This window comes from Aeromonas sp. CU5 (genome assembly GCF_002586745.1).
Classification (GTDB): Bacteria; Pseudomonadota; Gammaproteobacteria; order Enterobacterales; family Aeromonadaceae; genus Aeromonas; species Aeromonas sobria.
This window is the reverse complement of sequence record NZ_CP023817.1, coordinates 919,064-976,734: the sequence shown is the minus strand read 5'-3', so window position 1 is coordinate 976,734 and position 57,671 is coordinate 919,064. Positions and strand designations below refer to the sequence as shown.

Sequence of the window (57,671 nt, the reverse complement as noted above, 5' to 3'; positions counted from 1 at the left end):
CAGCGGCTTTCGCCAGCAACTGGCCGAATTTCATCAGGCCCTCGACCATCTGCTCGCCATGCTGGGTAGCGGCTATGCCGACCCGGCGGTTCTGACCCGCTTCGAGCAAGCCCAGCAAGGTCTCAATCAACTGCTGGGGCCCGAGACCCTCAGCATGCCGCTCACCACGCTGGTCAGCACCAGCCTGCCCGCCATGGCGATGATCCATCAGTTAAAGGCAAGTCATCCCGACAGCAATCTCATCTTCCATCCCATCAAGAAGAGCCACTTTCACCAGCGTAAGAGCCAGCATTTCTTCACCCGGCTCGGCCATCTGCGCCAACCGGGCTGAATCGGCGGAATTAAAAAGGGGTTGGCATCTGCCAACCCCTCTCGTTATCTGCGGCCTACCAATCTTTATTTGCGGCCTACCAGTCATCACCACGGTGATTGGCCCGCTCTTGAGCCTGCCTACGGGCCTCCATCGCGTTGTCGCGGCGGATACCCTCACTGGTACAGGCAAACTGTTTCTCGTAACAGCGTACAAAGCTTTCTGAGCCAGGCTCGAAAGGTGAATAGAACCCGGTACGTTCGGGAGAAACATGGTGATCACCATGATTGGTAGTGGCACAGCCCGAACTCATCAGCACCAGCAAGGGACACAAAACACGTAGCAAAAGGGAACTCCCGATTGGATTTGAATGAGCTCGTAATTATTCATGAATTAATTCACCCAATCAAATATTGATGCATTTCAAAGGCTTATTTACATTCACCTCAATGGCTGTCGGCAAAACGCTCAACGGGTGATGGTGCCGGCCTCACTGTCAGGATCCACCACGCGAAACTCGATACGATCGCTGTTGCCCGCCTCGTCCACCACCACCAGCTGATAGCGTCCCGCCACACTCAGCACCTGATCCCCGTCCCAGCGCAGCCGCTGACCGTTGAGAAACCAGAACGGCTTGCCGACACCGCCCAGCACCTTGGGCTGCAACCGGTAGCGCTGACTGCGGATAAGATTGCCCTCCCCCAGCGCCACGATGCGGATCGGGGCCTGCAGTTCGGCGCTCTGCCTTTCACCTTTACAACCGCTTGCCAGCAGCGCCTGTCTGCGCTCGCCGGGCGCCCGCCATGGTTCCAGTGACAGCGGCCAGAGCGCCCGAAAGCCGGATTGCGCCGCATCCTGACAGCGGGCCAGGGTCGGCTTGCCTTCGGCAGTCAGTGCAACTTGGCGCAGCGGCGAGGGCCCATCCATGGGGTCTGGCAAGGTGGGGGGATCCCGCGCCTCCAGCAACCAGGCGCTCTGGCGTTGCAGACAGGCCTCAGGCAGGGTCGCGCTTGCCTTGCGCCCCAGCGGCCAGCAGATCTCGGCCTCGCTTACCGTGTTGGGCTGCACCGGCAAGGGGCTGTTGTCGGCCAGCCGCGAGTAGACAGAGAGCAGCAGCGGCACTGCCGCACTCTGGCCGTAAAAACCCGGCAAGGGGGTGCCGTCGGGGCGCCCCAACCAGACGCCGATGGTCCAACGACCGGAGACCCCCATCGCCCAGCTGTCGCGATAGCCGTAGCTGGTGCCGGTCTTCCAGGCCAGTCGGTTGACCCGACCGGTCGCCTCGCTGGCAAAGGGCTGATCCGCCCGTCCCTGGGCGCTCAATATCTGCCAGATGATCCAGGCCGCCCCCGGGCTCAGTAAGGGGCGGGGCACCGCCTGTTGCCCCGCCAGCCAGACCGGCATCGCCACCTGCCCCTCACGGGCCAGCGCGCTGTAAAGCGCCACCAGCTGCTCGAGCCGGATCCCCGCCGCCCCCAGCGCAATGGCCGGATTGGGTTTGTCGGAGAGCGCCAGCCGCACCCCGGCGTTGTCGAGGCGGCTGACCAGCTTGTCGGGCCCGAGCGCCTCCAGCACCTGCACCGCAGGCACGTTGAGGGATTGCTGCAGCGCCTGAGCGAGGGTCACCGGCCCCTGAAAGGCACCGGAAAAGTTAGCGGGGCGATAATCCGAGCCCACTCTTGGCGCATCGGAGAGCAGAGAGGCCGAGTGCACCAACCCCTCGTCCATCGCCAGGCCGTAGATAAATGGCTTGAGGGTGGAGCCGGGAGAGCGGATCGCCTGCACCATGTCGAGGTAACCGTGGCGGCGCAGGTTGCCATATTCGGCGCTGCCCACATAGGCACGCACGGCCATGGTTTTGTTGTCTACCAGTAGTAGGGCGGCAGAGGTCTGTTCGGGGAAGCGGCGGATATAACTCGCCACCCGCGTCTCCAGCCAGCGCTGCAGATCGCCGTCTATGGTGGTGTGCACCAGGGCGCCCGGCTGGCTGTCGGCGGCAAGGCGAGCAAACAGCGGCGCCTCCATCGGCGTGAAGTGGCCGCGGGCTAGCACCGGCTCGATGCGTCCCTCCTGCCACACCGGCTCGGGCCATACCCCTTGCGCCACCAGTCGCAGCATCACTTTGTCGCGGGCGGCGCGGGCTCGCTCGGGGTGGCGATCCGGCCGGTTGCGGCTGGGGGCCTGTGGCAGCACCGCCAGCAGCGCCGCCTCGGCATAGGTCAGCTTGGCCGCGCTCTTGCCGAGATAGGCAAAACTTGCCGCCTGAACCCCCTCCAGATTACCGCCAAACGGCGCCCGGTTGAGGTAGACGGTGAGCAGAGTGCGCTTGTCGTAGTGCCACTCCAGCTGCAGCGCGCGGGCCATCTGGCGCAGCTTGCCGGGTACGCTTCTGTGGTAGGGCTCGATCAGGCGGGCTACCTGCATGGTGAGGGTCGAGCCGCCCGACACGGCCCGCCCGTAGCGCAGCCACTGCCAAACCCCGCGCACCATGGCCAGCGGATTGACCCCGGGATGGCGCCAGAAGTAGCGATCCTCGTAGCCCAGCAGCGCCTCGATATAGCGGGGGGAGACCTGCTCCAGCGTGACTGGATAGCGCCACACACCGCTGGTGTCGGCAAAGGCACGCAGCGGCCGCCCCTTCATGTCGAGCACCACCCGGGCATAGGCCGGGTCGAGTGGTGGTGGCGGGAAAATACGATCCAGCGCCAGCAGCGACAGGATCAGGACAACAACCCCCAGCAGCGAGAAGCGCAGCCAGCGCGGCAGACCGCCAAGCCAACGCCGACAGGCGCGGCAACTGTGGCGAAGCCTCAGCCAACCGCGCTGCCAGAAAGTGAGCGGGCGGACCCGCTCAAGGGAGGGAACGTTGCTCAGAGGGCGTCTGCGACTCATAAAGCGCCAGCTACTCAGAGATAACGACCTCGTGAATATCCTCACCCACGGCCCGCAGCTCGGGGCGGTACATATCCTCCACCTGAGTCGGCGGCACCTGATAGCGACCCGGCGTCACCGCCCGCATCAGGTAGACCAGCTGCTGGTTGCTCCCCTCGCTCAGATCCAGCGCCGCCGTATAGCGGTCGTCACGAAACTCCTGATGCTTGAGATAGTCGTTCCACTCGCTCTGCCACGCCGGTTTCCCCTCAATGGAGAGCTCTTCGAGCTTGATGCTGTTGCCAAGGGCCGGATTCTCCAGCTCAAAACCGGCTGGCACCATCTCCACCAGCAGGGCATCGGGCACCGCCGATTCGCTGCTGACGTTGAGTCGCACCACCACCAGATCGCCCACCTTCACTTTGGTCGGGTCAAAACGCTGACCGTCGCTGTTGAACCAGCTACGGGTCACGCTCATCCCTTTGCTAATCCGTGCTGGCGCTTGCTCGGGGTAGCCAATCAGAGTGCGCTGCACATAGAGCGAGCCCTTGCCCTCGTTGGTAACCGCGCTGGCCGCCAGCGCCTCGGGGGCGCCCAGCTGCAACGGGGCCGAACCGCTCAGGGATTCGCTACCAAAGGATGAGGCAACCTTGGCCTGCCAGTCGATAGCCGGGTCGAAACGGGCGAGTCGCAACAGGGCGAGCCGCTCCTGGGTGCTGAGCCACTGACGATGAGCCAGGGTGTCGGCCACCTTGGCACTGAGAGCTGGCCAGCGATCCAAAGCCAGCTTGTGCTGGCGCAGCAAGGAGAGCTCAAGGGCTTCATCGCGCAGCGGTGAACCGTAATCCCCCAAGTAGGCGTCACCACGCTCGGTCCCTAGCGCCCGGCTGAGGGCCTTGGCGGCGTTCTGCTCATCCCCCATGGCCGAGAGGGCCAGCGAGAGGTGCAAGAGCGGCAAACCGGATCTGGCGTGATCGGCCTGCTGCTCCCAGATAAGGCGCAGGGTAGCGAGCGGCGCCTTGCCCACCCGGGCCAGCACATAGGCGCTGTAGGCCTGATAGGCCAACCGACTGTGCTCGGGGGCACTGCTCCAGCGCTCGCCGTACTGGCTGTCGGTGAGATAGCTTTGCAGCCGATTTAGCGCCTGATTGAGCATCGCCTCCGGCACTGCGTCGCCCGCCTCCTTGCGGGCCAGCAGGTAGTCGGCGGCATAGGCGGTGAGCCACTGCTCCTCGTCGGAGCGACCATCCCAGAGGCCAAAGCCGCCGCTTGGCAGTTGCAACCGCTGCAGCCGTTGCAGCAGGGCGCGCTGCACATCCGCCTCGCTCGCCGGTTTCTTGCCCTCTGCGGGTTTGGTCCAAGATGCCCGCTCATCGGCCGTGGTCAGCAGATAGGGCCAGGCACGGGACAAGGTCTGCTCCAGACAGGCGTAGGGGTAGTCGGCCAGCGCCTGCCACTGGGCTGCCGGATCCCAGGGCGGGGTGCCGGAGAGGCTGAGCAGCCCCTGCAGGTTGGTGGGATCCAGCCCGGCCAGCTCGCCCGGTGCAAAGCTCATCTGCTGACCCGGGGCCAGCATCTGGTAGCGCTGGCGAGTCTCGGCAGGCCAGGGGGCGCGCAGCGGCAGAGACCAGTCGCGACTTATCGAAAAATCCTTGCCGCTGGCCGCCAACTGCAGGCTTGCCACACCGCTCGCCCCGGTCACAGTGAGCGGCAGGGTCAGCCACTGCTCCTCGCCGTTTTTAAGAGACAGCGTGCTGGGCAGCTCGCCGTTTGCCTTGAGCCCGCCATTGAGGGTCCAGGCAAGGGAGAGGGTCTGATCCTCGCCACTCATGTTGCGCAGCTGCACCAGCGCCCGGGTCTCATCCCCTCTGGCGCCAAAGCGCGGCCAGCCAATTTCGGCCACCAAGGGCGCCACCACCTTGACGGCGCGCTCGGCCTCACCGACTTGCTGTTCATTCCAGGCCAGCGCCATCAGCGCCAGCTCGCCATTGAAGTTGGGCAGTTCGAGCGGGATCACCGCCCTGCCTTGCTGGTCAAAACTCACCTCGCCGCTCCAGAGCGCAGCAATCTCGACCCGGCTCTCCAGCGCGCCACCTTTTTTCAGCGGTGCCCGGTCGCCCCCGTAGTTGAGGCGTGCCAACTTGCCATCTTGCGGCGGGATCACCTGGCCATAGTTGTCGAACAAATCCTGTGCGAAGCGCTTGCGACCAAAGAAGATCTCGAACGGGTCGAGGGGCTGGTAGTCACTGATATTGAGCACACCCCGATCCACCGCCGCCAGCACCACCCGTCCCTGACTGTTGGGGGTGGAGGTCGCGGTCACTTCCAGCCGGGTGAGCGGCACCGCTTTATCAGGCGCGCTCAGGGTGAGCGGCAGACGGCGCGCTTCCCGATCCAGCGTGAGCGGCACCAGCCCGACTGAGCGCAGGCTCTGCACACTCTTTTGGCTCACCGGCTTGGAGTCGCTGTCTGGCGCGGCGATCTGGGCCGAAATATGCAGATCGTGACGCTGCCACTCGGGGCTAACCGGGATCTCGAATTCGCCGCGGGCATCTTTGGCATCGCCACCGGCCCCCTTGAGCTCGATGCGCTGCCACCAGCGCAGGCCGTCGCCATCCTCCACCATCAGCAAGCCCTTGCCGGGGCGCGGGGCCACCACAGTCACTTTGGCTTTGTCGCCCGCCAGATAGGCGCGCTTGTCGAGGGTGATGGCAATCTTGTCGGGCCTTGCCTGCTCGCCACCGCCGCCCCAGGCGTAACTGCCGATCTCCACCCGCAGGCTGGATTGATGGCCCTGACTGTTCTCCACCTCCAACCGATACCAGCCCGCCGCCAGTTGCAGCGTGAGCGGGGTCGGCCCCTTGCCATCCAGCTGCAGGGTCTGCTCCTGCTCCAGATAGGGCTGGCTGTTGAACTCGTACTTCCACCCCTCGCCATCGGCGTAGTGCCAGTAGTAGTCGCGGTACTCGTTGATGAGGCGCACCTTCACTGACCCCGCCACCGGTTGACCTTGCTCATCGAGGTTGAGGATCTGGAAGGGCAGCGGCTTGCCCCCTTCCACCCGATCAGCCACGAAGTCGGCCTTGAGCGCCGGCCACTGGCTGCCCGCGGGCCAGCCATACTGGGTGCGGCTGCGATTGACAGCGCGGCCGCCGGGCTCGGACAAGGAAACCCGATAAGCCACCTCCAGCGGCCCGAGGGCTCGCACCCCATCGAGCTCATCTTGCAGTGAAAAAGTCCCCTGTCCCTGCGCATCGAGGGTGAGATTCCGCGCCTCGAGATCCTTGGCCTGCTCGGCGAGCAGCACGTCACCCAGCGTGAACTCCTGCCACTGGGTAAAGGGCATGGTGGCGCGGCTGATCTTCACCTCCGCCTTCGCCTTGGTGGCACTGGCTGGCGCGCCGTAGAGATAGTCCCCTTGCAGCGGCAGGGTGAGTGCCTGTTGCTGGGTCAGCAATTCCCCATCCGGCCCCTTGCCAAGCTGCAGTTTCAAGCGCTCTGGCAGAAACTCCTCCACCAAAAAGGGCCACTCGAAGCGGCTGCCAGCGGCAGTCTTGAGGTTGATGGTCCAGCGCCCCAGCGGCGCATCGTCCGGCAGGCGTAGGCCGTAGTGGGCGGCACCCAGGCTATCGGGTAAAAGTCGTTTTTGTTCGAGCAGCTGGCCATCCGGCTGTTTCACCTCCAGCTCCACCGCCATCCCCGGCAGCAACTGGCCATCTTGCCCTTTAAGCAGGATCTCGCTGTCGAGCCGCTCGCCGGGGCGATAGAGGTCGCGCCCGCTAAAGAGATAAAGCTGCTGGGCCTGCCAGGGTTGGGTGCCGAGATCGAAAGTGGAGAGATCGAGCGCCGCCCCGTCGAGGCGCAGCACCGCCAGATGCTTGCCCTGCTCGGCCAGTAGCAGACGAGCCCCTTGCACCTGTTCGAAGCGGCGATGGCCTTGCGGATCGGTATTTTGCACCTGCAGCCGGTTGCCCTTCTCGTCGAGCAGGGAGAGCTGCACATCCTTGAGGGGGTCGGCGCTGGCCAGCGAGCTGACGAACACCTCCAACTGATCGCGGTAACGACGGGCACTGAGCCCCATGTCGCTTACCGCGAAATAGGTGGTCTCCTTGCGCCAGTCGTAGTTGCCAAGGGGCGACATCACCGCAAAGTAGACACCGGCCTCGGCCAGCTGCGGCTCTTTCACGTTAATAAGGCGGGTCTCGCGCCGGTTGGCATCGAGCTCCAGGGCGTAGCGGCCGCTGAACACCCGCTTGGCCCGCTGGGTGATCTGCTCAAGCTCCCAGTTGCCCATGCCAGCACCGGGGCGATACTCCGCCAAAAAACGGGGCAGATATTCCGCATCGACCCTGAAGAAGTCGATATTGACCTCGTCCACGTTGACCGCGCTGATGGGCAGGCGCAGCTCATCGCGCAGCGGCAATACCATGCCGCTGGCGGTAAAGGATGCCCCCGCCTCCAGCGGGCGGGTCTTGAGGGTCCAACTCTGGGGGGATGGGCCCAGCCCCGACTTGAGGCTCACCTCGTAGTTTTTGTCAGGCTGAACATTCGGAAAATAGAGGGTGCGGCCATCTTCGGCGAGGATCCACTCCCCCTGCACCTGCTTGCCACCTTCACTGACCCCGAGCCAACTCTGCCAATTTGCCTTGGGCGCCAGGGGGCCGGAGAAGACCAGCGCCAGCGCTGGCGCATCGCGATATTGGCGGGCATTGGCCTGCACCACAGAGCTTGGCGCACCAGACTCCTGCTGGGCTGCGGGCTGCGTGGTCGGCGAATTGGCAACCGGCTTGTCAGGGCCGCAACCGGCCAGCAGCAAACCGGCCAACCCGCAGAGCAGCAGGGCCGACCAGCGGTGGCGCAAGCCGGTTCCAGCAATAGATCTGTGAGAAGCAGGGGGAGAGTCGAAGAGGCGCATAGGTTCCATCCCGAGTTGGAGCGCTGCAAGCGCAGCGTGGCAGCAAACAGGATAAGGCATCCTGCTCACCCGACACAAAGCTCATTACCCGGATGGGCACAATTGAGCGCCCCTGCCGCACGATAACCCCCTTGCCCACTCATGTTTAGTGCGGCAAGGGTTGTCATCTAGTCGTGGGTGGTCTGGTTTTTTGCCCCGCCTTTGAACCAGCGAAACAGGATGGCCATGACGGCCGCCAGAAACAGCACCAGCGAAGTGATCAAAAGCGCCCGGGTCAACAGCTCGCTGTGGTGGAGGAAGAAGGGAGTATTCATCGCCAGCTTGCCCACCAGGCTAAGGCAGAGCGCCCACATAAAGGCACTGGCAAAGCTGGCCACGCACATCCGTAGCACGCTCAGGCGACCAATCCCCATCAACATGGGGGTCAACACCCGCACAAACGGGATGAAACGGGAGGAGAACATCGCCAGAAAACCGTACTTTTTCAGCAGCCGGGTCGCTTTGGGCAGGCTGTCAGGGGGCAGCATCCGCTCGATATGATCCATAAAACAGGTGCGCTGCAGGGCCCGTCCCTGCCAGTACGCCAACACGGATCCCAGCCCCGCCGCCAGCGGCAGAAGACAGAGGGTCACTTCGGGGCCAAACACCCCCATGCCCACCAACCCGCCGGCCAGCAGCACCAGACTGTCCCCCGGCAGGGGCAGGAAGACGAATGCGGACTCCAGCAGCAGGCAACTGATCAGCAGGGGCACCGCCTGCATCTGAACCAGGGCGTCAAAATCCTGATGCCAAATGGCCATCAGCATATCCAGCATGTCACTCTCCCTACTACACGGTTCATCATGAACGAGGCAGGGGTTATAGCACCCATCCCCTGAACAAAACGTTAATTTTGCCCAGCACAGGAAAAAAAGTGTGTCGAAATATTGCTGTAACAAGGGGGGATGCAAGGAGGGCGAACAGCAGAGACAAAAAGCCCCTCATCTTGCACGCACAAGGGAGAGGGGCAAACAGGCACAGAAATAAAACGGTTACTCGGCGGTGGCCATCTGCCAGGTTTTGAAGCCGCCGGAGAGGTTCTTCACTTTAAAGCCGTGCTGGCTCAGCAGGCGGCAGGCGACATGGCCGCGCAGCCCGACCTGACAGCTGATAAGCAGCTCTTTATCTTTGGGCAACTCATGGAGGCGACCACGCAATTCGTCGAGGGGGATATGCAGCGCTCCCGGAATGTGGCCCAGCTTGTCGAGTTCGGGGCCATTGCGCACATCCACCACCAGCTGATGGGGATGGCGAGCCTGCACCTCGGCCACATGGCAGAGCAGGGTATCCCCCTTCAGGTGGTTGCTCGCCACAAAGCCCGCCATGTTGATCACATCCTTGGCCGACCCGAACGGCGGCGCATAGGTGAGCTCCAGATCCTGCAGATCGAACACGGTCAGTCCAGCGCGCTGGGCTACCGCCAGCACGTCGATGCGCTTGTCGATGCCATCCTTGCCGATGGCCTGGGCGCCATAAATCTTGCCATCCGGGGCAAACAGCAGCTTGAGGCTGACCGGATGGGCGCCCGGGTAGTAACCGGCATGGCTGCCCGGGTGGACATAGACCTTCTCGAATGGCAGCCCCAGCTGCACCAGCCGTTTTTCGTTGAGGCCGGTGCTGGCCACCGCCAGATCGAACAGCTTGCAGATGGCGGTCCCTTGGGTCTTCTTGTAGGTTTCGCTTCGGCCCAGCATATTGTCGGCGGCGATGCGCCCCTGCCGGTTGGCCGGGCCCGCCAGCGGGATCAGCACAGATTCGCCGGTGACGAAGTCAATCTCTTCCACCGCATCCCCCACCGCATAGATGAAGGGATCCGAGGTACGCATGCCGGCATCCACCTTGATGCCGCCCCGTGGGCCCAGTTCCAGCCCCGCCTTGGCGGCGAGCAGGGTTTCCGGTTTGACGCCGATGGCGAGGATCAGCAGGCCGGTGTCGAGGTGTGAACCATCATTGAGGGTCAGGCGCAGGCCACCGCTGTTGGCGGTCGGCACGGCAGCGGTCTTCTCGGCAGGCAGATCCAGACTCTCGATGGCGGTGAGGCCGGTGCGCAGGCGCAGGTCGATCCCTTCTTCGCGGATGCGGGCATGGAGCATGTTGGCCATCTCCTTGTCCACCGGCGCCATCACCTGATCGGCCAGCTCCAGCAGGGTGACATCCAGCTTGCGCTGATGCAGCGCTTCCATCATCTCCAGCCCGATAAAGCCGCCGCCCACCACGGTGACGTGGCGTGGCTGATCGTGGTGCAGGGCCGCCAGAATGCGATCCATGTCCGGAATATTGCGCAGGGTATAGACATGGGGGCTGTCGATGCCGGGGAAAGGCGGACGGATCGGCGCCGCCCCCGGGCTCAGCAGCAGCACATCGTAATGCTCGCGCTGCTCTTCACCGGTTTGCAGGTTGCGCACCAGCAAGGTCTTGCCCGCCTTGTCGATTTCGATCACATCGTGGAACACCCGCACATCGACGTTGAAACGGCGCTTGAAACTCTGGGGAGTCTGCAGCAGCAAGGCATCCCGATTGGGGATATCGCCCCCGATGTGGTAGGGCAGACCGCAGTTGGCGAAGCTGACAAATTCGCCCCGCTCGAACATCACGATCTCTGCCTCTTCACTCAAACGACGAGCGCGAGCCGCCGCCGATGCCCCCCCCGCGACACCACCGATAATCAGGATCCGTTTCATCTGCAAGACTCCTCATACATGATAATGAGCAATAAATTAGACTTTTCTAATTTAGAATTCAATGAAATTTTGTTTCACACAATTTTGCAGTATTCTTGCAACCCCGACGGTTGTTTAACAGGATGTTGTTTGTTCATGTCGTCTACCGCACTGAGTCATCTTCCTCCTGCCCTCCAGACGCCGCTCTTTTTCCGGCTGGATCTGCGCAGTCAACGGCTGGTCGCCCTGACCGACGTGATGCAAACCCCGATCTACTGGCTCGACGAGCCGCGCGCCCCCTGGCCTGCCCAGCTCCCCGATGCCCTGCGCCTGCCCATCGAACAACTGCTGGCCAATGGCCATGGCGGCAAGATCACCGTGCGCTTTGCCAACCAGCGGTGGCACATCGCCCTCGCCCACGAGCAGGATGGCTTCTGGCTCATCTGTCTGCAGAACCTTCGCCAGGAGCCCATCGCAGATCTGGCCCTGCAACTGCCGCGGCTCAGCCAGATGGCGAGCCAGCAGCAGTATGCGCTGCTGCTCGAGGCCCTTAAAGAGAGTTTGGGGGCCGATCGGCTCATCCTCTGGCACTATCAGGCCAATGGCGATCTGGGCTGCGAGCAGCTCACCCCGGTGTTCACCCTGGGGGTCGAGGCGCTCTACCCCATTCGCGGTGACAGCCGCTATATCCGCGCCCTGCGCACCCGCAAATCCTTGAGCTTCTCGGAAGCTGCCCATCAGCCAATGCTGAGTAATCACCTCTATCTGACCAGTGCCGGTGTTCGCTCACGCCTTGATGGCGCCCTGCTGGAGCAGGACAAGCTGTTCGGGGTGTTGAGTCTGGAGTATCTCGATCCCACGCCATTCAGTGACGATATGTTGCTACTGGTTCGCCACTGTGCCCAGTTGCTCGGCAACTGGCAGCCCAGACAGCAGGATCCTGAACTGGCATTACCTGCCGAGCTCAATCACCTGACCGGGATCCGTTATTGCGAAACCCTGGTTCACTGGGCCATGGCGACCAGCGGTGCTCGGATTGGCTGGGTCGGCGAGTTTCAGCCCCGCGGCCAGGAACTGTGGATTATTCCCCGCTACGTCTGTAACGAAGAGGCATTACCCCCCCGCAAACCCATCCAACTAGATCCCGGTCCTGCCATGGAACTGTTCCAGCATGGCAAGGCTATCTATGTGGAAGATCTGCCATTGCGCTACCCCAAAGCGCCCCGCTTACTGGCCCTCAATGCCAGCGCTTATATAGGCATTCCACTACATGGCCCGGATAGTACTCCTATCGGGCAGCTCACTCTGCTACTAGACACGCCGCTGAGCGATCCTGACACCTTGCTCGACTTGCTGAGCAGCCAGCACGAGCGGGCCGCTATCGAGCTACAGCGTCTGGCAGCCGATGACGCCCTGCGGCTGGCGGAAGTGGCCTTCAATACCCACGATGGTCTGCTGGTGATGGATCACAGCGGCATCGTTCTCAAGGTTAACCACTCCTTCAGCCGGATCACCGGATTCAGTGACGTTGAGGTGATCGGTCACTCCATTCGCAAACTGCGCCCCACCTACTACGGGGATAACCTGAGGGCAGATGTCAGCCGTACCGTCACCGAACAGGCATTCTGGCTCGGGGAAGAGCGCTGCCTGCACCGGGATGGCCACCTGTTGCCAATCCGGTTGATGGTCAGTGGCGTCAACAATGATCTGGGGGAGCTGAGCCATTTCATCTGCAGCTTCTACGACATCACCCAAGAGAAAGAGGCGGCCAGGCACATCGAGCAGCTTGCCTACTATGACGAGCTTTGCGGCCTGCGTAATCGGCGCAGCCTCAATACGATTTTGCAGCAAACCCTGAGCGAACCCAGTGGCCAGTGGGGAGCCCTGCTGCTGGTGGATCTCGATAACTTCAAGTCGATCAACGACTCCCTCGGCCACGCCTGTGGCGATCAGCTGCTGCAGGCAGTGGTGCTGCGTTTCCAGGATCTTCCCCAGGACAATCTGGTGCAGGCGCGTATTTCAGGGGATGAATTTGCCCTGCTCTTTACCCAGCTTGGGCAGGGGGAAGTCACCGCCAAAATTTTGGCCGAGCACTTTGCCCGCGAGCTGATGGGGCTGTTTCGCACCCCGTTCGACATCGGTGATCACAAGCTGCACTGCAGCGCCTCGGTGGGGATCAGCCTCTTTTCCAGCAACGAGAAGGATCATCTGATTCTGATGCAACAGGCCGACACCGCGACCCACATGGCCAAGCGAGCCGGTCAGGGCAACTATGTCTTCTTCACCGAAGCGATGGCCCAGCACGAGAAGAACCGGCTGACCCTCACCAATGAGCTGCGCGACGCATTGCGTCATCACGAGCTGCAATTGCACTACCAGCCGCAATACCGGGTCGATAATGGCTCGCTGTCGGGCATCGAGGCACTGCTGCGCTGGCAGCGTAGCGATGGCACCATGGTGCCGCCCGCCGAGTTCATCCCCATCGCCGAGGAGACCAGCCTGATCCTCGAGATAGGCTACTGGGTGATGAAAACCGCCTGCGCCCAATACAGCTTCTGGCTCAACCGCGGCCTGCAGATCCCCCATCTGTCGGTCAACGTCAGCGCCCGCCAGTTCCACACCCAGGGCTTCGTGCAGCAGGTGGAGTACATTTTGCGCGACACCGGCGTGCCCCCCTCCCGCCTGCTGCTGGAGGTGACCGAATCGGTGGTGCTGGAGAATCGGCTCGAGAGCATCGCCAGAATGCGCCAATTGAAGGAGCTCGGCATCCTCATCTCCATCGATGACTTTGGCACCGGCTACTCGTCACTGGCCTATCTGCGGGATCTGCCCGCCGATGAGGTGAAGCTCGACAGAAGCTTCATTCAGACCCTGGTTAACAGCGAACAGGACCGCGCCATCGTCAAGGCGATCCTCGACCTGGCTCAGGTATTCCGCTTTACCGTCACCGCCGAAGGGGTGGAAGAGGAGGCACAGTTGGCCATCCTCAAAGCGCTGGGATGCCAGCATTATCAGGGATACCTCACCAGCCGCCCGCTCACCGTCAAGGCCCTTGAGCAGCTGCTAGGCAGTCGGGCGCCAGACTAAAGGTGTAGGATCAATAGGGGTTTATGTAATAAAATAACGTCCTGCTCGAATCGTTGGAGTTGTCTATGACTGTCATTAATCGGATCCCCGCCGTTGAAATCAGCCAACCGGCCGCATCTCAAGGCACCCTTGGCCGGATCCATTCCGTTGAAACCTGCGGCACTGTCGATGGTCCGGGAATACGCTTTATCGTATTCATGCAAGGCTGCCTGATGCGCTGCAAGTACTGCCATAATCGCGATACTTGGGATACCCAGGGTGGTCGTGAAGTGACAGTGCCGGAGTTGATGAAGGACATCACCAGCTATCGTCACTTCATGAATGCTTCTGGCGGCGGTGTGACCGCCTCCGGCGGTGAAGCCATGCTGCAACCGGCCTTCATCACCGAACTGTTTGCCGCCTGTAAAGAGCAGGGTATTCACACCTGCCTCGACACCAACGGCTTCGTCCGTCATCTCGATGAACAGGTCGACAAACTGCTCGAACAGACCGATCTGGTACTGCTCGACATCAAGCAGATCGATGACGAGAAACACATTCCACTGACCCACGTCAGCAATCGCTATACCCTGGAGTTTGCCCGCTATCTGGCCGCCAAAGGCAAGACTATCTGGATCCGCTACGTGGTAGTACCGACCTGGAGCGACGATGACGAGAGCGCCGAAGGGCTCGGCCAGTTCATCGCCGAGCTGGGAGAGAGCGTTGAGAAGATCGAACTGCTCCCCTACCACGAGCTGGGCAAACACAAGTGGGATGTGTTGGGCGACCCTTACGAGCTGAGCGGGATCAAGCCCCCCAGTAAAGAGGTCATGGAACGGGTCAAGGGCATCCTCGGCAAGTACCACGACAACGTCAAATATTGATGGTGAAAACAGGCTGACTCGTCAGCCTGTTTTGCTATGGGCCGGTCAGGAAGGCCGCCCGGACTCACCCCTACTTCATGACTGGACGACAAGATGAGTGAAGGACAACTCGCCGCCCTCCTGATCTGGCTGGTACTACTGGCCTTTAGCCTGCGCCGCTCTTTGTGGCAAACCCTCCATGACACCCCACTCTATCAGCACCTGTTGCTGGGCAGTGCCATCGCTCTGGTACCACTCTGGACGTTACGGGCCGGTCTGCATGAGGGGCTGGAAGTGCATTTTCTCGGGCTCACCACCCTCACCCTGTTGCTGGGCTGGCGACTGGCGCTGCTCGCCCCCTGCCTGACCCTGTTGGTACTCGGCTACTTCGGGGTCACCAATCTGGCTGACTTTGGCTGGCAAGCACTGGTTGGTATCGCCCTGCCAGTGGCCACCAGCTGGCTGCTGTTTCTGGCCAGCTGGGCCTGGCTGCCGCGCCATCTCTTTGTCTATATCTTCGTGGCGGCGTTTCTCGGCGGCGCCATCACCATCTCGGTCAAGGTGGCGGCCAGCGCGCTGCTGATGGGGCTGAGCGACAGCTACCCCTGGCACACTATCACGGCGGATTACCTCTCCATCTGGCCACTGCTGCTGTTCCCCGAAGCCCTACTCAACGGCATGGCGATGACGGTGCTTGCCATCTACCGTCCCCACTGGGTCAACACCTTCTTCGACCGCACCTATCTGGGCCATTAGCCAGCATTTTCCCTGACAAGGGCTCATAAAAAAGGAGAGACCATGGTCTCTCCTTGTTACGTTCTGAACTGTGCCAGCTACAGGCTTAGTGCAGCTTCAGGGTCGGGCGCAGCACCCGGTTGATGCGGCCCACCAGCATGATGAGGCCGGTCTTGACGTAGCCGTGCAGGGCGACCTGGTGCATCCGGTACAGCGAGATGTAGACCATACGCGCCATGTAGCCTTCCACCATCATGGAGCCACGCATCAGGTTACCCATCAGGCTGCCCACGGTGGAGAAGCGGCTCAGGGACACCAGCGAACCGTGGTCATGGTAGAGGTAGGGCTTCATCTCGCCACCGTTCATCTTGGCCAGAATGTTCTTGAACGCCTGGCTGGCCATCTGGTGGGCAGACTGAGCGCGCGGTGGCACAAACTTGCCATCCGGCTGCGGGCAGGCGGCGCAGTCACCGATCACGAAGATGTTCTCGTCACGGGTGGTCTGCAGGGTCTCTTTCACCACCAGCTGGTTGATGCGGTTGCTCTCAAGGCCAGCGATATCCTTCATGAAGTCCGGCGCCTTGATACCGGCCGCCCACACCATCAGATCCGCTTCAATCAGCTCGCCATCCTTGGTGTGCAGACCTTCGCTGGTCGCTTCGGTGATCATGGTGGCGGTACGTACATCGACCCCCAGCTTGACCAGCTCCTGATGGGCGGCGCCGCTGATACGCTCCGGCAGGGCCGGCAGAATGCGGGGACCCGCTTCCACCAGAGTCACTTTCAAACTATCGGCCGTGAGGTTTTTGAAGCCGTAGGCATAAAGCTGCTCAACCGCGTTGTAGAGCTCGGCAGAGAGTTCAACACCGGTCGCACCACCGCCGACGATGGCGATTTTCACCTTGTCACCCGGTTTGTATTCAGTAGCGAACTGCAGGAAGCGGTTCATCATGCTGTTGTGGAAACGATGGGCCTGGGAAGGGCTGTCAAGGAAGATGCAGTGATCCTTGATCCCCTTGGTGTTGAAATCGTTGGAAACAGAGCCGATGGCCATCACCAGCATGTCATAAGGCAGGGCGCGCTCATTGACCACGATCTCGCCATTTTCGTCATGGATCGGCGCCAGCACGATGCGCTTTTCGTCGCGCAGGATGTCGGTCAGGGTGCCGAGCTGGAAATCAAACCCGTGGTTCTTGGCATGGGACTGGTAGCTCAGGGCATCGATGCCCGCGTCCATTGAGCCGGTGGCCACTTCATGCAGCAACGGCTTCCACAGGTGGGTACGGTTACGATCAACCAGAGTGATCTTGGCCTTGTTCTTTTTGCCCAGCTTGCGACCCAGACTGGTGGCCAGCTCCAGACCACCGGCGCCGCCGCCGACAACGACAATATTCATCATGATGATTTTTCCTTGGTTCCTCAAAACGAAAGGGAGCCAGTGGCTCCCTAAAACGAAATCGGTCGACGTGATGATTCAAGCTTCTTTGAAGGCCTTCATCCGCTGCAGATGGTGCGAGATATTCTTGAATTTATGGGTCTCGCGCTCATCCCACACAATGTCGTAATAGTTCTTCAATTCACGTTCAGTGTCCCGATTATCGCGCACTTCATCCTGAACGGAAAGGATGCACAGGCAGTTTCCTGAATTTTTATTACGAAATTCAGTTACACACTTGGTGCCTATATCGTCATATTCCTCTGGCCGGTCGATCTTGCCCTGCATGGTCTCTGCCGGATGGAGGTTGGGGTTGAAAATCACCTGACGAATGCCGCACAGAAAGCCGATCCGCTCACTCCAGTAACCACCGAGCCCCACACCGCAGATCAGCGGCTTGGGATCGGTACTCATGTCGAGCTGTTTCTTCACTTCCTTAAGCAGGTGGCTCATATCATGACGGGGGTGAACCGTGCTGTAGTGCACGAAACGCACATCATCATCAATAAACTGCAACTGCAGCACTTTCTCGTGATTGCCGGGGCTGGTGGCATCAAAGCCATGCAGATAGATGATCATGGATAAGACCTCAAGATCTGTGTCGGTTTTATCGAAACTACCCCAGCGGCAGCCCCGTGCGCCACCAAAACATCGCACTTTCTTGCTTTGGATCACGCCCGCCCCCTGATTACGCACTGGGGCAAGGGGGCGCCATCAGGCTCTTTCCCCGGCGCAGCTATCAAAGTGAGATCGCCAGATCGATAATGATAAAACGCTTACCAATCTGAGATGCCGCTGCGAACGCCGCCCCCTGACCAGGGTCATTTATCGGATCGGGATGTGACTCACCCCACAAAAACAAAGCGTTACAGCCAAACGTTTTCGCTCATGACCGGCGTTGTGCATGTTTTGTGCACTGACCCACACCAGCACCAGATCCCCTCATCACACCTGCAGATGGATCGGGTACGTCAGACCATGCTCGCTATCAATGACCGGGAAAGCTGCGACTTTCACTATCTTGCCTGTGCCTGTTGTACAGGCTTCAAGGAGTGCTGTGTTCATGAACGAGACCAATCCCCCCTCCCCCCGACCGGGTGCGCGCAAGTACCCGGTGGATGAAGTGGAGCGCATGCTCCCCATGGGCCAGCTCTTTACCCTGGGCCTGCAACATGTGCTGGTGATGTATGCCGGCGCCGTGGCGGTGCCACTGGTGATTGGCGGCAGTCTGGGGCTGCCCAAAGATCAAATATCCTATCTCATCAGTTCAGATCTCTTCTGCTGTGGCATCGTCACCCTGCTGCAATGTGTCGGGATTGGCCGCTTTGCCGGGATCCGGCTGCCGGTCATCATGTCGGTCACCTTTGCCGCCGTGATGCCGATGCTGGCCATCGGTGCCAACCCGGATCTGGGGCTGACCGGCATCTTTGGCGCCACCATCGCCGCCGGTATCATCTCCACCCTGTTGGTGCCGCTGATCGGCCGACTGATGCCGCTCTTCCCCACAGTGGTGACCGGGGTGGTCATCACCTCCATCGGGATCAGCATCATGCAGGTGGGGATCGACTGGATGGCGGGGGGCAAGGGCAATCCGGAATATGGCAGCCTGCGCTATATCGGCACCAGCTTTGCGGTGCTCGCCTTCATCTTGCTGGTGACCCGCTTCACCAAGGGCTTTTTCAGCAATATCTCGGTGCTGCTCGGGATCATCTTCGGCTTCGTGGTGGCCATCGGTATGGGCGAAGTGAGCCTCGACGGTCTCGGCGACGCGGCCTGGTTTGCTCCCATAGTGCCGTTCGCCTTTGGTTGGCCCACCTTCGACCCCATCTCCATCGCCACCCTGACGGTGATCATGCTGATCACCTTTATCGAGTCGATGGGAATGTTTCTGGCCCTTGGTGACATCGTTGGCCATCCGGCCAGTCGCGGCGACATAGTGCGCGGGCTGCGGGTCGATGCCATCGGCACCATCGTCGGCGGGGTCTTCAACAGCTTCCCCCACACCTCGTTTTCCCAGAATATCGGGCTGGTGAGCGTGACCGGGGTGTCGAGCCGCTGGGTCTGCGTGATGTCGGGGGGGATCCTGCTCGCCTTTGGCCTGATCCCAAAAATGTCATTGATGGTTGCCTCCATCCCTCCTTTCGTTCTGGGCGGCGCTGGCATAGTGATGTTTGGCATGGTGCTGGCGACCGGCATTCGCATCCTTGCCCGTGCTGATTACAACAGCAACCGCCACAACCTTTACATTGTCGCTATCAGCCTCGGTCTTGGCATGATCCCGACGGTCTCGGGGAACTTCTTCCAGCACTTTCCGGCAGCGCTGCAACCACTGGTCCATAGCGGCATCCTGCTAGCTACCATCAGTTCAGTGGTGCTCAACCTCTTCTTCAACGGCTACCAACCGGACCTGACTCACCAGACCAAGCCATTGCTGGTCGGTCCGGTCAAACCGGAGCAGGAGCAGGCATAACAAACAGGCCCCCGGACACTCTCGCGGTCCGGGGGCCTGTTACTCACATCACAGCTCAGCCAATCAGGCGGGCAGCTGCTCGAAGCGTTCTACCGCCTGCGCCACCTGTGCCAGACTCCCCTGCCAGAAGGCAGCCTCACGAATATCCTGCCCCAGATGCTTGGCCACCAGCTCTTCGGCGCTCATCCGGCCGGTATCGCGCAGCAAGGCGCGATACGCCTCGGCCACCCCCTCTTCCCCTGCAGCTTTGCGGCTCATCAACTGCTGATAGACCCCGAGGCTGAACAGATAGCCAAACAGATAGGGGTAGTTGTAAAAACCCAGCCCCGCGATGGAGAAGTGCGCCTTGGCCGCCCAGAACATGGGGTGATAGCGGGTCAGGCTCCCCTCATACCAGCGCCCCCACGCCTCGTCGGTCAACGCCTTGAGCCGCTCTGCCGGCACATAGCCCTGCACCCGCTCGGCCACCAAGGCCTGCTCGAAATCGAAGCGGGCCGGGATATTGACCAGGAAGGTGGCGGCGCCATCGGCTTCCGCCCAGGCGATGGCCAGCTGCTCTTCCGGGCTTTGCGCCTGCTCGAACAGGGCGCTGCACACCAGGGTTTCGGCAAAGATGGAGGCGGTCTCCGCCAGCGTCATGGGGTAGCTGCGCTGGCTCATCGGCAGATCGCGAATGACCCAGTTGTGCCAGGCGTGGCCCAGCTCGTGCGCCAGGGTGATGACGTTGTCCATGGTACCGGCATAGGTGACAAAGACCCGCGGCTCCACCGGCGCGGCAAACTTGGTGCAGTAGGCACCGGTGCGGCGATTTGGCGTGGGCGCCGCATCAATCCACCCCTTCTCGGCCATCATGCGGGCAAACGCCCCCATCTCGGGATCGAAACGGCTAAAGGCATCGGCAATCAACTCGATCGCCTCCTCGAACGGGATCTCGCGGCTGCTGGCGGCCGGAGGCGGTGCAAACAGATCCTCCGGCCCCAGCTCGTCGAGTCCGAGCCGCGCAGCCATCAGCCCCAGGGCGCGCTGACCCAGCCCACGGGCCCGCCAGGTTTCGCTCATCAGGGCATCGAGGGTGGCGCGCTCGATATGGCTCTGGTGGCAGGAGAGATCCAGCGCATCGAGCACACGGGTTTTGCCGCGCTGACGGGCCAGCTCCAGCCGCCAGCCGTTGAGGGCATTGAGGATGGCGGCAACCGTCTCCTGCTCCCCTTCCCAACCGGCGCTGATGGCATCAAAGGCTTCCAGACGCAGGGCCCCCACCGGGCTGGAGAGCAGATTGCTCGCCTCGGCCAGCCCCATCTCGCGGCCATCAATGGTTAAGCGGATCTTGCCCACCAGATCGTTGTAGAGGTTGCCCCAAGCGTGCAAGCCATCGGTGCCAAGGCCGATCACCAGTTGCTCCGCCGCCACCGGCAGGCGCTGATCCTGTAAACGACGCTCATGGCGCAGGCGGTACGCCTCCTCACCAAGCAGCGGATCCCTCATCAGCGCGGCGAATTGCTCTTCCGGCAGTGCCAGCATCAGATCGTCCACCGGCGCCAGGGTCTTGAACAGATCGGCGTTGAGGGCGCGGGCACGGGACGCCAGCTGTTTGGCCTGCGGATCCCGCGCATCCTGACTGCCGCGACACGCCGCCAGAATGGCGACGTTCCAGCCAATATGGCGAATATCACGGGCGCGCAGCCGCACTTCCCGCAAAAAATCCTGCAGCGCAGCGTCATCGCCGCGCACCCCGTCCAGACCCGCCATATAGCTGGCCAGCTCTTCCAGCGCGTGGCGGGCGGCGCGCATGTCCGCTTCCAGCTCGGGGCTGTCGAGGCCTGGGTAGATATGGTCGTTATTCCACTGTTGTTGATACATAGCTTCTCGCAAAGGCCTTCATCGGGAGGCGCAACAGGCCTGCGGGCAGCAAGCCCGAGACCGAGCGTCCCGCAGGCCAAAAAATGAAGAGAGGAAAAAAAGAGAAAATAGCCCGCAAGCTCCCTTATCCCTTGGCCGGGGCAAGACGGCTCACCAGCGTCATCACCGCAACCAGCAGCAGACCCGCCACCACACCGGCCACGGCGTTGAGCAGGGTCGGCGTCACCGCCGCCAGTACGGCCCCCACGGTCGGCAGGGTGGCAACGACAGCGGCAGCCCCTTCGATCAGGTGATGGGCAAAAGGCCAGCCATGCACCAGAATGCCGCCCCCCACCATAAACATGGCGATGGTGCCGACCAGTGCCAGCAGGTGCATCAGGCGCGGCGCCGTCACCAGCAGCCCCTGCCCCACTGCGCGGCGCAGGGCGCTGCCATCGGGCTTTTGCAGCAGGTGCAGGCCGATATCGTCGAGCTTGACGATCAGCCCCACCAGCCCGTATACACCCACCGTCATCAGCAGGGCGATGCCCGCCACCACCGAGAGCTGCAGGGCGAGGCTCGCCCCCTGAACCGTGCCAAGGGCGATGACGATGATCTCGGCAGAGAGAATAAAATCGGTGCGGATCGCCCCTTTCACCTTCTGCTGCTCAAACGCGGCCAAATCATCGGGAATGGGGGCTGTGTGTGCCTCCCCCTCGTTCGCCTCATGGGGCAGGAATTTGTGCGCCAGCTTCTCGGCCCCCTCAAAGCAGAGGTAGGCGCCCCCCAGCATCAAGAGCGGCGTAATCAGCCAAGGCACCAGCGCACTGATGGCGATGGCGGCGGGCACTAGGATCAGCTTGTTGCGAAATGAGCCCTTGGCCACCGCCCACACCACCGGCAGCTCCCGCTCGGCGCGCACCCCGGAGACCTGCTCCGCGTTGAGGGCGAGATCGTCCCCCAGCACCCCGGCGGTCTTCTTCGCCGCCATCTTGGTCATCAGTGCCACATCATCGAGCACGCTGGCGATATCATCGAGCAGGGCCAACAGACTGGTTCCGGCCATATCAGAAATTCCTTATATCAGTGAGAAACGTCTTCCCGAAAAATGTCTCGCGCTTGTTCACCACGACCTTGGTCATCGGCGCCACATCATCGAGCACGCTGGCGATATCATCGAACAGGGCCAACAAACTGGTTCCGGCCATATCAAAGATCCCTTGTATCAGTGAGAAACGTCTTCCCGAAAAATGTCTCGCGCTTGTTCACCACGACCTTGGTCATCGGCGCCATATCATCGAGCACGCTGGCGATATCATCGAGCAGGGCCAACAAACTGGTTCCGGCCATATCAAAGCTTCCTTATATCAGTGAGAACAACCCGGGAGAGAGGTGTACATCCCCCCCCGATAACCACCGGGGGCAACAGGGCCACCTCATGGCGAGCGCAGGCCATCATCGGCCGCGCCAAGAATCGGGCGCTCGCCATCGGGGGTTACGTCTTTCGGGCAAAAGATGGCACAGTGTAACGAGAAGCCGCCGTTTCGGCAGCACCCCTGAGCCATTTGATCTTGGTTCCCTCTGAATCACCTCAAGGAGTTCCCATGCAACCCTGGCAACCTCTGCTCGATCTCTGGTTTGGCAACGAGGCCGATGACGTACTCCGGGCCACCCGGCAAGCCCCTCTCTGGTGGGGAAAAAGCAGCGAAACGGATGCCCTGCTGGCCAGCCGCTTCGGCGAGCTGGCAAAGGCCGCGGCCGAAGGCAGCCTCGCCCACTGGGCCGATATACCCAGCGGCCGGCTGGCGCTGATCCTGCTGCTCGACCAGCTGCCGCGCAATATCCATCGCGGCACACCTGCGGCCTTTGCCCAGGATCCGCTGGCACGGGATCTCTGCCTGAAAGGATTGTCCATCGGGGCTGACCAATCCCTCTCGCCACTGGCGCGGGTCTTCTTCTATCTGCCGCTGGAACATGCCGAATCCCGTGAACAGCAAGCCAGAAGCGTGGCGCTGTTCGAGGCGCTGGCAGCGGAGCAGGCTGGCACACCGGCGCAAGCGACTTTCGCCGGATTTGCCGACTTTGCCCGCCGCCATCAGGTGATCATCGAGCGCTTTGGCCGCTTCCCCCACCGCAACGACATACTGGGTCGCACCAGCACGCCGGAAGAGGTGGCATTTTTGCAGCAACCGGGCTCCGGCTTCTGACACCCGCCATATAAAAAATCCCCGCCAGATGGCTGGCGGGGAGAGCAGATGGACAACAATAGTCGGCGTTACTGAATGCGGTAGCGTGATATCTGCTGGTGGATGCTATCAGTAGTGACATTGAGCTCCTCGGCCGCAGCCGAGGTCTCTTCCGCTGTGCTACTGGTCTGCTGCACGACTTGAGCTATCTGCTCCACCTGATGAGCAATCGACTCGGCGGCCGCGCTCTGCTCGCGAATAGCGTTGGTGATCTCACCCACCTGATCCATGACCCGGTGCGAAGCACTGCGGATCTCGGAAATGATGGCGCCGCTCTCTGTCGCCATGGCGACCCCCTGACTCACCTTCTCCTCCACCAGATTCATGCGAGAGACCGTATTGTTGGACTCCTGCTGAATGGCCTCCACCGTGGCCGATATCTCCTGAGTGGATTGCGCCGTACGCTCCGCCAGCTTGCGCACCTCATCCGCCACCACCGCAAATCCGCGGCCTGACTCCCCAGCCCTCGCCGCCTCAATGGCCGCGTTCAAGGCCAGCAAGTTGGTCTGCCCCGCGACATCGCGGATCACGCTGACCACACCGCCAATGCGCGAAATGCCTTCCCCCAGCGCACTCACCTCGGCCGAGGCCTGCCTGATCGAGTCGGCAATCTCGTTGATGGCATGGACGGTACGATCGATGGTCCTGCCCCCTTCAGTCGCCAACTGTCCTGACTCGTTGGTGATACGGCTCGTCTCCTGAGTGCGCTGGGAGATGTCAGTGATACTGACCGTCATCTCTTCAACACCAGCGGCGATCAGACTGGTGGCATCATTGGCCTGACTGGCCTGACTGGCCGAGCTGGCCAAGTGTTGCGCCGCCTGGGAGAGGGATTCGGCGGTGCTCTTGATCTGCAAGCTGCCGACGGAAAATTCGGTAAATGTCTGTTGCAACGTATCGAGCAGCCGGTTGACCGCATTGAGGGTCAGGCCAATCTCATCCTGCTGTCTGACATCCGCTCTGAGGGTAAAGTTGAGGTCGCGCTGGATCCGGGTCAGGGTATCCATGGCGGTGCGAAGGGGGTTGGCTACCTGATTGAACAACCAGACAAACAGTCCCAACGTCAGCACTGTGGTAGCACCGGCGATAAACAGCAGTGTTTGCATGCTGTTGTCGTAGTTTTCCTTGCCTTGCGCCTTCAGTTCCAATCCCAAATCAATATTGAAGGTAACGTGAAGCTCAATCGCCTTGGCAAACTGCTGGAACAGTCCGTATGCCTCTCCCGCCAGCATGTCTCTTGCTTCATCATTTTTGTTTTGGCGGGAGAGCTGCAGAACCTTGTCTATCTCCTGATAATATTGCGCGACAATACGTTGATCATCGTCGGTCAGGCGCCGATCTTCATCATTGGAGAGCAGCTCGGCTTTGTATTTGTCGAGCAGTGAATTGATCTGTCCCCGTATCTCGGTAATACCCGTTTCGATCTGCTGCATCTTGCCGGTGTCGGTATTGAGCACATGTGTCTGCACCAGCGAGTGCAATTCATAGAAATCGGCCTGTACCTCCTTGATCAGCGAAATACTCGGCACCGTATTGTCCGTCACATAGCCTAAATCCCGGTTGGCCGAATCGAGGCGGTTGATACTGAACCAGCTGAGAAAAATGAGTGCAAGGATAACCAGCAGGGCTATCAGTTGCAGTCGGCGAGCGATATTCATAACCGTACACTCCAGATGGAAACTCTCTAGCAGTGTAGACGAGCCATATACAACAACGGCCCGCATTGGCGGGCCGTTGTTGTATATTTTTCATGGCTTTGTGATCAGGCCTTGACCGGTTCACTGTCACCCAGATCTTCGGTCTCACCCAAACTGTCTTCGGTCTTGGCAACCACGCTGGCGGCGATGGCGTTACCCAGCACGTTGGTAGCAGAGCGGCCCATGTCGAGGAAGTGGTCGATACCCAGCAACAGCAGGATGCCCGCTTCCGGAATATGGAACTGGTTAAGGGTGGCGGCAATCACTACCAGAGAGGCCCGCGGTACCCCGGCCATCCCCTTGGAGGTGACCATCAGCAGCAGCAGCATGGTGATCTGCTGGGCCATAGAGAGCTCGATGCCATAAGCCTGGGCGATGAACATCACCGCGAAGGTGCAGTACATCATGGAACCGTCGAGGTTGAAGGAGTAACCCATCGGCAGCACGAAGCTGGCGATACGCTTGTCACAACCAAACTTCTCCAGACGATCCAGGGTCTTCGGATAGGCAGCTTCAGAACTGGCGGTAGAGAATGCCAGCAGGATGGGTTCGCGGATCATCGCCAGCAGCTTGATGACGCGACCACGCAGGAAAATGCTGCCCATGGCGATCAGCAGCAGCCAGAGGCAAGCCAGCGCGATGTAGAACTGGGCCATAAAGCTGCCGTAGGTCACCAGGATACCCAGCCCCTCTTTGGCCACCATGGCGGCGATAGCACCGAATACCGCGAACGGCGCAAAGTTCATCACGTAACCGGTCACTTTCAACATGATCTCGGCGGCGCTGGCCATCAGCACCACCACCGGCTTGGCCAGATCGCCCAGCGCAGCGGCAGCGAGACCGAAGAACAGCGAGAACACCACGATCTGCAGGATCTCGTTGGTGGCCATCGCCTCGACCACGCTCTTGGGGATGGCGTGGGTCACAAAATCTTTCAGGGTAATAGCACCGGCAGCAATGCCCGAGCTGGCGGTGTCATTGGGCAGGGAGAGGGAGAGGCCCACGCCCGGCTGCATCAGGGTCACCATCACCAGACCCAGGCTCAGGGACATCAGGGAGGCCAGCATGAACCAGCCGAGGGTCTTTGCGCCGATGCGACCGACAGTGCGGGTATCGCCCATCTTGGCGATGCCGACCACCAGGGTGGTGAACACCAGCGGGGCGATGATCATCTTGATCAGTCGCAGGAAGATATCGGTGAGGATGGTGATGTTATTGGCAAAATCCGCCGCCTGATCTGCGGCAAACATGCGATAGCCCTGGCCGGTTAGGATGCCAAACATCATGGCGATGAGGATGGCAACCGTCAGTTTATTCATTTTCATGGGGGAGTCCCGGGTTTGATTGGTGCAAGCCGTAAACAATGGCGTGGGAGCCACTACAGTCCGTTTTTGTGATCCGGGCCGTTGATTCCTGGCGGCCGGTATGCTGGGAGAATGCCTAAAAGCAGGGGCTAAATCCAGAGGCTTCACTAGAATTTTATGCTGTCATTAGGTGTATGTGATATGGATCTTGCAAAAAGCCACTATTAATCACTGCTTGTTTTTATTTCTGCGAGATATTTAGCAGACAGACTCTGCTGATCGACAGCCTGTGGCAACAGACGGAAAGTGAGCAGCGCCGAGATGCGGTGCTGCACCTGCATCTGGGCCATAAAGAGATCAGGCTCATCCTCGTCAAAACCGAAGACCGGCCGTGACGGCGTCACGCTGACGGCATCACGGGTAATAGTCAGCTCATCGACCTTGAGCCAGGAGTAGCCCTCTGCCAGCGCCAGCTCCCCTGCCCGCTTGAGCACATATTTGCGGGCGGTCTCTCTGTCCACCAGATCGTTGCCAACAAACTCCAGCTGCCACTTGTCCGAGCCAAGCCGGGTCTGAGAGAAACCGGTCTGGCCATTCCAGAACGACTTTTCACTCTGGTAAGGGGTGGCGCAGCCCCCCAGCAACAGGGTGAGCATCAGCAGACAAACGGCTTTTGACAGGAGAGCAGGCACAGAGGACCTCGGCTGGGATGTGGGCAACGGAGCCGTTACTACAGCACAAACCCCGGTGACGGCACAATCACAGTGCCAGTTTCCTCTGCCCGTATCCTCTATCTGTTTCCTCTACTCGTCTGCTCGACTCGACCCGCCGCTCCTGCCTCGCTTGTCTGCACCTGTCTGGGCCACACAGGCGCCAAATTGCGCGCAAAAGAAAAGGCCTTGTCGTTTGACAAGGCCTTTACCGGGGAATTTGGTCGGTGTGAGAGGATTCGAACCTCCGACCCTCTACACCCCATGCAGATGCGCTACCTGGCTGCGCTACACACCGACGGAGTCAGCTCGGCTGACGGGGGCAGAGTTTATGGAGATGACCCCGCCCTGTCAACAAGGAAAAGAGAGCAAAACCCCGTCTATGGTGCGTTCGCTTGCTTTACGAACGATCAGCGGTTAAAGGTCAGCCGCTTGCCTAAAATCCCGTCACTGACCTGACCGTTCTGCCAGGCGATCTGGCCGTTCACCAGAGTCATCTCCACCGTGCTATGGAAGCGGTAGCCGTTGAAGGGCGACCAGCCACAGTGGTAGAGGATGTTGTCATCGTTGACCACAAATGGCTTACCCAGATCCAGCAGCACCAGATCGGCGAAATAACCCTCGCGGATATAACCGCGATCCTCGACCTGGAAGCGCTCGGCCACCGCGTGGGAGGTCTTCTTGACGATGGTCTCCAGACTGAACACGCCGTTGTGATAGAGCTCCAGCAGTGCCTGCAGGGAGTGCTGCACCAGCGGAATGCCAGACGGCGCCTTGAAGTAGCTGTTCTGCTTCTCTTCCCAGGTGTGGGGGGCGTGGTCGGTGGCGATGATATCGAGCACATCATTGCGCACCGCATCGAGCAGCGCGTGTTGATCGGCGGTACTCTTCACCGCCGGGTTGCACTTGATCTGGCTGCCCAGGGTGTCGTAATCGGTGTCGTTAAAGAACAGATGATGGACACACACCTCGGCGGTGATGTTCTTGTCTTTCAGCTCGCTCAGATCGTGGCTGGCGGTAAACAGCGACAGCTCCTTGGCGGAGGTCAGATGCAGCACGTGCAGCTTGGCGCCGTACTGCTTGGCCAGCGCCACCGCCATGCTGGAGGATTTGTAGCACGCCTCGTCACTGCGAATGCGGCCATGCTCGCCCATCGGCACATCCTCGCCCCACTTGGCCCGCGCTGCCTCTTCGGCCTTGGCGATGGTCGGGGTGTCTTCGCAATGGGTGACGATCATCACCGGACAGTCGCGGAAGATAGCCGCCAGGGTCTCCTGATTATCCACCAGCATGTTGCCGGTCGAGGAGCCCATGAACACCTTGACCCCGCAGGACTGCTTGGGATCGAGCCGTTTGATCTCTTCAAGGTTGTCGTTGGTGGCGCCGAGATAGAAGCTGTAGTTGGCCGCAGAGGAGTTGGCAGCGATCTGGTATTTGGCTTCGAGGGCATCAAGGGTCGTGGTCTGGGGATTAACGTTGGGCATTTCCATGAAACTGGTGGTGCCACCAGCGACGGCGGCCCGGGATTCACTGGCGATGGTGCCCTTGTGGGTCAATCCCGGCTCCCGAAAGTGGACCTGATCATCGATCATTCCGGGGATAAGGTGACGCCCTGCGGCATCGATGACCAGCGCATCCGGCGCCTCGATATCGGGTGCAATGCGGGCAATCCGTTCCCCCTCGATCAACACGTCGGAGGCATAGATGCGGCCTTCGTTGACCAGGGTGGCATTCTTGATAAGCAGTTTGTTCATGGGGGGTTCCAGTTCCTTTGCCGATAATCGCGAGTCATAATATCGCAAACTGCCCTTTCGCTATAGCAAGGCCTGACTGATGAAGTTATTTGTAAGAGATTTGACCGTGATCGACTCCAGCTACCTGTGCGAACGCCGCGGCATGGTGGGCGAGAGCTGGCTGGTAGATATCGAAATGAGCGGTGAGCTCAACGAAATGAGCATGCTGCTGGACTTTGGCCGGGTAAAGAAGCTGATCAAGTCGATCATCGATGAAGAGGTGGATCACAAGCTGCTGGTGCCGACCGAGTGCCCGCTGATCCACATCGAGACTCTGGACGGTGACGAAAGCACGGTGGATCTGCTGCGCCCGGAGCGCTCCATCCACCTGCGCTGCCCGACCCAGGGCTTTGCCTTTATTGAAGCCCCCCAGGTCGATAAAGAGTCGGTAACCCGCTACCTGCTGGCGGTACTGGCCAAACGGCTGCCGGACAATATCAAGGATCTCTCTCTGACCCTGCGTCAGGAGGTGATCACCGGTGCCTTCTACCACTACAGCCACGGCCTGAAAAAGCACGATGGCAACTGCCAGCGCATCGCCCACGGCCACCGCTCTCCCATCGAGATCCACGTGGATGGTGAGCGCGATGATGAACTGGAACTCAACTGGGCCGAACGCTGGAGCGATATCTACCTCGGCACCGAAGAGGACAAGGTGGCGCTGACCGAGCTGGCGTTGAGCCCTCGCGCCAATACTCAGCTGGGTGATCACCATCTGGGTTTCAAATATGTGGCACCGCAAGGGCTGTTCCAGCTGGCCATTCCCGCCGCCGAGGTGGAGATGATCGACACCGACACCACGGTCGAGCTGCTGGCCTGCTACATCGCCCGCGAAGTGAAGCAGATGGTGGGCGATAAATTCGTCAAAATTGTCGCCTATGAAGGGGTCGGCAAAGGCGCTATCGCCTACGCATAAGCGCTCAGCTAACCCCATTAACAACAAGGCCCCGCATCTGCGGGGCCTTGTTTTTTAAGTTCCGACTCATCAGGCGATGAGGCGAAAGCGCTTGACCAGGCTCTCCTGCTGCTCGGCCAGGGAGTCCAGCTGCTGGCTGGTCGCGGCCACCCGCTCAATCCCCTGATAGTTGAGATCCGAGATATCGGAGATGCGGTTGAGGTTGGTGGCGATATCGGCGCTGGTGGCCTGCTGCTGCTCGGCCGCAGAGGCGATCTGGCTCGACATGTCGCTGATCAGCACCACGATCCCCTGCACCTCCTCCATGGCGTTGTTGGCATGAGAGCTCTGATCCACACAGCTGTCCATCTCGCGGGAGCACTCTTGCATCACGGTCACCGCCTTGGCAACCCCCTGCTGCAGGTTCTCGATCATGGTCTGGATCTCGCTGGTGGATTGCGCGGTGCGACCCGCCAGACTGCGCACCTCGTCCGCCACCACCGCAAAGCCGCGCCCCTGCTCGCCGGCCCGCGCCGCTTCGATGGCGGCGTTGAGGGCCAGCAGATTGGTCTGCTCGGCGATGCCGCGAATAACATCGAGGATATTGCCGATCTGGCTGCTCATGGCGCTCACATCGCCAATCACCTTGCCAGTCTGCTGCAACTTGCCCGCCAGTTGATGGGTGGTGGTGATGTTACCCGCCATCACCTTGCGTCCCATCTCGGAGGCCTTCTCCACATCCTGCACCCGCTCCAGGGTCTGGTTGGCCGCCTGCGCCACTTCACGCACCGAGGCCTCCATCTGGGTCATGGCCGCGGCGACCGAGGCAGTCTCCTGCCGCTGTTTCTCCAGATCCGCCCGCACCAATTCGGTGGTGTGACGGTTGCCATGAGCGGCATCGTTGAGCTGGGTCGATGCCTGTGAAAGCTGGGCCAGCACCTCCCCCATCTGGGCGATCAGCAGGTTGATCTGGCTAGCCAACTGACCAAATTCGTTGTTGCTGCGAAAACCGATGCGCTGGGTCATATCGCCCCGGGTCACACAGGTCAGTACCTGCAGCAGCTCTTTGAGCGGACGGCGAATGGCCTTGCCCAGGGTGTAGGCCACCAGCATGGCGATCAGGATGGCAACAGCAATGCTGGCACCCTGGGTCAGGGTGCTCTGGCTCTGCACCGCTCTGGCGTGCGCAATGCTCTGGCCCATCAACTGCTGGCTCTGGCCAGTGATCCGCTCAAGCCGGTTCTGGATCTCGACGATCAGGGCACTGGCCTGCTTGCTCTTCTCCCGCATCTGCTCTTGCTGCTTCATCAGTGCCAGATATTGGGAGAGCACCCCTTCGCTGGCGGTGGTGTCACGCACAAAGCCGTGAACATAGTGGCCCATGTCGTTGTCGAAGTTCTTGAGCTCCCCTTGCAGATCCTTGATGGTGCTGTTGAACCCTTCGATCTGCATCTTGTTGCGCTTGAGCGCCCCTTCAATGGGTGCCGGAATGCTTTGGTTGAGAGCATCCATGGTGGAGAGTTCGATGGCGGAAAGCTTGGTAGTCAGGGTCTCGGAGAGCATTTTGATGAAGCTGTCGTCGATGGTGATCATCATGTCACCCAGATTCTTCTTGAACTGGGGCAAGCTGACCTGAAACTGCCCCTTGGCCAGATTGACCTTGTGCAGTCGGGCCAGCAACGCCTCGTGTTCACCGGGCAGGGTGTCGGTCAGTTGCAAATAGCGGTCGACCTGTTGGCCCAGGGCCCCCATCTCCCCCTGCAACTCAGGATGATGAGCCAGCTGCTGGCGCAGGGTGCCTAGTATCTTGTCGACCTCGGCCTTGGCCTGTTTTAACTCCGCCACCTCGGTGGGCAACAGCTTGGGATCCTGCTCGGTGAGCACATCCCCCAGCCACTTGTTGGCGCTGAGCAGGGCGATCTGGGTCTGACTGCTGGCGATCACCAGCGGCATCGACTGCTGGGTGACCTGATCCAGCGCATTCCCCAGGGTCTGCTGACTACGAAATGTGAGCAGTGAACTGGCCACCATCACGGCCACTAAAATAGCGAAGCCCAGATAGACGCGCTGCAAAATGGAGAGATTTGACATGGTTTGTTTCATTATTGTCCCGCTGTATATGCAAAAGTCCCTTGCCTGAGTACCCCGTCCTTTTGATACCCTGCAGACCACCCTGAACAGGCAGTGCAGATGACGTCCCTCCGGCTATCGGTATTTTTAACAGTAACTGAAGGGAATTAGGCATTGGCGGTGTCAAATGTCGGCTTGTGTCACACTTGCTGAGCGACTCGCCTCCTGTCGGGAGCCTCTCGGGGCTAAAATTCAATTTTCTTTTTCATATAAGGGAGTTAGCAATGGCGAATGAAACCATTTTCAGCAAAATTATCCGCAAAGAGATCCCCGCCGACATCCTTTATCAAGACGATCTGGTCACCGCATTCCGGGATATCCAGCCCAAGGCCAAAACCCATATCCTGATCATCCCCAACATCCTGATCCCCACCGTCAACGACGTGGAAGCTGAACATGAGCTGGCTCTTGGCCGGATGTTCACCGTGGCCCGCAAGCTGGCAAGCGATGCGGGCATCGCCGAAGATGGCTACCGCCTCATCATGAACTGCAACCGCCACGGCGGGCAGGAGGTCTACCACATCCACATGCATCTGGTCGGCGGCCAGCCGCTGGGGCCGCTGCTCAGCCTGTAATGAAGCGCCACCTCGCAACCTGCCGCAGCGCCCTGTTGCTCTGCGGCGCCCTGCTGTTGCTGGGGGGCTGTGCCTCCCGCTGGCAGGATATGTTCGTCTCCTACTCCGATCAGATGGTGCCCCTGCGCAACCAGCTGTTGCTGGGCCATGCCGCCGAGGCACTGCCAGAGGTGCGTGACTCCACCCTCGGGGATGACACCTTTGTACTGGATCGTCTGGAACAGGGGCGCATCGCCTGGCTCGCCGGGCAGGATGCGGGCAGCAAGCAGGCGCTCGCCGCCGCCGACAATCGTCTGTCATGGGAGGATAGCCAAGCCGAATATCGGCTGAGCCAGGGGCTGGATCAAGTGGGCAGTCTGCTCACCAACGATCAGTCGATGGCCTACCGTACCCCCGATTACGAACGCACCATGCTGCACCACTATCTGGCCCTCAACTACCTGCAACGAGGCGATGCTGATGGCGCCCTGGTGGAGGTGCGCCGCGCCAATCAGGTGCAGGAACAAGCCCTGAAACGGCGAGCCGACGAGGTGCGCAAGGCGAAAGATGAGAGCGAAGAGGCCGAGGCAGAAGGCGAGATGCGCCAGCTGATGTCGCGCGGCGCACCGGATCTCGACCGGCTGATCGGCAAGGTCAAAAACGGTTTTCAGAACGCCTACACCTTCTATTTTTCAGCCGTGCTCTATGAGGCGGCCGGAGATCTCAACGATGCCTGGGTCGACTATCAGCGCGGCTACCAGATAGCGCCGGACAACCGCAGCCTGCAAGATGCCTTGCTGCGACTGGCGCGGCTACGTGGCTCACCGGACGAGATCCGCGCGACCGAAAAAAAGGTGGGCCGCAAGGCGCCGCCGCTTGCGAAAGATCAAGGCCAGCTGGTGGTGCTGTTTGAGGATGGTTTGATCCCGGCGCGGCGCGAGCTGTTCCTGCCGCTGCCCATCTCCACCTCTCGCGGTGATTTTCGCACCTTTACCGTCGCCATCCCTTATTACGATAATCGGGCCAGTGACACCGGACCGCTGACGGTGGAAGTCGGAAAACGGGTCGAGCAGACCAGCGAGCTGGTGCGACTGGAAGCGCTGGCGGCCAAAGATCTGCAAGAGCGGCTGCCGGGCATGCTGACCCGTCAGGCGCTGCGACTGGTGGCCAAGGAGCAGATGCGCCACACCGCCGCCAAAGAGGGGGGCGATGTGGGCAATATTCTGGTGGGGATCTTCAACACCCTCTCGGAGCGGGCCGATACCCGCAGCTGGCTGACGCTGCCGGCACAGGCCGCCAGCTGGCAGGGAATGTTGCCGGCAGGCAGCGTTCAGCTCACCTTGGGCGCGGGGGCGGCGCAGCGGCAATTGCCGCTCACCATCCACAAGGGACGCACCACCCTGGTGTGGGTACAGCGCCTCGGGGCCGGTCTGACCACCCGGGTGATGCCCCTTTGAACAAAGGGCCAAAGCAGATAAACGAGACGATTAACGGGCAAGCTCAAACGCTACCCCACTCACCCCGATTAAGGAGAGCAAGATGAAAGCATACGGGTTGGCCCTCGGGCTCGCGCTACTGCTCAGCGGCTGCGCCACCAATACCTCCGGCATTGCGCTCTATGGCCCGGCGGGCGGCGCACCCACGCTGGAGCAGCACCAGAATGTCAATGTCACTCTGACTGAGCTGAGCCGCCGCCAGCAAAACGGCCTGCTGCAGGTCAATGTGGCCGCCGCCAGCACCCAGCGCGGCGATAACAAGCTGCAATACATGTTCTATTGGTATGATGAGGCCGGTCAGGAGGTCGCCAGCGATGGCCGCGGCTGGACCCCCATCAAGCTGCATGGCTATCAGACCCGCACCCTCTCTGCCCTGGCACCTAGCCCGGCGGCGCAGGGTTACCGGATTTACGTACGTGAAGTGATTGAGGAATCCAACTGATGAAAATGAATCACGCCCTGCTGATCCTGACCGGCACCCTGCTGCTGGGGGGCTGCTCCAGCACCACCGTCAGTTATGGCGATCCCACTGAAACCGAAACCGTCACCGTCGATTACGGTTCAAGCGATCTGCAGGCCATCGCCGACAAGATGGCGGACTCCATGCTCGCCTCTCCGGCCACCCGCGAGATCACCGCAGGCGGTCGTCCGGTGATGTTTATGGACTCTATCCGCAACAAGACCTCCGAGCACATCGATACCGAAGCCATCACTGACACTATCCGCACCAAGTTGCTGCGATCTGGCACCTTCCGCTTCGTCGACATGAGCAAGGTGACCGCCGTCAAACAGCAACTCGAATACCAGCAGAGCAGCGGCATGGTAGACCCAGCCTCCATGGTGCGGCTGGGCAAGCAGACCGGTGCCCGCTACATGGTTTATGGCAACCTCTCCAGCATCGTCAAGGACAATGGCAAGGTGAAGGATGTCTACTACCAGATGACCATGAACCTGATGGATCTGCAAAACGGCGAACTGCTGTGGGCCGATCAGAAAGAGATCCGCAAACAGGCGAAGAAATCCACCTTTGGCTGGTAACAGGCTCCCGCTGAGCCACGGCCCTGATTCCCTGCTGGCCAGCCTGCCCGCTCCCTGGCGGGACGGGCTGCTGGAGCCCCTCGGGACCGGCCTCACCAACAGCAACTATCGACTGCGCCTCCCCTCGGGGCGCAGTTACTTTTTGCGTCAGGGCCACCCCGATCCGGTACGTCTTGGCATCGATCGCGTCACCGAGTGGCAGCTTTATCAGGGGGCGATGGCCGAAGGGCTGGCGCTGCCCTGCCACTATGGCGATCTCGCCAGCGGCCTGATGCTGCTGGTGTGGAGCGATGAGCCCAACTGGGCGCACGCGGCGCCAGCGGCAGCCGATCAGCCCCGCCTGCTGGCAGAGGTGCTGCGCAAGCTACACCGCCTGCCGCTGCCCGCCGTGGTGATGGCGGTGCGTGCCCACGCGGCGGGCTATCGCGCTCGACTGGCCCACATCCCCCCCTGGCTACCCGGGCTGGAGCGGGGCTTGCTCGCCAGCCGTGAACCCCATGATTGCTGGCGACCTTGCCACCATGATCTCAATCCGGCTAACTTGTTGGGAAGCAAACCCTGGGTCATCGACTGGGAGTATGGCGCAGCAGGGCATCCCGGCTTTGAGCTGGCCAGCATCCAGCGCACCCATGAGTGGCCCGCCGAGCGGCGCGAAGCGCTGGAGGCGCACTATCTGCAGGCCCTGCCGCGCCACCAGTGGCCCGATTTTCAGAGCGAGGCATTTTTACCCTGGGTCGACTACATCGGCCTGCTCTGGGCCCTGCTGATGGCCGAGCAACAGGCCTCACCCGACGATTCACACGACTATGACACCCTGATCGCCATCAACCGGCAACGACTGGAGTAACAGATGATAAACAAGGTGCGCTGGCACAAGCCGAAAACCTGGGGTCTGCTGCTGATCGGCCTGCTGCTGACCGGTTGCTCCACCCGGGTGATCTACTACTGGCTCGATACCGCCATCATCTGGCAGCTGGATGACTACTTTGCCCTCTCCTACTCGCAAAAGGATCTGCTCAGCCGCGAAGTGAAAGGGCTGATGGCCTGGCATCGCCAGCATGAGCTGCCCCGCTATGCTAGGGATCTCGACGCGCTGGCCAAAGCCATTGCCAGCCCTATGACCCCGGCGCAGATCTCGACCAATCTGGATGCGGTGCAGCAGAGTCTGACCCGCACTCTGGAGAACACCATTCCCCGCGCGGTCAGGCTGGCGCGCACCCTGAGCGACGATCAGGTCGCCCGCTTCATGACCGATCGGGTCAAGCGGCAACAGGAGCGGCAACACGACTTTGCCACCCAGCCCAAAGAGCAGATGCTGGCGGAGTTTCGCGACAAGATGAACAAGCGGCTGGTGTTCTGGATTGGCGAGGTGAAACCGGCACAGGCGCCGCTGGTGGCACAGTGGGCCGAGTGGCAATACGAGCTGATGCCCCCCTGGCTCGATTTTCAGGAGTCCTGGACCCGGGAGCTGGACAGGCTGATGAAGCAGCGCCAGAGTCCCGACTTTACCCGTGAGCTGACCGATCTGCTGGCCGAGGGGGATGGCCTGATGGATGGCCGCTTTACCGGCTATACCGAGCAGTCGCGTCAACGTACCGTCAACTGGTTGAGCGACATGAGTCAGTCACTGGATCTCGCCCAGCGAACTCATCTTTACAGTCTGCTCAAGGGCTACGCCCGCGATTTTGACCAGATGACCGGCCGCTGAACCGCCTCATCCATCAAGGACTCATCGGGCCACAACCTTGTTCTGGCCCGATGAGTGTGGTAGCTTGCCTGCTCTCTTTTTGTGGAATTCACTGCTTGCGCCTTATCGACAAAGCCAAACTGGTGCTGATAACGCTGGTTATCGCCCTCACCCTGCTTTGTTCCATCACCCGGATGGAAGGCTCACTGCTACCCACCTTTTCGCACAGTGAACCGCAACAAACTCTGGTGTTCAATCAGGCTAGCGACAGCGACGAGGGCATCATCAAGTTTGTCGCCAGCCATCAGAATCACCTGCTGCGGCTGGAACAATCCCTGCGCAGTGACGACCAGCCCAAAGAGGTGGTTTACGAGCTGATCCAGAGCTGGTCTACTCAGGCCATCCTGTTGCTGTTGCTCGGCTGGCTGATACTGGCCGCCCAGATGTATCACCAGCGCAGCTTTCGCGATCGCTTTTGCACCATCCATCGACACCGCCTGCACCGCCAACATCTGCAATACCGCTTCAGTCAGAGCGTTCTGGCCGCCTGACCCCGAGGGGTTTGGCAGCTATTTCTCGCACACCTCCTCTTCTGTTACGGGCTGCACTTCTGTGCCATCCCGCCCTGAACGCATCTTTCTTTTTGCGCCCGGCCGAGCCGTTATGACACGGGCCTGCGCTCCATTCTCCTGACAGAGGCTATTTGGCATGAGAAAAACCAATCGCACCGTTCTCAATCGCATGAGCAAGTGGCAGTACGCGCTGCTGCTGTTGATGCTGTTGACCTTTACCTTTTACTCCCTGCCCACCTTCTTCGGTGAGCAGCCCTCCCTCGGCCTGCACGGACAGCAGAGTCTGACCTCCCAGCAGCAGATGCTGCTGACCGACAAGCACCTGACGCCGGTCAAGGTGATCGAGCAGTCTGAACGGGTCGAGCTGGTCTTTGCCAGCCAGGGTGAACAGCAGCGCGCCAAACAGTTGCTGGAGCAGCAGGGCCTCGACAGCGCGGCGCTGACCCTTGAGTTCCACTCCAACGCGCCGGGCTGGATCACCCGCCTCGGTGCCGATCCCATCAAGCTGGGGCTGGACCTGCGCGGCGGCTCCCAGCTGCTGATTGGGGTGGACGTGGACTTTGTCATCGATACCCAGACCAAGAATCTGGTGGATACCCTGCGTACTCGCTTCCGTGAAGCCAACCTGCGCGGCGCCAGCGTCATACGCAGCGCACAGGGCGCAGTGGCCGTGACCCTGCCGGATGTCGCCGAACAGGAGAGCTGGCTCTCTATCATCAAGGAGAGTGCCGGTACCCGTCAGGATCAGTGGAAGCTGACCCGCTCCGGCAATGACCTGAAGCTGGTGCTGAGTGACGCGGAACGCACCCTGCTGGTCAACAACGCCGTGACCCAAAACCTGTCGATCCTCAAGAAACGGATCAACGAGCTCGGCATTGTCGAAGCCTCGGTGGTGCGTCAGGGGCAAGATGGTATCCGCATCGAACTGCCCGGCGTCCATAACCCCAAGCAGGCAAAAGAGGTGATCGGTGCCACCGCATCGCTGGCCTTCTATGAAGCCAAAGCAGACAGCCACTTCTATATCGCCGATCGCAGCGGCCAGGCCATTGGCATGGCACGCAAGCCGGTACTGACCGGCGAACACATCGTCGATGCCCGCGCCAACATGGGCGAGATGGGCCAGCCTCAGGTCAATATCGTGCTCGACACCCTGGGTGGCAGCAAGATGAACCAGTTCAGCCGCCAGCATGTGGGCAAGCCGATGGCGACCGTCTTCACCGAATACAAGACCAATACCCAGGGCAAGCTGCGAGCCCAGAGCGAAGTGATCAACGTCGCCACCATCCAGACCGCCCTTGGCAACCAGTTCCGCATCACCGGCATTGGCAGTCTGCCAGAAGCGCAAGAGCTGGCCATGCTGCTGCGTGCCGGCGCCCTCACTGCTCCCCTCAAGATCCTGGAGGAGCGCAGCATAGGCCCCACGTTGGGGATGCAGAATATCGAGGCGGGTTTCACCGCGCTGGCCTTCGGCATGGCGGGCATGATGCTGTTTATGATGGCCTGGTACCGCAAATTCGGCTGGGTTGCCATCACGGCGCTGGTCGCCAACCTGTTGATGCAGGTGGGGATGCTGGCGGTGCTGCCGGGGGCCGTGCTGACCCTGCCGGGGATCGCCGGTCTGGTGCTGACGGTGGGCATGGCGGTGGATACCCATGTGCTGATCTTCGAGCGGATCAAGGATCGTCTGCGAGAGGGCGGCTCACTGGCCAACGCCATCGACTTTGGCTATCGCTCGGCCTTCCACACCATTTTCGATGCCAACATCACCACCCTCATCTGCGCCGTGGTGCTCTACTCCATCGGCTCCGGTCCGCTGCAAGGCTTCTCGGTCACCCTTATTCTGGGTCTGCTCTCCAGCATGATCACCGGGATCTGGGGGACGCGCGCCATCATCAACCCCCTGTGGGGACGCAGCAGCGAACGCACCCTGAAGGTGTAACGGGACAGCTGTCCCTCTGATGAGCGGCTTTGGCTGCACCATCGGCCATGGATATGGCCGGGGCGTGCCGGAGCAGAACCATGTTCCCCGACGTGTTGCGACACGTCGTGATAGGCCAACAGCCTCATGCTGGCTGGCCAAGGAGAGAATTATGTTGAGAATGATCGTTGCAATGGGATTGACTCGTTGGCGTTATATCGGCCTGTGGGCCTCTATCGCCCTGACTGTGGCCAGCATCGCCATCTTGCTGGTGAATGGCCTGACTCTGGGGCTCGACTTTACCGGCGGGATCCTGCTGGAGTTCAATATCCAGACCCTGAAAGAGGCCCATGATCTCAATGCCATGCTGGTCTCCCCGCTGGCGGGGGCCGTAGAACTCAGCTCTGCCGGTGTACCGGGCGAATGGCTGATCAAGCTGCCCCCCCATGAGCTGCCCTGGCCCGCGGCGGATCTCGCCACCATGCTGACCCAGCAACTGGGGATGCCGGTCGAGCTGCTGCGCACCACCATCGTCGGCCCGCAGGTGGGCGCCGAGCTGTTCCAGCAGGGGATGCTGGCGGTGCTGGTGGCCTCATTGGCCATGTCGGCCTATCTGGCGTTTCGCTTCGAGTGGCGTCAGGCCATCGGCATCCTGCTCTCGGTAGTCCATGACGCCATCGTAGCGCTGGGGCTGCTCTCCCTGTGCCAGATCGAGTTTGACCTCAACATCATCGCCGGTTTGATGGCGGTGATCGGCTACTCCCTCAACGACAGCATCGTCATCTCGGACCGACTGCGGGATCTGCTGAGCTCGCGCACCCAGATGGGGATCCACGAGTGCTCTGATGTGGCCATCAAGGCAACCTTCAGTCGCACTATGATCACCTCGGGCACCACTCTGTTTACCGTGGGTGCCCTGCTGTTGTTTGGTGGTGACGCCCTCTACGGTTTCTCCTTCACCCTGTTTGCCGGCATTCTGGTGGGCACCGTCTCCTCCATCACCGTCGCCTCGACCGTGCAGGAGCTGCTGGGCCTCACCCCGCAGGCCTACCAGAAGAAGAGCGAGGAGCCACTGGCCAACGCGGCCTGACCCTGGCTAATCAGGCCCAGCTCATTGGGCCTCAACGAACCGAGCCCCTGCCAACCATTGGCAGGGGCTTTTTTCCATCTCGCCCGCCAATCTCTCGCCGCCCCTTTACCGCTCGGCTCGCCTCAATTGACAACTGACCATATTGAAAGCAATTACGGTTCAACCCGTCATTTTTAATAACAAAAAGGTCATTTTATTACGGAGAAAGCCGCAATTTTGTGACTGAAAGCACTTTCTTGAGGGCTCAAAAGAGGCAACATTGTAGTGATTTATCTACAAAGGGATATGAGATGTTGTTACAACCTGCCAATACAGCAAAATCAAGACAGTTGCTGAACGAGACCATGGCTTTGGTTCTCGCCGGAGGGCGGGGCAGTCGCCTCAAGCAATTGACCGATAACCGCGCGAAGCCTGCTGTTCATTTCGGAGGTAAATTCCGCATCATCGATTTCGTACTCTCCAATTGCATCAACTCCGGCATTCGTCGCGTTGGCGTCGTGACCCAGTACAAATCCCACAGCCTGCTGCGCCACCTGCAATCTGGCTGGTCTTTTTTACGCTATCAGATGAACGAGTTTATTGACCTGTTGCCTGCCCAGCAGCGGGTTGACGAAGTGAGCTGGTACCGTGGTACCGCAGATGCGGTTTACCAGAATCTGGATATCATCCGCGATCACGCCCCCAAATATGTGGTGGTGCTGGCTGGCGATCACATCTACAAGATGGATTACGCCGCCATGTTGCTGGATCACGTCAACATGGGTGCCAAGGTGACCGTCGCCTGTATCGAGGTGCCACGCAGTGAAGCAAGCGCCTTCGGGGTGATGGCGGTAGACACTGATCGCAAGATCAATGCTTTCGTCGAAAAACCGGCCAACCCACCGGCAATGCCGGGTAAAGCTGACACTGCGCTGGCTTCCATGGGCGTCTATATCTTCGATGCCGAGTATCTCTACCAACTGCTGGAAGAGGACCTTGCCAACGCGCAATCTCACCACGATTTCGGCATGGATGTGATCCCGCGGGTGGTCAGTGAAGGCACCGCCTACGCTCATCCGTTCGGGATGTCTTGCGTTGGCTGCAGCCCGGATCGCAAGCCCTACTGGCGCGATGTGGGCACCGTTGACTCCTTCTGGGAAGCCAACATGGATCTCGCTTCCGTCACCCCGGAGCTGGATATCTACGATCAGGATTGGCCCATCTGGACCAGTCAGAACATGACCCCTTCCGCCAAGTTCGTGCAGGACAAAAACGGCCAGCACGGCATGACCATCAACTCCATGTTCTCTGGCGGCACCATCGTCTGCGGCTCCTTCATCCTGAGTTCGGTGCTCTTTACCAATGTGCGGGTCGAGTCCTTCTGCACCCTGGATCAGGCAGTGATCTTCCCGGGTGTGGAGATAGGTGCCGGTTGCCGACTGCGCCGGGTGGTGATCGACAAGGGATGCAAACTGCCGGAAGGCATGGTGATCGGTGAAAATGCCGATGAAGACGCCCGTCGCTTCCACCGCTCCGAACAGGGGATCGTGCTGGTCACTAAGCCCATGCTGGATGCACTGGCTAAACAGGAGCAGGCCAGCGACAGCATTACCGATGCCAAGCAGCCGGTCTCGGCATAACGCCAGCCAACCCTTCTCATCACACTGCGGGAGCCAGATGCTGGCTCCCGCATTTTTTTGCCCATAGCGCTCCCCCCCCATACCGACATCCCCCGTAGCCGCTCAGCGAAGATGCGGCTGACACAAGCGCCAAATCGTAAACAAAACGATACAAACCATGTTCATAGAAAGGTAAGCATCGCACTCTCCACTCCCTGAATGATGGGATAACCATATAAAAACAGCTAAAAATGATTACTTATCAACATTTACACTTGAATATCGAGGGTGAATTGGTATCTTGTGGCCTCGTGCAACGAATTCGCACCACCGTAAATTTTTAATTACACACACTGACCAGCCGCGCCGCTGGCGAGGTACCCAGCAATGCAACGAGATCCCCTGAACAACATCCATATCCAGTCTGAACAAGTGATGATCACCCCTGCCCAGCTCAAGGAGAAATTACCCATCTCCGACCAGGCGCTGGCCTTCGTGCAAGGGGCACGAGCGACGATCGCCGACATCATTCACCGCCGCGATCACCGCTTGCTGGTGATCTGTGGCCCCTGCTCCATCCACGACATGGACGCCGCCAAGGAGTACGCAACCAGACTCAAAGCGCTGCATGACGCCTATCAGGACTCGCTCTACATTGTCATGCGGGTCTACTTTGAAAAGCCACGCACCACGGTCGGCTGGAAAGGCTTTATCAACGACCCGAATCTGGATGGCACCTTCGATGTAGAGCTGGGGCTGCACCGTGCCCGCGAACTGCTCTGCTGGCTGGCAGAGCTGGAATTGCCGCTGGCGACCGAAGCGCTCGATCCTATCAGCCCGCAATACCTGGCGGAGCTCTTCTCCTGGTCTGCCATCGGCGCCCGTACCACCGAATCCCAGACCCACCGGGAAATGGCCTCCGGTCTCTCCATGCCGGTCGGTTTCAAGAACGGCACCGACGGCAACCTGGGTACCGCCATCAACGCGCTGCAATCCGCCTCTTCTCCTCACGCTTTTATGGGGATCAACCAGCAGGGTCAGGTCGCGCTGCTGCAGACCCAGGGCAACCCGGATGGCCACGTGATCCTGCGCGGCGGCAAGCATCCCAACTACGACTCGGTCAATGTGTCGCTGGCGGAAGAGGCGCTGGAAAAAGCGGGCCTGCTACCCGGTCTGGTGGTGGATTGCAGCCACGGCAACTCCAGCAAGGATCACCGTTTGCAGCCCAAGGTGGCCGACAACGTCATCCACCAGATCCAGGAGGGCAACCGCTCCATCATCGGGGTGATGCTCGAATCCAACCTGTTCGAGGGTAGCCAGTCCAGCGAGCAGCCCAAGGAACAGATGCGCTACGGGGTCTCCATCACCGATGCCTGCATCGACTGGGACACCACAGCCGCGCTGCTGGATCGATGCCATCGGGAGCTGGCCACCCCGCTCAACAGCAGAACTGCACGATAAGTCGTGCTATCTTGTCGTAACCTATTGAACAACCTGGGTATCACTGGCTGTAACACGCAGTGATACACAAGTTGCATCTTGAATCACCAGGTGCCACTACCCGCGGTACCAGCAGGGACTGGATATGGCTGAAGAGTTGAATGCCCTCAGGGACAAAATTGATGTGGTGGACAAGCAGCTGATTGATCTGCTGGCCGCCCGTCTGGCGCTGGTGGGAGAAGTGGGTGAGGTGAAGAGCCGCCACGGTCTGCCCATCTATGCACCGGATCGGGAGGCAAGCATGCTGGCCCGCCGCCGCGCCGAGGCCGAACTGCTGGGCGTACCCGGCGATCTCATCGAGGATGTGCTGCGCCGGGTGATGCGCGAATCCTATATTCTCGAATCGGCCAGCGAAAAAGAACACCACTTCAAATGCATGAAGCCGGATCTTGGCAAGATTGTCATCATTGGCGGTCAGGGCCAGCTGGGAAGGCTGTTCGGCCAGATGTTCGGCCTCTCCGGCTATCGGGTCGAGACGCTGGAACAAGCCGACTGGCCACGCGCTGACGAGATACTCGCCGGTGCCGGTCTGGTGATGGTGGCAGTACCCATCGATATCACCTGTCAGATCATCGACCGGCTCGGCAACTTGCCCACCGACTGCCTGCTGGTGGATGTCACCAGCGTGAAGGCGGCGCCGCTCGAACACATGTTGGCGGTGCATCAAGGGCCAGTGCTGGGGCTGCACCCCATGTTCGGACCGGATGTGGCGAGTCTAGCCAAGCAGGTAATTGTCTGCTGTCAGGGCCGTGACCCCGCCGCCAGCCAGTGGTTGCTGGATCAGATGACCATCTGGGGCGCCCGTTTGCAACAGGTGGAAGCCAAGGCCCACGATGAGGCGATGACCCTCATCCAGGCGTTGCGCCACTTCGCCACCTTTGCCTATGGCTGGCACCTCTCCCGGGAGCAGGCCAATCTGGATCGCCTGCTGAGTTTGAGCTCACCCATCTACCGGCTGGAGCTCGCCATGGTTGGGCGGCTGTTTGCCCAGGATCCCCACCTCTATGCCGACATCATTTTGTCGTCACCGCAGAATCTGGCGATGATCCGCCGTTACTACCAAAACTTTGGCGAAGCGCTGGGACTGCTGGAGCGGGGAGACAGAGCCGGATTTATCGACGCCTTCTCGCAAGTTTCCGGTTTCTTTGGCGAACATGCCGACCAGTTCCTGCGTGAAAGCCGCATGCTGCTGGCCCAGGCCAACGACCGCCGCCAGCACGGCTGATCCCGCCAATAGGGGCATCGGAGCCCAAACAAACGGTAAAAGGGAAGGTGCCTGAGCATCTTCCCTTTTTATTTGTTACTGATTTAAACATGGGCTTCCACCTCGCTCGGCTGCACGTCGAGTGCCCAACTCTGACTGGCTTCAATTCCCTCCTCCCGAGCTTTCCATACACAACCATCCAGCATGGTGCTCCCATCCATATCAGCGCAGATAGCGCCGCATCCCCTTGCAAGGGGTGCCTGATAGCCACGGGTCAAACCAAGCTACACAGAGCCGTTCAGTTCACTTCGCAAAAGAGAACAATAAACCCAATCAAAGAGATAAGCAGGAAGCAGGAAGCAGGAAGCAGGAAGCAGGAAGCAGGAAGCAGGAAGCAGGAAGCAGGAAGCAGGAAGCAGGAAGCAGGATAGATTAGCCGAAACAGACGGTTCGCCAAATATCACCATGAAACAGCAATCCGGCGATTCACCATGGCGCCAATACGAAGCAGCGATACCGCCAAAAAGAAAAATGGCCGAGAGTTCATCTCGGCCATTCGTAGCTTGGTCAAAGGCTCAAGCCAGGATATTACTCTTGTTCCACTTATTAGAAGTTGTACTGCAGAGCAACAGTCCACTGGTCGTCTTTCTTATCAAGACCTTCGATCTTGTACTCGGTGTAGGCTTTCAGCTTGGAAGTGAAAGCATACTGAACACCCAGCAAAGTATCTTTAACGAGGTCTTTGTCTACGCCAGAATGCTTAGATTCAGCAAAGTTGTAACCGGCCAGGAAGGTCCACGCATCAACGTTGTAAGACGCAGCCAATTCGTAGCCTTTACCTTCAACTTTGGTACCAGTGGTTTTGTTTTTGATTTCGCCATCGGTATACATACCGGCGAAATAGAAGCCTGCAATGCCGTAGTTAGCACTAACAGCCCACTCAGACTTCTCACCGTTTTGGCCAGCATTAGTCTTTTGACCTTCCAGGTCAGAGTAAGCGTAACCAGCATTCAGGCCCAAGCCGAAATCAAAGGCATAGCCAAGAGTGGCTGCATAGGCAGCATCACGAGCAACATCACCGATCACCACAGACTTGATATCGCCACCAGCATCGCTGGAGACTTCAAATTTGTCATCGTGGGTTTGATAAGAGAGCTTACCGGTCAAACCACCGAATTTATTGGAGTAAATAACCTGGCCTTCTTGACGACCGTCGTAGAAGTTACCACGGCTACCCCACTCGTTGAAGATATCGGTTGCAGCGATAGCATCGTAGAAGGCAGTGTCAGTTTGACCAAAGATAACCTGACCGTATTGAGTGCCATCAAAGCCAGCATAAATATGACGAGCCTTGAACTTGCCACCGTCTTTATTATCTGAGTTTTCTGCAGCAACTTGCCACTCAGTTTTAGCAATACCGGACCAGGTGTTGTTCAGCGCAACTTTGCCAGACCAACCCAGACGGGAAGCACCAATGATCTCACCATCGGTGTCATCGTGCTCACCGTAGTAGTTAGCCTGTACACGGCCGTAAACGTCAAAGTTGGTACCGTCTTTGTCATAGATCACTGCGGCGTTAGCGGCGGATGCAAACAGAGCCGGGATAGCAATAGCCAGAATTGTCTTTTTCATAGTTTCCAATGCCTACTGTAATTAAACACTAAGTTGTTGTTATTCCCTGTGTTAGCGATGTTCTTTGCATCACTATGCCGCCGAGACTAGCACCGGACTTTTTGAACCGCAATGAAAAAACTTGGAACTTTTTATGGAAATCATAGTCAGCAAAGCGAAAGTGTGAGCCAGATCTCACCTCGTCATCCAGCAAAGGGAAAACGTTTACAAACCATTTCGCTGAAAAAACGGACTCAAACAGCCTGTTTTACAGGCTAAAGGGGCTGACCACCTGATAAATCACCAACCTGGTCTGCTGCGCGTAACCTTGCCGTGATAATCGCAGTAACCTCGACCTCAAGGAGGGGTTACAGGTATCCTTACCCTTCTGTTAACTCCCTCAATGGCCATTCCTGCATGCTCTCGACTCGCCTCAAAGCTACCATTCGTCAAACCTATCGCCAGATTTCGGATGGACTGCCCGGTTTTGTGCCGCGCAAAGAGCAGAACTTTCTGGTGGCCGAGATAGCCAAAACCCTGACTGGGGAGTACGACAAACAGCGCCGGATCCTGGTTGCCGAAGCGGGTACCGGGATCGGCAAATCCCTCTCCTACGCTCAGGGGGCTATTCCGGTGGCCCGACTGACCCAGAAAAAGCTGGTGATCTCCACCGCCACCGTGGCCCTGCAAGAGCAGCTGATCCACAAGGACCTCCCTTTTTACCACCGCCACAGCGAGCTGCCATTTCGCTTTATGCTGGTCAAGGGACGCCAGCGCTATTGCTGCGAGCACCTGCTGGAGCAAGCGGCCAGTGGCGTCGAGATGGCCAACTTCGAAATCGACTTTGGTACCTTGAGCAAGCACAAGCCGTCAGATAGCGACAAGGATCGTTTTGCCCGCCTGTGGCAGGCCTATACCGATGGCAAGTGGGACGGGGATCGAGATAACTGGCCAGAACCCATATCAGACGCCTGCTGGCAGCATATCGCCGCCGACCGCCACACCTGTAACAAGGCCCTCAGCCACCATCAACACTGCCCCTTTCATCGGGCCCGCAACGACATGGACAGTGCCGATGTACTGGTGGTCAACCATGCGCTGCTGCTCTCCGATCTCACCATGGGCGGTGGCATCATACTGCCGCCCCCCGATGAGTGTATCTATGTACTCGATGAGGCCCATCACCTGCCCACCATAGCCCGGGATCACGGCGCTGCATCGGCCAGCGTCAAAGGCTCCCGTCGCTGGCTGGAGAAGCTGGTACAGAGTGCGGGCAAACTGGCGCGGGCGCTCAATAAAGAGAGCCTGATCGACCCGCAACTCAAACTGCAGGATGCGCTGGCCTCCATCCAGCCCGACCTGAAAGCGGTCGAGCAGTGGCTCAGCGCCAACGATCGGCTGTTTGGCAGTGAACCCCACTACCGCTTCGCGGAAGGGGTATTACCGGATCCCCTGCCGATGCTGGCGGAAAACCTCAAGGAATCGAGCAAGAAGGCGTTGCGGGCTCTGGATCGGATGCAGAGCGCCATCGGTGAAGCGCTGAAAGATGGCGAGATCCGTCGCAAAGAGGCCGAGCCCCTGCTGGCCGAGAGTGGTTTTCACTTGCAGCGGCTGGAGAGTTTCTGCGCATTGTGGGAGATGCTGGGGCGCCATGTACCGACCGGCAAGACCCCACTCGCCCGCTGGATGGCCAAGAGTGACGATGGCGATATCTGGTTGCACGCCTCCCCAATCGAGGTGGGTTATCTGCTGGAAGAGTGGCTGTGGTCCAAGTGTCTGGGTGCCGTGCTGGTCTCCGCGACCCTCACCGCCCTCTCTTCATTTAGCTATTTTCGCCATCAGGTAGGGCTCAAGGAGCACGACGGCACCCGTTACCTGCGCTTGCGTTCCCCCTTTGAATACCAGAAGGCCGAACTCTACCTGCCCAAAATGGAGCACGAACCCAACTCGCCGGCCTTTACCAGCGAGCTGATCAGCGTGCTGCCTCGTATTCTGGCGGGCAAGGAGGCAAGCCTGGTGCTCTTCTCCTCCTATCGACAGATGAATGAAGTGGTGGCGGGACTGCGCGCCAAGGGGCTCTCTCTGCTGGTGCAGGGGGAAGCCTCTCGCAACGCCCTACTCACCTTGCACAAGCAAAAATGCGATGGCGGTCAGGCCAGCATTCTGTTTGGTACCGGTAGCTTCTCTGAGGGGCTGGATCTGCCGGGCCACTACCTTACCAATCTGGTGATCACCAAGCTCCCCTTCGCGGTGCCCAACTCACCGGTCGAAGAGGCTACCGCCGAGTGGGTCGAGCAGCGGGGGGGGAATCCGTTCCTGCAACTGACGGTGCCGGAAGCCTCCCGCAAACTCATTCAGGCCTGTGGCCGCCTCATTCGCAAAGAGGCCGATCGGGGCCGGGTCACCATTCTCGACCGGCGGCTGTTAACCAAACGCTATGGCAAAGGATTGCTCGACGCACTCCCCCCCTTCACTCGACGGATCGAGTGAGGTCTGCCCCTCCGTTATTGATATAAAAGCAGACAATAGAGTGAACGATGCGCACCAGAAAGAGCCATTGCCGCAGTGGGCCAAACCTGCAAAAATGAGCCCCTGTTTTCAGTGGGCAATCGCCTGACTGTTCAAGGAGATGAAATGAAACTGACTGTTCTGGTACCGGCGCTGGCTGGTCTGTTGTGGGCGGGTAGCGCCCTGGCTAATGCTCAATTGGAAGTGTCCAATCCCTATGTCGTCCAGCTGATCGATGGCCAATCCATCAACCCCAAGCTGCTCGACAAAACCAGTACCTTCCCCCTCACTGCCGGCAAACACCAGTTGGTCATCGCCTTTGAAGGCAACTTCTCCAACCGCAGCGAGATCAAGCTGGTGACCGCCGAGCCGCTGGTGCTCAACTTCACTGCCGCCGATAACCAGAAGCTGGTGCTGGACTACAAAAAGCCCCGCAACGAAACCGAGGCCAAGCAGTTTGTCAAAGATCAGCAAGTGGCGCTGAAAGACAAGGTCACTGGCCAGCAAGTGAGCAGCGAAAAGTTTGTGATGCCGAAAGTAGAAGGCTTCCAGCTGACCCGTGACTATCAGCAAGAGCTGATCAACATGGGCAAGGCTTTCAACCAGCCGACCACAGTAGCCGTCTCTACCGCTGCCGTGATGGCTGCTGCCAGCGCGCCAGTTGCTGCTGCCCCGAGCAAGGCCCAGAGCAATCCAGAAGCCCTGACCCAGCTGCAAAACTGGTACAACAAGGCGGATGCGGAAACCCGCAAAGCCTTCCAGATCTGGGTTATCCAGCAGCAATAAGCTGGGCTGATATCTCTCTACAGGGGTGTCAGTACTGAGATGTTTGTATAGCAAAAGGGGAGCCGAGCTCCCCTTTTCCATATCCAGCAGTGTCATCACGCCTCACCTTGTTTTCGCACTTTACTGTACGAATTTCATCTACAAACAGTGCTGCTTTACGCGGAAGAACAGCGCCATGTCGCTGCACATTTTCAATCCCCCCTCTGCTACCCGAGGCGGCGAGCCAACGCTGTGGCGCAGACCCCTCTTGCCAGACACACCAACATGGCCACCGTGCAATGCCATAAAAAATGCCATACAACAAATGCCATAAAACAGAAGAGGCGACCCTTGGGGTCGCCTCTTCCAGCTTCGTCAATGTGCTAACGCTGACTCGTCCGGGTTTTGCCAACGGTTAGCGGGCGAAACGGGATGCGTGGCCGCTCACTACTTTTGACGCTTGCGGGCGTACTTGCGACGGGCTCTGGCCTGGCGCTCTTCCTCCCGCTCTGCTTTCTCACTGGCTTTTTGCGCCGCTTCTTCCGCTGCGGTAACGATTTCGACGCTCACCATCTCCGGGGTTTCCAGCGAGATGCGGCCAAGCAGGCCGGAGCGGAACTCGTTGATCAGGATCTCGGACGCCTTGTGCAGATCGGCCAGACCGCCTTTGCGCACGAAGGCCCGTTGGCGGGCGATCATCTCCAGCAGCTCGATCTCGGTCTCGGGCAGATCGGTTATCTGGTAGCGCGCCTTGATCCGCTCCGGATAGGCCTTGATAAAGTAGTCGGCCGCAAACATGGCGATATCGGCATAGTCGAACACCGTATCCTTGATGGCTGCAGTGATCGCCAGACGATAGCCGCAGGAGGGCGGGTTGAGCTTGGGCCAGAGGAAACCCGGGGTATCGGTCAGGATGACGTTGTTTTCCAGCTTGATCCGCTGCTGGGACTTGGTCACCCCCGCCTCGTTGCCGGTACGGGCGATGATGCGCCCCGCCAGGGTATTGATCAGGGTGGACTTGCCCACGTTGGGGATCCCCATGATCATCGCCCGCACGCCACGCAGCTCAAAGTTGCGTTCCGGTAGCATCTCGTGACAGAGGCTCAGCAGTTGCTTGATCTTCTCCGGCTCTTGTTGCGTCAGCGGCAGCGCTTTGATCCCCTTCTCTTTTTCCATGTGTGCCACCCACAGTTCGGTGATCGCCGGGTCGGCGAGGTCCGCCTTGTTCAGCACCTTGATCACCGGGGTATCACCACGCAGCTCGGGCACCAGCGGGTTTTCGCTGGAGAAGGGGATGCGGGCATCGAGCATCTCGATGATGACATCGACCTGGGGCATGACCTCGGCAATCTCTTTGCGGGCCTTGTGCATGTGACCGGGGAACCAGTTGATGGACATTCGCGTTACTCTCTGTGGACTATGGGGGCGCGTAAGGAACTACGGCCGCTCGGTGGCAGGCATAGAACGAAGGGGGCGCATTTTACCTGCTGCAGCCGCATTTTGACAGGTCATTCTAACCATCACGCCATCAAATCAGCAAACCGCCATGACGGGGCGCCCGGGCCGGAAAAGATCCGTTAAGTCAGGGCAACTGATAGATAACATATTGATATGATGTAACATTTTTATCATCTTTTCACACAACCGTCACCGATAGTCAGTAAAAGTGTCATCTGCGACCTCTAGGCTGCGCTCAGGTTTTACAAGGAGCGAACCCCAATGAGAAAAATGGCAGGACTTGCAGTGATGATCGGCGCCGCCCTGGCCGCCGGCTGCAAATCAGACAATGACACGGTGGCGACCAAGCCCGCCGACCAGCCCACCAACGTCATCTTCTTCCTCGGTGATGGCATGGGCCTCAACACCCTGACGGCGGCCCGTATCTACGGTGTCGGCGAAGAGGGTGATCTGACCATCGATACCCTGCCAGAGACGGCCTTTATCAAGACCTTCTCCCACGACTCCCAGGTCACTGACTCGGCCCCCTCCATGGCGGCCTACATGACCGGGGTCAAGAGCAACAATGGCGTCATCAGCATGGACGGCGATGCCACCTATGAAAGCGACTGCAGCAAGAGTGCCGGCAAGCCGGTGACTACCCTGCTGGAGCTGGCCAAGGCCGATGGTCGCGGTACCGGCGTGGTAACCAGCACCCGGGTGACCCACGCCACCCCGGCGGCCACCTATGCCCATATCTGCAATCGGGATCTGGAGGCGGATATCGCCACCCAACTGGTACCGGGCGGCAAAGGCTACAACAGCGCCCTCAAGGAGGGGCTGGATGTGGTGCTCGGTGGCGGCAGCAGCTTCTTCCTACCCAAAGCCGACAAGGGCAAGCGGGAGGATGGCCGCAACCTCATTAGCGAAATGCAGGCCAAAGGCTACCAGTTTGCCAGCAATCTGGATGAGCTGAACAAGGCCGATGCGGGCAAGCCGCTGCTGGGCCTGTTTGGTTCCAGCCACATGAAATATGACCTGGACCGCCCCGCCAGCGAGCCGTCACTGGTCCAGATGACCCTGGCCGCCATCAAGCAACTCAAGGGCAAGGAGAAGGGTTACTTCCTGATGGTGGAAGGGGGCCGCATCGATCACGCCCTACACGACACCAACGCCAAGCGGGCGCTGCAAGATACCCTCGCCTTCGACAACGCCATCAAGGCCGCCATCGACGAGGTGAAAAAGAGCGACCCCGAGCTGAAAAACACCCTGATCGTGGTCACTGCCGACCATGACCATACGCTAGTGCTGAACGGCTATGCCAAACGTACCGGCAAGACCACCGCCAATAATCCGGGGGTTCTGGGGTTGGTGAAAAACTACGAGACAGGGGATCCCAGCAAGGATAGCGAGGGCATGCCCTACACCATCATAGGTTTTGGCAACGGCTACAACCGGGTGGATGGCCCGCGCAGCAGCGTCGCCCCGCTCGACGATGCCACCGTCTCTGCCAATGACTATCGCCAAGAGGTAGTGGTCAAGGTGGGCGAGATCGGCACCGAGACCCACGGCGGCACCGATGTTTTCCTTGGCGCCATCGGCAAGGGGGCTGACAGCTTCCATGGCTCACTCGATAACACCGCCGTGTTCGGCAAGATCAAGGCTGCGGCCAAGCTGTAAGGAGCACTTTCATGAGCAAACAGATGAACACATCCATCAAGCACACGCTGGTCTGCGCCGCCCTGTTCAGTGCGCTGGGCGCAACCTCCCAGGCACAAGCCGGTGATGCCAAAAACGTCATCCTCTTTATCGGTGATGGCATGGGCCCCACCGTGCTCACCGCTACCCGCCTGTTCAAGGTGGGAGAAGAGGGCAATCTGGAGATGATGAAACTGCCGCGCAGTGCCCGCATCAAGACCTTCTCCAACGATGCCCAGACCACCGACTCTGCCCCCTCCATGGCGGCCTACACCACCGGGGTCAAGATGAACAACGAGGTGATCGCCATGAGCAGCGACACCAAAGCCGTCGCCCCCGGCAAAGACAGCAACGGCAACAAAACCATCGACAATTGCAGCAGCGATAACGGCAAGCCGGTGCCCACCATCCTGGAGCTGGCCAAGGCGGCAGGCAAATCGGTCGGCGCCGTCACCACCACCGAGCTGACCCACGCCACCCCGGCGGCCACCTACTCCCACATCTGCCATCGGGATGCCGCCTATGACATCGCCGCGCAGGCCGTTCCGGGAGGCGCTGGTTTCAACCAGGCGCTGGGGGATGGGGTCGATGTGCTGATGGGCGGTGGTGCCAACCACTGGACGCCCTACAGCGCCAGCAACAAGGGCGGTCGCAATGACAACCGCGACCTGACCGCCGAGATGAAGGCGCAGGGGTACAGCTATGTCACCACCCAAAGTGAACTGGCCCAGGTCACCAGCGGCAAGGTGCTCGGTCTGTTCAGCAGCAAATCCCACCTCGACTACGAGCTGGATCGGGTTGCCAAGGGGTCGGCCAATACCCAGCCGTCGCTCTCCGAGATGACCGCCAAGGCGATCGATCTGCTGAGCCAGAACAGCCAGGGCTACTTCCTGATGGTCGAGGGTGGCCGGATCGATCACGCCCTGCACGCCACCAACGCCAAACGATCTCTCACCGATGCGGTGGCGCTGGATGAAGCGGTCAAGACGGCGCTCGGTAAAGTGGACCTCAGCAATACCCTGATCGTGGTCACCGCCGACCATGACCACACCATGACCATTAACGGCTACTCCGCCAAGGGCAATCCGGTGCTGGATCTGGTGAAAAATGGCGATGGCTCGACCCAGAATGATGTGGATGGCAAGCCCTTCACCACCCTGGTATTCGGTAACGGCCCCAACCGTGCAAACGTGCGCCCCGTCCTCACCAGCGATCAGGTGATGGCCAATGACTATCTGCAGGAGACCGGCGTCAAGCTAGCGTCGGAAACCCACGGCGGAGGCGATGTGATGCTGTTTGCCGATGGCGCCGGCAGCAACCGTTTCAAAGGCACGCTGGATAACACCAAGGTATTTGGCAAACTGCGGGAGGCGCTCGGCCTGTAAGCAGCGGGGGCCCGGGTGCATCTGAGCAATCGGCTCAGCGGCCCGGGCCCCAGCTCTTTCGAGCGACAGATGATGATGCGACTTTTACTTTCGTTATGGCTGCTTGGCAGCACCCTCGCCTTCCCCCTCCATGCCGACGATTCCCCCCCGGATCTCGCGGCCCGGATCAGCTATCACGACCGGGTCACCGGCAGCGATGGCATCGCCAGAGAGAGCGTCTGGCAAGAGAAGTGGCTGCGAGTAGGCAATCAGGTGTGGAGCCAGCGGCTCATTCCCCTCCCCCTTGCCCGTGCCTATCACGCCACTCACGACGCCACCCCCGGCCACAAGCACTTTACCCACCAGATGGCCGCCCGCTGGGTCAGTCGCAGTGATGAGGGTGAACTTCAGTTGCGCTATGCCGACAGCTGGCACAACCAACTGGTGGAGGTGCCGGTGGAAGAGTATGGCCAGGTGGCCTTCAAACCCGACTGGCCGCGGATCCGCCATCTCGTCAACCCGGCGCTGCTGGAGGGGATGACACCGCTGGATGAAGCTGCTCCCGAGCAGGCAAGCTGGTATGAAAAACGCGAAGGTCGGCAACGAACCCGGATTCTCTGGTCGAGTCAGTGGCAGATCCCGCTGGTGGTCGAATCGGCCAGTCTTGACGGCTATCGCAGCTACCGGATGGAGGTGACCCTGCGCAAGCTGCCCGCGCAGCGCCCCTGGCAGCAACTCGCTGATTACGAAGTGCGCGATCTGCGGGATTTCTTCGACTGAGATCCCAACCCCTCTGCAGGCGGACAGACATCGCTGACAGGAATGTTACACTCTGAACATTCAACTCTGGCTAATGACCTTGATGCGCGCTCTCTGCCTGCCCTTGCTTACCCTACTGCTAATGCTGGTGAACTCCGGAGTCCAGGCTATTGTGCTGGTAGCTGCCGACCTGCCCCCTTACGTCATTCAGTCCGTCCATGGTAAGCCAAGCGGCATAGCCATCGAGATCATGGAAGAAGCCGCCCGCCGACTGGGGGAACCGCTCACTATCGAGCTGATGCCATTGCCACGAGCCCTGACCCAAACCATTCATCGCCAGGATGTGTTGATGATACCGCCCGTTCGCAGCAGTCAACGAGAACACCTCTACCAGTGGGTTACCCCAATCCTGGATGAGCAATTTCTTATCGTCAGCGATCGCCGATTTCACCCAACGCAGCTGAAGAGCAGCGATTTACGCACCCTTGATGTGGGCGTGCTGCGCTACTCATTTGGTCAACATCTGCTCAAGCAGCGCGTCGGGATCCAGGGTGAAACGGTAGCAGATGAGCAACTGAACGCTCATAAACTCCATCGTGGTCGCATTGATGCCTGGGTCGCCGCGTGGAATGTCATCCTGTATGCCCAACAACAGGACAAGCTATCGTCACAACAGCTGGTTCGCGGGGAAGTGCTGATGAACACCCAGCTGTTTCTGGCCGCAAACAAGGCATTCCCCTTCAAGGAGGCGCAGCGCTGGCAAGCCGCCATCGAGGGGATGCGCCGTGATGGCTCGCTGGCGCGGATCATCCGCCAGTACAACTATCAGCTTCCTGAGTAGTCACTCAATCGCGGTTGCCAAGGCTGACCAGAATGGTTATGGTAGCCCCATGAAAATACTCGCTATTTCTTCGCATTTGCTCACACCCTGCTGAGCCCCCGCCTCGCTCCTTCGGCCGCGAGTCGCTTGGGGGCATGGCATTTTCAATCGATTGAACCTGTTGAATCCATTTTTGTGACACCCAGTGTGATGGTCAGTCTGCCCAAGTCAGCCTGGCCCTCTGCGCTATTGATAAGGAATATCTTATGAAACAACCTCATCTGGTTATCTCCAACCTTGATCTGGACCGTATCGAACAACTGCTCGGCAACCACCCGCAGCACCTGGCCCTGCAAGAGGAGCTGAACCGCGCCGAGATCCGCGAACCGGCCGACATGCCGCCGGACGTGGTCACCATGAACAGCAAGGTGCGCTTCAAGATGCCAAGCAGCGGCAACGAGTTCTGCCTCACCCTGGTCTACCCGCGCGATGCCAAAGGCGACGAGAGCAACATTTCGATACTGGCCCCGGTAGGCAGCGCCCTGCTTGGCCTGAAAGTAGGCGACGGCATCGCCTGGCCAGGCCCGGCCGGTCGCACCATCGAGGTGGAGATCCTGGAGGTGGTCTATCAGCCGGAGCGCGCCGGCGAGCTGCACCGCTGAGTCCCCCCGGGCTGGTCATCCCCTTGTTGATCAGCCCGGTTGACCACCCTTACCAGCTGATCCCGATCAAGCTTTGCTCACCTTGCCCCCCGGTTTTTAGCCCCTTTTCCTGCTGCTGCTTGAGCCTGACTCGGGGGGCAGGTATCTTGTTGGCCGCGTCATGGTCATGACGCACCGAATTTCAGGCTGACATCATGATAAAAATTGCCCTTATCGACGATCACCAGATCGTCCGATCCGGTTTTGCCCAACTGCTCAATCTGGAGCCCGATCTGCAGGTGGTCGCCGAATTCGGCTCCGCCAGTGACGCCCTTGCCGGTCTGCCCGGCAGCGGGGCACGGGTCTGTGTCTGCGACATCTCGATGCCAGACCAATCGGGGCTGGAGCTGCTCAAGCAGCTCCCCTCCGGTCTGGCGGTGGTGATGCTCTCGGTTCACGACAGCCCGGCGCTGATCGAGCAGGCGCTGCAAACCGGCGCCAAGGGGTTTCTCTCCAAACGCTGCAGCCCGGACGAGCTGATCGCCGCCGTGCGTACCGCGGCTCTGGGTGGCTGCTACCTGACGCCGGACATCGCCCAGAAACTCGCCAGCAGCAGCCGGGATCCCCTCACCAACCGGGAGCGGGAGATTGCCCAGTTACTGGCGCAGGGGCTGGAGGTGAAGGCCATCGCCGAGCAGCTCGGCCTCTCCCCCAAGACGGTGCATGTCCATCGCGCCAACCTGATGGACAAGCTCAAGGTCAGCAACAACGTCGAGCTGGCCCACCGCATGCTGGATAGCTGGTGATCTCCCGTCTGGCCAGCTATGTCGCCATCGCCCTGGCGGCCAGCTTCATCTTTGCCGCCGGCTGGTTTTGCCTCTGGAGCATCAGTCTGCATCTGGCGGGTGGCCCGGCGCTGGCGGTGCTGCTGTTCCCCTTTGGCCTCCGCCTCGGGTTGCTGCTGCAAAGCCCCGGCCACTACTGGCCGCCACTGCTATTGTGCGAAGGACTGCTGCTCTACTGGCTCAATCTGGAGGTGGGGCTGCCCCACTGGCAGTGGCTAATTGTGGGCAGTGTGCTCACCCTGCTGCCCCTGTGGATTGCCCGCCGCCAACAGGTATACAACGACTGGCAGCAACTGTTGTTGCTGCTGGCCACCGTCACGGCGGCAGCTCTGCTGCAAGCCCTGCTCTGGTATCTGGTGGGGGAAGATGGCCTATCGGCCCTGCTGCTCACCCTCACCGGCGGCCTGACCCTCACCACAACCTGCATGTTGATCTGGCACTACCTCACCCGCGCCACCTGGGTGCCGCTAGGCCCTGCGCTAGTGGATCAGCCGGTGGACTGGCGCTTTCGCCATCTGGTCTGGTATCTGCTGCTCTTTAGCCTGAGCCTTGGCTTGCAACTGGGCTTGCCCAACTCGCTGGTACGCT

General features: G+C 60.0%; 45 protein-coding genes and 1 tRNA gene (2 of these 46 running past the window's edge). 28 read left to right on the top strand and 18 right to left on the bottom strand.

Translation table 11 applies throughout. The annotated features are described in order from the left end of the window. A protein-coding gene (locus CK911_RS04425) for a hypothetical protein (protein WP_098969120.1) crosses the window boundary here: on the top strand, nt 1-331 show its final stretch. It extends 635 nt beyond the left edge of the window; only the last 331 of its 966 coding nucleotides appear in the window; the start codon falls outside the window, past its left edge; it ends in the stop codon at nt 329-331. A gap of 447 nt (nt 332-778) precedes the next feature. Here CK911_RS04425 and pbpC read toward each other — a convergent pair whose 3' ends face one another. From pbpC to CK911_RS04400, 4 genes are all read right to left on the bottom strand, one after another. After that, nucleotides 779-3,202, bottom strand: coding sequence for a penicillin-binding protein 1C (gene pbpC / locus CK911_RS04415; RefSeq protein WP_098969118.1), 2,424 nt, complete (start codon nt 3,200-3,202; stop codon nt 779-781). Between the two features lie 10 nt (nt 3,203-3,212). Next, on the bottom strand, nt 3,213-8,096 hold the full coding sequence (locus CK911_RS04410) for an alpha-2-macroglobulin (protein ID WP_172953956.1): 4,884 nt from the start codon (nt 8,094-8,096) through the stop codon (nt 3,213-3,215). Nucleotides 8,097-8,263: 167 nt separating this feature from the next. Beyond that, nucleotides 8,264-8,911: a DedA family protein gene (locus CK911_RS04405; protein ID WP_098969116.1), complete on the bottom strand. Its 648-nt coding sequence runs from the start codon at nt 8,909-8,911 to the stop codon at nt 8,264-8,266. 216 nt (nt 8,912-9,127) lie between these two features. Then, nucleotides 9,128-10,816: an FAD-dependent oxidoreductase gene (locus tag CK911_RS04400; protein WP_098969115.1), complete on the bottom strand. Its 1,689-nt coding sequence runs from the start codon at nt 10,814-10,816 to the stop codon at nt 9,128-9,130. Between the two features lie 135 nt (nt 10,817-10,951). Between CK911_RS04400 and CK911_RS04395 the strand changes: the two genes are divergently transcribed. From CK911_RS04395 to CK911_RS04385, 3 genes are all read left to right on the top strand, one after another. Beyond that, nucleotides 10,952-13,882 carry an EAL domain-containing protein gene (locus tag CK911_RS04395; protein WP_098969114.1) on the top strand — a complete coding sequence of 977 codons (2,931 nt, stop codon included), beginning with the start codon at nt 10,952-10,954 and terminating at the stop codon, nt 13,880-13,882. A gap of 65 nt (nt 13,883-13,947) precedes the next feature. After that, nucleotides 13,948-14,745, top strand: a complete 798-nt coding sequence (gene pflA, locus CK911_RS04390; RefSeq protein WP_082186804.1) for a pyruvate formate lyase 1-activating protein — start codon at nt 13,948-13,950, stop codon at nt 14,743-14,745. 93 nt (nt 14,746-14,838) lie between these two features. Continuing rightward, entirely contained in the window at nt 14,839-15,480 is a 642-nt protein-coding gene (locus CK911_RS04385) for an energy-coupling factor ABC transporter permease (protein ID WP_098969113.1), read from the top strand. Between the two features lie 85 nt (nt 15,481-15,565). On the opposite strand, the gene CK911_RS04380 is transcribed toward CK911_RS04385, so the two are convergent. Beyond that, entirely contained in the window at nt 15,566-16,858 is a 1,293-nt protein-coding gene (locus tag CK911_RS04380; protein ID WP_098969112.1) for an NAD(P)/FAD-dependent oxidoreductase, read from the bottom strand. Nucleotides 16,859-16,933: 75 nt separating this feature from the next. Then, nucleotides 16,934-17,473 carry an alpha/beta hydrolase YcfP gene (ycfP, locus tag CK911_RS04375; RefSeq protein WP_042022510.1) on the bottom strand — a complete coding sequence of 180 codons (540 nt, stop codon included), beginning with the start codon at nt 17,471-17,473 and terminating at the stop codon, nt 16,934-16,936. 484 nt (nt 17,474-17,957) lie between these two features. Between ycfP and CK911_RS04370 the strand changes: the two genes are divergently transcribed. Continuing rightward, the gene (locus CK911_RS04370; protein WP_098969111.1) at nt 17,958-19,364 is read left to right on the top strand and encodes a nucleobase:cation symporter-2 family protein; all 1,407 of its coding nucleotides are present in this window, start codon (nt 17,958-17,960) and stop codon (nt 19,362-19,364) included. Nucleotides 19,365-19,427: 63 nt separating this feature from the next. Here CK911_RS04370 and CK911_RS04365 read toward each other — a convergent pair whose 3' ends face one another. The 4 genes from CK911_RS04365 to CK911_RS21330 all read right to left on the bottom strand — a co-directional run bounded on the left by CK911_RS04365 (nt 19,428) and on the right by CK911_RS21330 (nt 22,553). After that, nucleotides 19,428-21,224: a M3 family oligoendopeptidase gene (locus CK911_RS04365; RefSeq protein WP_172953955.1), complete on the bottom strand. Its 1,797-nt coding sequence runs from the start codon at nt 21,222-21,224 to the stop codon at nt 19,428-19,430. Between the two features lie 124 nt (nt 21,225-21,348). Further along, nucleotides 21,349-22,269, bottom strand: coding sequence for a DUF808 domain-containing protein (locus CK911_RS04360; RefSeq protein ID WP_098969109.1), 921 nt, complete (start codon nt 22,267-22,269; stop codon nt 21,349-21,351). 1 nt (nt 22,270) lies between these two features. Next, nucleotides 22,271-22,411 (bottom strand): hypothetical protein, encoded by a 141-nt coding sequence (locus tag CK911_RS21335; protein WP_172953954.1) that lies wholly within the window; start codon nt 22,409-22,411, stop codon nt 22,271-22,273. 1 nt (nt 22,412) lies between these two features. Further along, the gene (locus CK911_RS21330) at nt 22,413-22,553 is read right to left on the bottom strand and encodes a hypothetical protein (protein ID WP_172953953.1); all 141 of its coding nucleotides are present in this window, start codon (nt 22,551-22,553) and stop codon (nt 22,413-22,415) included. A 254-nt stretch (nt 22,554-22,807) separates the two neighbouring features. On the opposite strand from CK911_RS21330, the gene CK911_RS04355 reads away from it, so the two are divergent. Beyond that, on the top strand, nt 22,808-23,410 hold the full coding sequence (locus tag CK911_RS04355) for a DUF924 family protein (protein ID WP_098969108.1): 603 nt from the start codon (nt 22,808-22,810) through the stop codon (nt 23,408-23,410). 68 nt (nt 23,411-23,478) lie between these two features. On the opposite strand, the gene CK911_RS04350 is transcribed toward CK911_RS04355, so the two are convergent. The 5 genes from CK911_RS04350 to CK911_RS04330 form a co-directional block, all read right to left on the bottom strand. Beyond that, nucleotides 23,479-25,107: a methyl-accepting chemotaxis protein gene (locus CK911_RS04350; RefSeq protein ID WP_098969107.1), complete on the bottom strand. Its 1,629-nt coding sequence runs from the start codon at nt 25,105-25,107 to the stop codon at nt 23,479-23,481. A gap of 104 nt (nt 25,108-25,211) precedes the next feature. Next, nucleotides 25,212-26,471, bottom strand: a complete 1,260-nt coding sequence (locus CK911_RS04345; RefSeq protein ID WP_098969106.1) for a dicarboxylate/amino acid:cation symporter — start codon at nt 26,469-26,471, stop codon at nt 25,212-25,214. 203 nt (nt 26,472-26,674) lie between these two features. After that, the gene (locus CK911_RS04340) at nt 26,675-27,106 is read right to left on the bottom strand and encodes a hypothetical protein (RefSeq protein WP_098969105.1); all 432 of its coding nucleotides are present in this window, start codon (nt 27,104-27,106) and stop codon (nt 26,675-26,677) included. Nucleotides 27,107-27,381: 275 nt separating this feature from the next. Next, nucleotides 27,382-27,458: transfer RNA gene (locus CK911_RS04335), tRNA-Pro, on the bottom strand. Between the two features lie 112 nt (nt 27,459-27,570). Then, nucleotides 27,571-28,914: a dihydroorotase gene (locus tag CK911_RS04330; RefSeq protein ID WP_042022181.1), complete on the bottom strand. Its 1,344-nt coding sequence runs from the start codon at nt 28,912-28,914 to the stop codon at nt 27,571-27,573. A 79-nt stretch (nt 28,915-28,993) separates the two neighbouring features. Here CK911_RS04330 and CK911_RS04325 point away from each other — a divergent pair, with 79 nt between their 5' ends. Then, on the top strand, nt 28,994-29,869 hold the full coding sequence (locus CK911_RS04325) for a 6-carboxytetrahydropterin synthase (RefSeq protein ID WP_042022178.1): 876 nt from the start codon (nt 28,994-28,996) through the stop codon (nt 29,867-29,869). 69 nt (nt 29,870-29,938) lie between these two features. Here the strand turns inward: CK911_RS04325 and CK911_RS04320 are convergent, their stop codons facing one another. Continuing rightward, entirely contained in the window at nt 29,939-31,951 is a 2,013-nt protein-coding gene (locus tag CK911_RS04320; protein ID WP_098969104.1) for a methyl-accepting chemotaxis protein, read from the bottom strand. A gap of 251 nt (nt 31,952-32,202) precedes the next feature. Between CK911_RS04320 and hinT the strand changes: the two genes are divergently transcribed. From hinT to tyrA, 12 genes are all read left to right on the top strand, one after another. Beyond that, a complete protein-coding gene (hinT, locus tag CK911_RS04315; protein WP_042022173.1) occupies nt 32,203-32,553 on the top strand; it encodes a purine nucleoside phosphoramidase in 351 nt (116 codons plus the stop codon). After that, nucleotides 32,553-33,989, top strand: coding sequence for a COG3014 family protein (locus CK911_RS04310; RefSeq protein WP_042022172.1), 1,437 nt, complete (start codon nt 32,553-32,555; stop codon nt 33,987-33,989). The genes hinT and CK911_RS04310 overlap by 1 nt, the downstream gene beginning before the upstream one ends. A gap of 82 nt (nt 33,990-34,071) precedes the next feature. Next, entirely contained in the window at nt 34,072-34,470 is a 399-nt protein-coding gene (locus CK911_RS04305; RefSeq protein WP_042022171.1) for a YcfL family protein, read from the top strand. Further along, nucleotides 34,470-35,066 (top strand): penicillin-binding protein activator LpoB, encoded by a 597-nt coding sequence (gene lpoB, locus CK911_RS04300; protein ID WP_042022169.1) that lies wholly within the window; start codon nt 34,470-34,472, stop codon nt 35,064-35,066. Before CK911_RS04305 ends, lpoB begins: the two co-directional genes overlap by 1 nt. Beyond that, the gene (locus tag CK911_RS04295) at nt 35,056-35,913 is read left to right on the top strand and encodes a phosphotransferase (RefSeq protein ID WP_098969103.1); all 858 of its coding nucleotides are present in this window, start codon (nt 35,056-35,058) and stop codon (nt 35,911-35,913) included. The genes lpoB and CK911_RS04295 overlap by 11 nt, the downstream gene beginning before the upstream one ends. Before the next feature lie 3 nt (nt 35,914-35,916). After that, nucleotides 35,917-36,774 carry a DUF6279 family lipoprotein gene (locus CK911_RS04290; RefSeq protein WP_042022165.1) on the top strand — a complete coding sequence of 286 codons (858 nt, stop codon included), beginning with the start codon at nt 35,917-35,919 and terminating at the stop codon, nt 36,772-36,774. A gap of 95 nt (nt 36,775-36,869) precedes the next feature. Next, nucleotides 36,870-37,304 (top strand): hypothetical protein, encoded by a 435-nt coding sequence (locus tag CK911_RS04285; protein ID WP_098969102.1) that lies wholly within the window; start codon nt 36,870-36,872, stop codon nt 37,302-37,304. 157 nt (nt 37,305-37,461) lie between these two features. Next, nucleotides 37,462-39,264, top strand: a complete 1,803-nt coding sequence (gene secD, locus CK911_RS04280; protein WP_098969101.1) for a protein translocase subunit SecD — start codon at nt 37,462-37,464, stop codon at nt 39,262-39,264. Between the two features lie 151 nt (nt 39,265-39,415). Beyond that, on the top strand, nt 39,416-40,333 hold the full coding sequence (gene secF, locus CK911_RS04275; RefSeq protein WP_172953952.1) for a protein translocase subunit SecF: 918 nt from the start codon (nt 39,416-39,418) through the stop codon (nt 40,331-40,333). Between the two features lie 290 nt (nt 40,334-40,623). Then, the gene (gene glgC, locus CK911_RS04270; RefSeq protein ID WP_098969099.1) at nt 40,624-41,952 is read left to right on the top strand and encodes a glucose-1-phosphate adenylyltransferase; all 1,329 of its coding nucleotides are present in this window, start codon (nt 40,624-40,626) and stop codon (nt 41,950-41,952) included. Nucleotides 41,953-42,318: 366 nt separating this feature from the next. Then, nucleotides 42,319-43,392 (top strand): 3-deoxy-7-phosphoheptulonate synthase, encoded by a 1,074-nt coding sequence (locus CK911_RS04265; RefSeq protein ID WP_068977169.1) that lies wholly within the window; start codon nt 42,319-42,321, stop codon nt 43,390-43,392. A 124-nt stretch (nt 43,393-43,516) separates the two neighbouring features. Continuing rightward, entirely contained in the window at nt 43,517-44,656 is a 1,140-nt protein-coding gene (gene tyrA / locus CK911_RS04260; RefSeq protein ID WP_098969098.1) for a bifunctional chorismate mutase/prephenate dehydrogenase, read from the top strand. Nucleotides 44,657-45,241: 585 nt separating this feature from the next. Here the strand turns inward: tyrA and CK911_RS04250 are convergent. Beyond that, on the bottom strand, nt 45,242-46,267 hold the full coding sequence (locus CK911_RS04250; RefSeq protein ID WP_098969096.1) for a porin: 1,026 nt from the start codon (nt 46,265-46,267) through the stop codon (nt 45,242-45,244). Nucleotides 46,268-46,663: 396 nt separating this feature from the next. Between CK911_RS04250 and dinG the strand changes: the two genes are divergently transcribed. Continuing rightward, on the top strand, nt 46,664-48,736 hold the full coding sequence (dinG, locus tag CK911_RS04245; protein ID WP_098969095.1) for an ATP-dependent DNA helicase DinG: 2,073 nt from the start codon (nt 46,664-46,666) through the stop codon (nt 48,734-48,736). A 144-nt stretch (nt 48,737-48,880) separates the two neighbouring features. Next, entirely contained in the window at nt 48,881-49,540 is a 660-nt protein-coding gene (locus CK911_RS04240; RefSeq protein ID WP_098969094.1) for a DUF2057 domain-containing protein, read from the top strand. A 426-nt stretch (nt 49,541-49,966) separates the two neighbouring features. On the opposite strand, the gene ylqF is transcribed toward CK911_RS04240, so the two are convergent. After that, complete coding sequence (gene ylqF, locus CK911_RS04235) at nt 49,967-50,917, bottom strand: ribosome biogenesis GTPase YlqF (RefSeq protein ID WP_098969093.1); 951 nt, start codon at nt 50,915-50,917, stop codon at nt 49,967-49,969. Nucleotides 50,918-51,238: 321 nt separating this feature from the next. Between ylqF and CK911_RS04230 the strand changes: the two genes are divergently transcribed. The 7 genes from CK911_RS04230 to uhpB all read left to right on the top strand — a co-directional run. Further along, nucleotides 51,239-52,636 carry an alkaline phosphatase gene (locus tag CK911_RS04230; RefSeq protein ID WP_098969092.1) on the top strand — a complete coding sequence of 466 codons (1,398 nt, stop codon included), beginning with the start codon at nt 51,239-51,241 and terminating at the stop codon, nt 52,634-52,636. 11 nt (nt 52,637-52,647) lie between these two features. Next, nucleotides 52,648-54,039 carry an alkaline phosphatase gene (locus tag CK911_RS04225; protein WP_098969091.1) on the top strand — a complete coding sequence of 464 codons (1,392 nt, stop codon included), beginning with the start codon at nt 52,648-52,650 and terminating at the stop codon, nt 54,037-54,039. 72 nt (nt 54,040-54,111) lie between these two features. Beyond that, on the top strand, nt 54,112-54,798 hold the full coding sequence (locus CK911_RS04220; RefSeq protein WP_098972447.1) for a hypothetical protein: 687 nt from the start codon (nt 54,112-54,114) through the stop codon (nt 54,796-54,798). Between the two features lie 82 nt (nt 54,799-54,880). Further along, nucleotides 54,881-55,618 (top strand): ABC transporter substrate-binding protein, encoded by a 738-nt coding sequence (locus tag CK911_RS04215; protein ID WP_098972445.1) that lies wholly within the window; start codon nt 54,881-54,883, stop codon nt 55,616-55,618. Between the two features lie 245 nt (nt 55,619-55,863). Next, nucleotides 55,864-56,259: a nucleoside diphosphate kinase regulator gene (gene rnk, locus CK911_RS04210; RefSeq protein ID WP_068977176.1), complete on the top strand. Its 396-nt coding sequence runs from the start codon at nt 55,864-55,866 to the stop codon at nt 56,257-56,259. Between the two features lie 194 nt (nt 56,260-56,453). Beyond that, nucleotides 56,454-57,044 (top strand): transcriptional regulator UhpA, encoded by a 591-nt coding sequence (gene uhpA / locus CK911_RS04205; RefSeq protein ID WP_042022130.1) that lies wholly within the window; start codon nt 56,454-56,456, stop codon nt 57,042-57,044. Next, a protein-coding gene (uhpB, locus tag CK911_RS04200; protein WP_098969090.1) for a signal transduction histidine-protein kinase/phosphatase UhpB crosses the window boundary here: on the top strand, nt 57,041-57,671 show its 5' portion. Its footprint extends 890 nt past the window's final position; 631 of the gene's 1,521 nt are visible here — the first part of the coding sequence; it begins with the start codon at nt 57,041-57,043; its stop codon lies off the right edge, out of view. The genes uhpA and uhpB overlap by 4 nt, the downstream gene beginning before the upstream one ends.

Bases quoted from the DNA above. Each gene is read 5' to 3' on its own strand.
- pbpC (WP_098969118.1), bottom strand. From the start codon at position 3,202: ATGAGTCGCAGACGCCCTCTGAGCAACGTTCCCTCCCTTGAGCGGGTC.
- CK911_RS04410 (WP_172953956.1), bottom strand. From the start codon at position 8,096: ATGCGCCTCTTCGACTCTCCCCCTGCTTCTCACAGATCTATTGCTGGA.
- CK911_RS04405 (WP_098969116.1), bottom strand. From the start codon at position 8,911: ATGCTGGATATGCTGATGGCCATTTGGCATCAGGATTTTGACGCCCTG.
- CK911_RS04400 (WP_098969115.1), bottom strand. From the start codon at position 10,816: ATGAAACGGATCCTGATTATCGGTGGTGTCGCGGGGGGGGCATCGGCG.
- CK911_RS04395 (WP_098969114.1), top strand. From the start codon at position 10,952: ATGTCGTCTACCGCACTGAGTCATCTTCCTCCTGCCCTCCAGACGCCG.
- pflA (WP_082186804.1), top strand. From the start codon at position 13,948: ATGACTGTCATTAATCGGATCCCCGCCGTTGAAATCAGCCAACCGGCC.
- CK911_RS04385 (WP_098969113.1), top strand. From the start codon at position 14,839: ATGAGTGAAGGACAACTCGCCGCCCTCCTGATCTGGCTGGTACTACTG.
- CK911_RS04380 (WP_098969112.1), bottom strand. From the start codon at position 16,858: ATGATGAATATTGTCGTTGTCGGCGGCGGCGCCGGTGGTCTGGAGCTG.
- ycfP (WP_042022510.1), bottom strand. From the start codon at position 17,473: ATGATCATCTATCTGCATGGCTTTGATGCCACCAGCCCCGGCAATCAC.
- CK911_RS04370 (WP_098969111.1), top strand. From the start codon at position 17,958: ATGAACGAGACCAATCCCCCCTCCCCCCGACCGGGTGCGCGCAAGTAC.
- CK911_RS04365 (WP_172953955.1), bottom strand. From the start codon at position 21,224: ATGTATCAACAACAGTGGAATAACGACCATATCTACCCAGGCCTCGAC.
- CK911_RS04360 (WP_098969109.1), bottom strand. From the start codon at position 22,269: ATGGCCGGAACCAGTCTGTTGGCCCTGCTCGATGATATCGCCAGCGTG.
- CK911_RS21335 (WP_172953954.1), bottom strand. From the start codon at position 22,411: ATGGCCGGAACCAGTTTGTTGGCCCTGTTCGATGATATCGCCAGCGTG.
- CK911_RS21330 (WP_172953953.1), bottom strand. From the start codon at position 22,553: ATGGCCGGAACCAGTTTGTTGGCCCTGCTCGATGATATCGCCAGCGTG.
- CK911_RS04355 (WP_098969108.1), top strand. From the start codon at position 22,808: ATGCAACCCTGGCAACCTCTGCTCGATCTCTGGTTTGGCAACGAGGCC.
- CK911_RS04350 (WP_098969107.1), bottom strand. From the start codon at position 25,107: ATGAATATCGCTCGCCGACTGCAACTGATAGCCCTGCTGGTTATCCTT.
- CK911_RS04345 (WP_098969106.1), bottom strand. From the start codon at position 26,471: ATGAAAATGAATAAACTGACGGTTGCCATCCTCATCGCCATGATGTTT.
- CK911_RS04340 (WP_098969105.1), bottom strand. From the start codon at position 27,106: ATGCTCACCCTGTTGCTGGGGGGCTGCGCCACCCCTTACCAGAGTGAA.
- CK911_RS04330 (WP_042022181.1), bottom strand. From the start codon at position 28,914: ATGAACAAACTGCTTATCAAGAATGCCACCCTGGTCAACGAAGGCCGC.
- CK911_RS04325 (WP_042022178.1), top strand. From the start codon at position 28,994: ATGAAGTTATTTGTAAGAGATTTGACCGTGATCGACTCCAGCTACCTG.
- CK911_RS04320 (WP_098969104.1), bottom strand. From the start codon at position 31,951: ATGAAACAAACCATGTCAAATCTCTCCATTTTGCAGCGCGTCTATCTG.
- hinT (WP_042022173.1), top strand. From the start codon at position 32,203: ATGGCGAATGAAACCATTTTCAGCAAAATTATCCGCAAAGAGATCCCC.
- CK911_RS04310 (WP_042022172.1), top strand. From the start codon at position 32,553: ATGAAGCGCCACCTCGCAACCTGCCGCAGCGCCCTGTTGCTCTGCGGC.
- CK911_RS04305 (WP_042022171.1), top strand. From the start codon at position 34,072: ATGAAAGCATACGGGTTGGCCCTCGGGCTCGCGCTACTGCTCAGCGGC.
- lpoB (WP_042022169.1), top strand. From the start codon at position 34,470: ATGAAAATGAATCACGCCCTGCTGATCCTGACCGGCACCCTGCTGCTG.
- CK911_RS04290 (WP_042022165.1), top strand. From the start codon at position 35,917: ATGATAAACAAGGTGCGCTGGCACAAGCCGAAAACCTGGGGTCTGCTG.
- secD (WP_098969101.1), top strand. From the start codon at position 37,462: ATGAGAAAAACCAATCGCACCGTTCTCAATCGCATGAGCAAGTGGCAG.
- secF (WP_172953952.1), top strand. From the start codon at position 39,416: ATGTTGAGAATGATCGTTGCAATGGGATTGACTCGTTGGCGTTATATC.
- glgC (WP_098969099.1), top strand. From the start codon at position 40,624: ATGTTGTTACAACCTGCCAATACAGCAAAATCAAGACAGTTGCTGAAC.
- CK911_RS04265 (WP_068977169.1), top strand. From the start codon at position 42,319: ATGCAACGAGATCCCCTGAACAACATCCATATCCAGTCTGAACAAGTG.
- tyrA (WP_098969098.1), top strand. From the start codon at position 43,517: ATGGCTGAAGAGTTGAATGCCCTCAGGGACAAAATTGATGTGGTGGAC.
- CK911_RS04250 (WP_098969096.1), bottom strand. From the start codon at position 46,267: ATGAAAAAGACAATTCTGGCTATTGCTATCCCGGCTCTGTTTGCATCC.
- dinG (WP_098969095.1), top strand. From the start codon at position 46,664: ATGCTCTCGACTCGCCTCAAAGCTACCATTCGTCAAACCTATCGCCAG.
- CK911_RS04240 (WP_098969094.1), top strand. From the start codon at position 48,881: ATGAAACTGACTGTTCTGGTACCGGCGCTGGCTGGTCTGTTGTGGGCG.
- ylqF (WP_098969093.1), bottom strand. From the start codon at position 50,917: ATGTCCATCAACTGGTTCCCCGGTCACATGCACAAGGCCCGCAAAGAG.
- CK911_RS04230 (WP_098969092.1), top strand. From the start codon at position 51,239: ATGAGAAAAATGGCAGGACTTGCAGTGATGATCGGCGCCGCCCTGGCC.
- CK911_RS04225 (WP_098969091.1), top strand. From the start codon at position 52,648: ATGAGCAAACAGATGAACACATCCATCAAGCACACGCTGGTCTGCGCC.
- CK911_RS04220 (WP_098972447.1), top strand. From the start codon at position 54,112: ATGATGCGACTTTTACTTTCGTTATGGCTGCTTGGCAGCACCCTCGCC.
- CK911_RS04215 (WP_098972445.1), top strand. From the start codon at position 54,881: ATGCGCGCTCTCTGCCTGCCCTTGCTTACCCTACTGCTAATGCTGGTG.
- rnk (WP_068977176.1), top strand. From the start codon at position 55,864: ATGAAACAACCTCATCTGGTTATCTCCAACCTTGATCTGGACCGTATC.
- uhpA (WP_042022130.1), top strand. From the start codon at position 56,454: ATGATAAAAATTGCCCTTATCGACGATCACCAGATCGTCCGATCCGGT.